Annotated in this window: 60 protein-coding genes; 14 read left to right on the top strand and 46 right to left on the bottom strand. The window is 59.3% G+C overall.

What is annotated here, in order from left to right; all coding sequences use genetic code 11:
* Window positions 1–279 precede the first annotated feature (279 nt).
* The 5 genes from ACQZ5K_RS09440 (at window position 280) to ACQZ5K_RS09420 (ending at window position 5,421) form a co-directional block, all read left to right on the top strand.
* Window positions 280–1,089 (top strand): transketolase, encoded by an 810-nt coding sequence (locus ACQZ5K_RS09440; protein WP_052817934.1) that lies wholly within the window; start codon window positions 280–282, stop codon window positions 1,087–1,089.
* A complete protein-coding gene (locus ACQZ5K_RS09435; protein ID WP_448740206.1) occupies window positions 1,089–2,045 on the top strand; it encodes a transketolase family protein in 957 nt (318 codons plus the stop codon). The genes ACQZ5K_RS09440 and ACQZ5K_RS09435 overlap by 1 nt, the downstream gene beginning before the upstream one ends.
* A 116-nt stretch (window positions 2,046–2,161) precedes the next feature.
* A complete protein-coding gene (locus ACQZ5K_RS09430; RefSeq protein WP_448740274.1) occupies window positions 2,162–3,631 on the top strand; it encodes an FGGY family carbohydrate kinase in 1,470 nt (489 codons plus the stop codon).
* Window positions 3,632–3,651: 20 nt separating this feature from the next.
* Window positions 3,652–4,611 (top strand): sugar-binding transcriptional regulator, encoded by a 960-nt coding sequence (locus ACQZ5K_RS09425; RefSeq protein WP_174057004.1) that lies wholly within the window; start codon window positions 3,652–3,654, stop codon window positions 4,609–4,611.
* 24 nt (window positions 4,612–4,635) lie between these two features.
* A complete protein-coding gene (locus ACQZ5K_RS09420) occupies window positions 4,636–5,421 on the top strand; it encodes an SDR family oxidoreductase (RefSeq protein ID WP_448740205.1) in 786 nt (261 codons plus the stop codon).
* Window positions 5,422–5,577: 156 nt separating this feature from the next.
* Here ACQZ5K_RS09420 and ACQZ5K_RS09415 read toward each other — a convergent pair whose 3' ends face one another.
* From ACQZ5K_RS09415 to ACQZ5K_RS09395, 5 genes are all read right to left on the bottom strand, one after another.
* On the bottom strand, window positions 5,578–6,339 hold the full coding sequence (locus tag ACQZ5K_RS09415; RefSeq protein WP_080816666.1) for an ABC transporter permease: 762 nt from the start codon (window positions 6,337–6,339) through the stop codon (window positions 5,578–5,580).
* Window positions 6,336–7,262: an ABC transporter ATP-binding protein gene (locus ACQZ5K_RS09410; protein ID WP_003520395.1), complete on the bottom strand. Its 927-nt coding sequence runs from the start codon at window positions 7,260–7,262 to the stop codon at window positions 6,336–6,338. Before ACQZ5K_RS09410 ends, ACQZ5K_RS09415 begins: the two co-directional genes overlap by 4 nt.
* 104 nt (window positions 7,263–7,366) lie before the next feature.
* Complete coding sequence (locus ACQZ5K_RS09405; protein WP_065655906.1) at window positions 7,367–8,188, bottom strand: sulfite exporter TauE/SafE family protein; 822 nt, start codon at window positions 8,186–8,188, stop codon at window positions 7,367–7,369.
* A 486-nt stretch (window positions 8,189–8,674) separates the two neighbouring features.
* Window positions 8,675–9,973 (bottom strand): extensin family protein, encoded by a 1,299-nt coding sequence (locus ACQZ5K_RS09400; RefSeq protein WP_448740204.1) that lies wholly within the window; start codon window positions 9,971–9,973, stop codon window positions 8,675–8,677.
* A gap of 238 nt (window positions 9,974–10,211) precedes the next feature.
* Entirely contained in the window at window positions 10,212–12,026 is a 1,815-nt protein-coding gene (locus ACQZ5K_RS09395; protein WP_059760437.1) for a methyl-accepting chemotaxis protein, read from the bottom strand.
* Window positions 12,027–12,267: 241 nt separating this feature from the next.
* Here ACQZ5K_RS09395 and ACQZ5K_RS09390 point away from each other — a divergent pair, with 241 nt between their 5' ends.
* Complete coding sequence (locus ACQZ5K_RS09390; RefSeq protein ID WP_448740203.1) at window positions 12,268–12,582, top strand: DUF1883 domain-containing protein; 315 nt, start codon at window positions 12,268–12,270, stop codon at window positions 12,580–12,582.
* 113 nt (window positions 12,583–12,695) lie between these two features.
* On the opposite strand, the gene ACQZ5K_RS09385 is transcribed toward ACQZ5K_RS09390, so the two are convergent.
* Together ACQZ5K_RS09385 and ACQZ5K_RS09380 are read right to left on the bottom strand one after the other, a co-directional pair.
* Window positions 12,696–14,012: a replication-associated recombination protein A gene (locus tag ACQZ5K_RS09385; protein ID WP_448740202.1), complete on the bottom strand. Its 1,317-nt coding sequence runs from the start codon at window positions 14,010–14,012 to the stop codon at window positions 12,696–12,698.
* Complete coding sequence (locus ACQZ5K_RS09380) at window positions 14,009–15,415, bottom strand: DegQ family serine endoprotease (RefSeq protein ID WP_448740201.1); 1,407 nt, start codon at window positions 15,413–15,415, stop codon at window positions 14,009–14,011. The genes ACQZ5K_RS09385 and ACQZ5K_RS09380 overlap by 4 nt, the downstream gene beginning before the upstream one ends.
* Window positions 15,416–15,589: 174 nt before the next feature.
* Here ACQZ5K_RS09380 and ACQZ5K_RS09375 point away from each other — a divergent pair, with 174 nt between their 5' ends.
* The gene (locus ACQZ5K_RS09375) at window positions 15,590–15,940 is read left to right on the top strand and encodes a lysozyme inhibitor LprI family protein (RefSeq protein ID WP_448740200.1); all 351 of its coding nucleotides are present in this window, start codon (window positions 15,590–15,592) and stop codon (window positions 15,938–15,940) included.
* Between the two features lie 5 nt (window positions 15,941–15,945).
* Here ACQZ5K_RS09375 and ACQZ5K_RS09370 read toward each other — a convergent pair whose 3' ends face one another.
* Entirely contained in the window at window positions 15,946–16,947 is a 1,002-nt protein-coding gene (locus ACQZ5K_RS09370; protein WP_448740199.1) for a serine hydrolase domain-containing protein, read from the bottom strand.
* Between the two features lie 230 nt (window positions 16,948–17,177).
* On the opposite strand from ACQZ5K_RS09370, the gene ACQZ5K_RS09365 reads away from it, so the two are divergent.
* Window positions 17,178–17,648, top strand: coding sequence for a GNAT family N-acetyltransferase (locus tag ACQZ5K_RS09365; RefSeq protein WP_448740198.1), 471 nt, complete (start codon window positions 17,178–17,180; stop codon window positions 17,646–17,648).
* 68 nt (window positions 17,649–17,716) lie between these two features.
* On the opposite strand, the gene ilvD is transcribed toward ACQZ5K_RS09365, so the two are convergent.
* Window positions 17,717–19,552, bottom strand: a complete 1,836-nt coding sequence (ilvD, locus tag ACQZ5K_RS09360; RefSeq protein ID WP_003521018.1) for a dihydroxy-acid dehydratase — start codon at window positions 19,550–19,552, stop codon at window positions 17,717–17,719.
* Window positions 19,553–19,864: 312 nt separating this feature from the next.
* Here ilvD and msrP point away from each other — a divergent pair, with 312 nt between their 5' ends.
* From msrP to ACQZ5K_RS09345, 3 genes are read left to right on the top strand one after another with little or no spacing between them, the layout of a single operon-like run.
* On the top strand, window positions 19,865–20,806 hold the full coding sequence (gene msrP / locus ACQZ5K_RS09355; RefSeq protein ID WP_196378719.1) for a protein-methionine-sulfoxide reductase catalytic subunit MsrP: 942 nt from the start codon (window positions 19,865–19,867) through the stop codon (window positions 20,804–20,806).
* Between the two features lie 2 nt (window positions 20,807–20,808).
* Window positions 20,809–21,474 (top strand): protein-methionine-sulfoxide reductase heme-binding subunit MsrQ, encoded by a 666-nt coding sequence (msrQ, locus tag ACQZ5K_RS09350; protein ID WP_448740197.1) that lies wholly within the window; start codon window positions 20,809–20,811, stop codon window positions 21,472–21,474.
* Window positions 21,471–21,791, top strand: a complete 321-nt coding sequence (locus tag ACQZ5K_RS09345; protein WP_448740196.1) for a hypothetical protein — start codon at window positions 21,471–21,473, stop codon at window positions 21,789–21,791. The genes msrQ and ACQZ5K_RS09345 overlap by 4 nt, the downstream gene beginning before the upstream one ends.
* 83 nt (window positions 21,792–21,874) lie before the next feature.
* Here ACQZ5K_RS09345 and rplQ read toward each other — a convergent pair whose 3' ends face one another.
* The 31 genes from rplQ to rpsL form a co-directional block, all read right to left on the bottom strand.
* Window positions 21,875–22,300, bottom strand: coding sequence for a 50S ribosomal protein L17 (gene rplQ, locus ACQZ5K_RS09340; RefSeq protein WP_003521014.1), 426 nt, complete (start codon window positions 22,298–22,300; stop codon window positions 21,875–21,877).
* 118 nt (window positions 22,301–22,418) lie between these two features.
* Window positions 22,419–23,429, bottom strand: a complete 1,011-nt coding sequence (locus tag ACQZ5K_RS09335; protein ID WP_003495228.1) for a DNA-directed RNA polymerase subunit alpha — start codon at window positions 23,427–23,429, stop codon at window positions 22,419–22,421.
* Window positions 23,430–23,624: 195 nt separating this feature from the next.
* Entirely contained in the window at window positions 23,625–24,014 is a 390-nt protein-coding gene (rpsK, locus tag ACQZ5K_RS09330; protein WP_003495225.1) for a 30S ribosomal protein S11, read from the bottom strand.
* 137 nt (window positions 24,015–24,151) lie between these two features.
* Window positions 24,152–24,520: a 30S ribosomal protein S13 gene (rpsM, locus tag ACQZ5K_RS09325; RefSeq protein ID WP_003516122.1), complete on the bottom strand. Its 369-nt coding sequence runs from the start codon at window positions 24,518–24,520 to the stop codon at window positions 24,152–24,154.
* Window positions 24,521–24,822: 302 nt separating this feature from the next.
* Window positions 24,823–25,413, bottom strand: coding sequence for an adenylate kinase (locus ACQZ5K_RS09320; RefSeq protein WP_003521011.1), 591 nt, complete (start codon window positions 25,411–25,413; stop codon window positions 24,823–24,825).
* On the bottom strand, window positions 25,410–26,750 hold the full coding sequence (gene secY, locus ACQZ5K_RS09315) for a preprotein translocase subunit SecY (protein WP_003521010.1): 1,341 nt from the start codon (window positions 26,748–26,750) through the stop codon (window positions 25,410–25,412). Before secY ends, ACQZ5K_RS09320 begins: the two co-directional genes overlap by 4 nt.
* Before the next feature lie 328 nt (window positions 26,751–27,078).
* Window positions 27,079–27,558, bottom strand: a complete 480-nt coding sequence (gene rplO / locus ACQZ5K_RS09310) for a 50S ribosomal protein L15 (protein ID WP_448740195.1) — start codon at window positions 27,556–27,558, stop codon at window positions 27,079–27,081.
* A gap of 16 nt (window positions 27,559–27,574) precedes the next feature.
* Window positions 27,575–27,781: a 50S ribosomal protein L30 gene (gene rpmD, locus ACQZ5K_RS09305; protein WP_020812287.1), complete on the bottom strand. Its 207-nt coding sequence runs from the start codon at window positions 27,779–27,781 to the stop codon at window positions 27,575–27,577.
* 11 nt (window positions 27,782–27,792) lie between these two features.
* The gene (gene rpsE / locus ACQZ5K_RS09300) at window positions 27,793–28,362 is read right to left on the bottom strand and encodes a 30S ribosomal protein S5 (protein WP_004442585.1); all 570 of its coding nucleotides are present in this window, start codon (window positions 28,360–28,362) and stop codon (window positions 27,793–27,795) included.
* A 119-nt stretch (window positions 28,363–28,481) separates the two neighbouring features.
* Window positions 28,482–28,844 carry a 50S ribosomal protein L18 gene (gene rplR / locus ACQZ5K_RS09295; RefSeq protein WP_003521008.1) on the bottom strand — a complete coding sequence of 121 codons (363 nt, stop codon included), beginning with the start codon at window positions 28,842–28,844 and terminating at the stop codon, window positions 28,482–28,484.
* A 12-nt stretch (window positions 28,845–28,856) separates the two neighbouring features.
* Complete coding sequence (gene rplF, locus ACQZ5K_RS09290; RefSeq protein WP_003495204.1) at window positions 28,857–29,390, bottom strand: 50S ribosomal protein L6; 534 nt, start codon at window positions 29,388–29,390, stop codon at window positions 28,857–28,859.
* Window positions 29,391–29,433: 43 nt separating this feature from the next.
* Window positions 29,434–29,832: a 30S ribosomal protein S8 gene (gene rpsH, locus ACQZ5K_RS09285; protein ID WP_003521007.1), complete on the bottom strand. Its 399-nt coding sequence runs from the start codon at window positions 29,830–29,832 to the stop codon at window positions 29,434–29,436.
* A 12-nt stretch (window positions 29,833–29,844) separates the two neighbouring features.
* Complete coding sequence (gene rpsN, locus ACQZ5K_RS09280) at window positions 29,845–30,150, bottom strand: 30S ribosomal protein S14 (RefSeq protein WP_003507785.1); 306 nt, start codon at window positions 30,148–30,150, stop codon at window positions 29,845–29,847.
* Between the two features lie 33 nt (window positions 30,151–30,183).
* Window positions 30,184–30,738, bottom strand: coding sequence for a 50S ribosomal protein L5 (rplE, locus tag ACQZ5K_RS09275; RefSeq protein WP_003495201.1), 555 nt, complete (start codon window positions 30,736–30,738; stop codon window positions 30,184–30,186).
* The gene (gene rplX, locus ACQZ5K_RS09270; protein WP_003521006.1) at window positions 30,731–31,039 is read right to left on the bottom strand and encodes a 50S ribosomal protein L24; all 309 of its coding nucleotides are present in this window, start codon (window positions 31,037–31,039) and stop codon (window positions 30,731–30,733) included. The genes rplE and rplX overlap by 8 nt, the downstream gene beginning before the upstream one ends.
* A gap of 12 nt (window positions 31,040–31,051) precedes the next feature.
* Window positions 31,052–31,420 (bottom strand): 50S ribosomal protein L14, encoded by a 369-nt coding sequence (gene rplN / locus ACQZ5K_RS09265; RefSeq protein ID WP_003495199.1) that lies wholly within the window; start codon window positions 31,418–31,420, stop codon window positions 31,052–31,054.
* A 234-nt stretch (window positions 31,421–31,654) separates the two neighbouring features.
* Window positions 31,655–31,891, bottom strand: a complete 237-nt coding sequence (gene rpsQ / locus ACQZ5K_RS09260; protein WP_003495195.1) for a 30S ribosomal protein S17 — start codon at window positions 31,889–31,891, stop codon at window positions 31,655–31,657.
* Between the two features lie 11 nt (window positions 31,892–31,902).
* Entirely contained in the window at window positions 31,903–32,103 is a 201-nt protein-coding gene (gene rpmC, locus ACQZ5K_RS09255; protein ID WP_003495193.1) for a 50S ribosomal protein L29, read from the bottom strand.
* Window positions 32,104–32,115: 12 nt separating this feature from the next.
* On the bottom strand, window positions 32,116–32,529 hold the full coding sequence (gene rplP, locus ACQZ5K_RS09250; RefSeq protein ID WP_003495190.1) for a 50S ribosomal protein L16: 414 nt from the start codon (window positions 32,527–32,529) through the stop codon (window positions 32,116–32,118).
* 38 nt (window positions 32,530–32,567) lie between these two features.
* Entirely contained in the window at window positions 32,568–33,299 is a 732-nt protein-coding gene (rpsC, locus tag ACQZ5K_RS09245; RefSeq protein ID WP_003495188.1) for a 30S ribosomal protein S3, read from the bottom strand.
* The gene (rplV, locus tag ACQZ5K_RS09240) at window positions 33,299–33,688 is read right to left on the bottom strand and encodes a 50S ribosomal protein L22 (RefSeq protein WP_003521005.1); all 390 of its coding nucleotides are present in this window, start codon (window positions 33,686–33,688) and stop codon (window positions 33,299–33,301) included. The genes rpsC and rplV overlap by 1 nt, the downstream gene beginning before the upstream one ends.
* Window positions 33,689–33,690: 2 nt before the next feature.
* Complete coding sequence (gene rpsS, locus ACQZ5K_RS09235) at window positions 33,691–33,969, bottom strand: 30S ribosomal protein S19 (RefSeq protein WP_003507772.1); 279 nt, start codon at window positions 33,967–33,969, stop codon at window positions 33,691–33,693.
* Between the two features lie 15 nt (window positions 33,970–33,984).
* Window positions 33,985–34,821, bottom strand: coding sequence for a 50S ribosomal protein L2 (gene rplB, locus ACQZ5K_RS09230; protein ID WP_003521004.1), 837 nt, complete (start codon window positions 34,819–34,821; stop codon window positions 33,985–33,987).
* A 43-nt stretch (window positions 34,822–34,864) separates the two neighbouring features.
* Complete coding sequence (locus tag ACQZ5K_RS09225; RefSeq protein WP_003521003.1) at window positions 34,865–35,158, bottom strand: 50S ribosomal protein L23; 294 nt, start codon at window positions 35,156–35,158, stop codon at window positions 34,865–34,867.
* Entirely contained in the window at window positions 35,155–35,775 is a 621-nt protein-coding gene (rplD, locus tag ACQZ5K_RS09220; RefSeq protein ID WP_003495173.1) for a 50S ribosomal protein L4, read from the bottom strand. The genes ACQZ5K_RS09225 and rplD overlap by 4 nt, the downstream gene beginning before the upstream one ends.
* Window positions 35,776–35,787: 12 nt before the next feature.
* On the bottom strand, window positions 35,788–36,429 hold the full coding sequence (gene rplC, locus ACQZ5K_RS09215) for a 50S ribosomal protein L3 (RefSeq protein ID WP_003507769.1): 642 nt from the start codon (window positions 36,427–36,429) through the stop codon (window positions 35,788–35,790).
* A gap of 168 nt (window positions 36,430–36,597) precedes the next feature.
* Window positions 36,598–36,906 carry a 30S ribosomal protein S10 gene (gene rpsJ, locus ACQZ5K_RS09210; RefSeq protein ID WP_003507767.1) on the bottom strand — a complete coding sequence of 103 codons (309 nt, stop codon included), beginning with the start codon at window positions 36,904–36,906 and terminating at the stop codon, window positions 36,598–36,600.
* A 311-nt stretch (window positions 36,907–37,217) separates the two neighbouring features.
* The gene (tuf, locus tag ACQZ5K_RS09205) at window positions 37,218–38,393 is read right to left on the bottom strand and encodes an elongation factor Tu (protein WP_003525183.1); all 1,176 of its coding nucleotides are present in this window, start codon (window positions 38,391–38,393) and stop codon (window positions 37,218–37,220) included.
* Between the two features lie 65 nt (window positions 38,394–38,458).
* Window positions 38,459–40,558, bottom strand: coding sequence for an elongation factor G (gene fusA / locus ACQZ5K_RS09200; protein WP_003523732.1), 2,100 nt, complete (start codon window positions 40,556–40,558; stop codon window positions 38,459–38,461).
* 34 nt (window positions 40,559–40,592) lie between these two features.
* Complete coding sequence (gene rpsG, locus ACQZ5K_RS09195) at window positions 40,593–41,063, bottom strand: 30S ribosomal protein S7 (protein ID WP_003507761.1); 471 nt, start codon at window positions 41,061–41,063, stop codon at window positions 40,593–40,595.
* 78 nt (window positions 41,064–41,141) lie between these two features.
* Window positions 41,142–41,513, bottom strand: coding sequence for a 30S ribosomal protein S12 (rpsL, locus tag ACQZ5K_RS09190; protein ID WP_003507760.1), 372 nt, complete (start codon window positions 41,511–41,513; stop codon window positions 41,142–41,144).
* Window positions 41,514–42,039: 526 nt separating this feature from the next.
* Here rpsL and ACQZ5K_RS09185 point away from each other — a divergent pair.
* From ACQZ5K_RS09185 to ACQZ5K_RS09175, 3 genes are all read left to right on the top strand, one after another.
* Window positions 42,040–42,333 carry a transcriptional regulator gene (locus ACQZ5K_RS09185; protein WP_448740194.1) on the top strand — a complete coding sequence of 98 codons (294 nt, stop codon included), beginning with the start codon at window positions 42,040–42,042 and terminating at the stop codon, window positions 42,331–42,333.
* Window positions 42,334–42,344: 11 nt separating this feature from the next.
* Window positions 42,345–42,695, top strand: coding sequence for a VOC family protein (locus tag ACQZ5K_RS09180; RefSeq protein ID WP_448740193.1), 351 nt, complete (start codon window positions 42,345–42,347; stop codon window positions 42,693–42,695).
* Window positions 42,696–42,793: 98 nt separating this feature from the next.
* Entirely contained in the window at window positions 42,794–43,879 is a 1,086-nt protein-coding gene (locus ACQZ5K_RS09175; protein WP_448740192.1) for a helix-turn-helix transcriptional regulator, read from the top strand.
* A 139-nt stretch (window positions 43,880–44,018) separates the two neighbouring features.
* Here ACQZ5K_RS09175 and rpoC read toward each other — a convergent pair whose 3' ends face one another.
* The 6 genes from rpoC to rplK form a co-directional block, all read right to left on the bottom strand.
* Window positions 44,019–48,227: a DNA-directed RNA polymerase subunit beta' gene (gene rpoC / locus ACQZ5K_RS09170; protein WP_080816633.1), complete on the bottom strand. Its 4,209-nt coding sequence runs from the start codon at window positions 48,225–48,227 to the stop codon at window positions 44,019–44,021.
* Window positions 48,228–48,411: 184 nt separating this feature from the next.
* Window positions 48,412–52,548: a DNA-directed RNA polymerase subunit beta gene (gene rpoB, locus ACQZ5K_RS09165; protein ID WP_448740191.1), complete on the bottom strand. Its 4,137-nt coding sequence runs from the start codon at window positions 52,546–52,548 to the stop codon at window positions 48,412–48,414.
* Window positions 52,549–52,811: 263 nt separating this feature from the next.
* Window positions 52,812–53,192, bottom strand: coding sequence for a 50S ribosomal protein L7/L12 (gene rplL, locus ACQZ5K_RS09160; protein ID WP_003523726.1), 381 nt, complete (start codon window positions 53,190–53,192; stop codon window positions 52,812–52,814).
* 59 nt (window positions 53,193–53,251) lie between these two features.
* A complete protein-coding gene (gene rplJ / locus ACQZ5K_RS09155) occupies window positions 53,252–53,770 on the bottom strand; it encodes a 50S ribosomal protein L10 (protein ID WP_003523725.1) in 519 nt (172 codons plus the stop codon).
* Window positions 53,771–54,124: 354 nt separating this feature from the next.
* Window positions 54,125–54,820 (bottom strand): 50S ribosomal protein L1, encoded by a 696-nt coding sequence (rplA, locus tag ACQZ5K_RS09150; protein WP_003523724.1) that lies wholly within the window; start codon window positions 54,818–54,820, stop codon window positions 54,125–54,127.
* Window positions 54,821–54,822: 2 nt separating this feature from the next.
* On the bottom strand, window positions 54,823–55,254 hold the full coding sequence (gene rplK, locus ACQZ5K_RS09145; protein WP_003523723.1) for a 50S ribosomal protein L11: 432 nt from the start codon (window positions 55,252–55,254) through the stop codon (window positions 54,823–54,825).
* Window positions 55,255–55,367: the final 113 nt, after the last annotated feature.

Raw genomic sequence — 55,367 nt, 5'->3', positions numbered from 1 at the left:
CCTCATTCCTGTGCTTGTCACAGGAATCCAGCCGACGCGCGTCTGCACGGCGGGAAGAGCCCTTTCAGCCCAAGGACTTGGGCTGGCTGGATTCCTGTGACAAGCACAGGAATGAGGGCGGTGGAGACGCTCTTCACCATGAATGCGAATGTAGCGGCAGAAATAATCAGCACGGATTGAAACAAGAGAATCCGCAATTCCATCTTGACAGAAACGCCATCTCTGCAATTATATAAATAGCTGTATAAATATTCACACGCATGTTTTGAAGAGGATTCCATGCAGTCCCAGGAGCTAGAGCGCATTGCGCGCCAGATTCGCCTTCGCGACGTACAGGCTGTTTTTGAAGCGGGTGCGGGCCATGTCGGCGGCGAAATGTCGGCTATCGACATCATGACAGCCCTTTACTTTCGCGTCCTGCGCATCTGGCCGGATGATCCGAAGAACCCTGCCCGCGACCGCTTCGTGCTTTCCAAGGGCCATACGGCCTGCGCGCTTTATGTGACGCTCGCCAAGCGCGGCTTCATCCCGGAAGAGGAAATCTCGACCTTCCTGCAGCCGAATTCGCGCCTTAACGGCCACCCGAACTGTAACAAGGTGCCGGGCGTGGAAACCAATACCGGCCCGCTCGGCCATGGGTTGCCGGTTGCCGTCGGCATGGCCAAGGCGGCCAAGCTTTCCGGGGCGGATTACCACACCTATGTCATGACCGGCGACGGCGAGATGCAGGAAGGCTCCAACTGGGAAGCCATCATGTCCGCCGCGCAATTCGGCCTGAACAACCTGACGCTGATCGTCGATCACAACCGCTTCCAGCAGGGTGCGGCGCTTTCGGAAACCAATGATGTCGCGCCGCTTCGCCCCAAGCTCGAGGCTTTCGGCTGGGAAGTCAGCGAAATCAACGGCAACGCCATGGCGGAAGTCGTGCCGGCGCTGGAGCATCGCGGCAACCGCCCGCATTGCATCGTCGCCCACACCAACAAGGGTCACGGCATTTCCTTCATGCAGGACCGCGTTGACTGGCACCATAAGGTTCCGAGCAGGGAACAATATGAAATCGCCGTCAAAGAACTTTCGGAGACATTGTAATGAACGCGCCCGTAACCGCCGCCAAACTGTATGACTGCCGCGACGCCTTCGCCGAAACGCTGGAAGCGCTGGCCGCCGGCAATGACAGGGTCGTCGCCGTCTGCAACGATTCGGTCGGCTCCTCAAAGCTCGGTGGCTTCAAGTCAAAATTCCCCGAGCGCCTCGTCAATGTCGGGATCGCCGAACAGAACATGGTCGGCGTTGGCGCCGGTCTCGCCAATGGCGGCCAGTTGCCCTTCGTCTGCGGCGCATCCTGCTTCCTCACCGGCCGCGCGCTGGAGCAGATCAAGGCTGACCTTGCCTATTCCAACGCCAATGTGAAGCTGATCGGCATATCCTCGGGCATGGCCTATGGCGAACTCGGCCCGACGCATCACTCCATCGAGGATTTCGCCTGGACCCGCGTTCTGCCAAACCTGCCGGTCATCGCCCCCTGCGACCGCATCGAAACGGCCGCCGCCGTCAAATGGGCGGCGGACTACGCCGGCCCCTGCTTCCTGCGCCTGTCACGCGTCGGCGTGCCGGATCTGCTGCCCGAAGGCCATGTCTTCGAACTCGGCCGCGCCAACCTGCTGCGCGAAGGTTCCGACCTGACTTTGATCGCCAATGGCACGCTGACCCACCGCATCGTCAAGGCTGCCGATATTCTGGCCAGCCGTGGCGTCAAGGCGCGTGTGCTGAACATGGCGACCGTACGTCCCATCGATGAGGCGGCGATCGTCGCCGCAGCGAAGGAAACCGGCGCGATCCTGACGGCTGAAGAACATTCGATCTTCGGCGGCCTTGGTTCGGCCATTGCCGAAGTCGTGGTCGAGCAGGCCCCCGTACCGATGAAACGTCTCGGCGTTCCCGGCGTCTTCGCCCACACCGGTTCGGCCGAATGGCTGCTGAATGAATTCGGCATGGCGCCGGCCGCCATTGCGGATGCGGCTGAAGCGCTGATCAAGAGAAAATAAAGTCTCCTCCCAGAGTCGTCGCGCGTCTTCGGATGCGCGGCGACACCCTTTCTGCAATATCGTCGTTTAATCGCCGCAAGGCGGAAACGAAAAACTGCCGACGAAAGACTCCCATGATGCGCGCCATTCTGTCCATCGATCAGGGCACCACCAATTCCAAGGCCATACTCGTCTCGGAAAGCGGAGAGTTGCTGGCGCGCGGCTCATCACCAGTCGGCATCGCCTATCCACAGCCCGGCTGGGTGGAACAGGAGCCGCAGCGCATCTGGGCTTCGGTTTGCGAAGCGATCTCCGCCTGCCTCGCCGCCGCACCCTCTGACATCGATGTCGCAGCCATCGCCATTTCCAACCAGCGCGAATCCGTGACCATCTGGGACGGCGAAACCGGCGAGCCCCTCGGCCCGGTGCTCAGCTGGCAATGCCGCCGCACGGCGCAGGATTGCTCCGAACTGATCGAGAAGGGCCATTCCGAGCGCGTCATGGCGCTGACCGGCCTGCCGATCGACCCGATGTTTCCGGGCGCAAAAATGCGCTGGCTGCTGGAGCGCGCGCCGAAGGGCCGCAAGCTCCGCCTCGGCACCATCGATAGCTGGCTCATCCATCGCTTCACCGGCGGCAAGGTCCATGCCTGCGACGCCTCAAATGCCGCCCGCAGCCAGGTGCTCGATCTCAACCGGCAGGTCTGGAGCGATGAGCTTTGCGAGCTCTTCGGCATCGACATCAACACCCTGCCCGATCTGCGCGACAGCAGCGGCGATTTTGGTGTCACATCGGGCGTTCCCGGTATCAAGGACGGCACGCCGATCCTCGCCGCCATCGGCGACAGCCACGCCGCCCTCTTCGGCCATGGCGCCTTCAATTCGGGTGATGGAAAGGTAACCTTCGGCACCGGCTCTTCGGTCATGACAACCCTGTCGCATTTCATCGCGCCCGAACGCGGCATCACCACCACGGTCGCATGGCGGCTCGGCGGCAAACCGACCTTCGCCTTCGAGGGCAATATTCTCGTTTCGGCAGCCTCCCTGCCCTGGATGACGGAGATTCTCGGCCTGCCGGATGTCGCCGCGCTGGTGGAGCTCGCCTCCGCCGCCGAGCCTGATGGCCCCGGTTTCGTGCCGGCCTTCGTTGGCCTTGGAGCACCCTATTGGGATACCAATGCGCGCGCCCTGTTCTCGCAGATCAATTTCAGCACCACGCGTGCCCAGATGGCCCGCGCCGTCACCGATTCCATCGCCTTTCAGGTCCATGACGTCTTCGCCGCCATGCGCGCGCAGTCGCCTTCGGGCTTCGGGCGGCTGTTCGTGGATGGCCGCCCGAGCCAGAACCGTTTCCTCATGCAATGCGTCGCCGATATGCTGGAACACCCCGTCACCCAGCGCGATGCGCCGGAAGCCTCGGCATTGGGTGCCGCCTATCTCGCCGGCCTCGCCCTCGGTGTCTGGAGCGATCTCGATGCCATCGCGGCGTTGAACAGCAACGGCAACACCATCGCGCCGTCCGCCAGCGAAAACAGCCAGCGGCTCAGCGTCTGGCGCGACGCGATTGCCCGCTCGACCTTGCCTGTAACCTCGGGTAATGGTGAATAAAAATTCACCCTGGAGGGCTTATGGGCAGGCTAAACGAACTTCGAATGATTTCCCGCGTGGCGCAGATGTATTTCAGCGAGCACAAGCGTCAGGCGGAAATCGCCCAGCATCTCAATCTTTCGCAAGCCACCGTCTCACGCATGTTGAAGCGCGCGGAGGCGGAAGGCATCGTCCGCACCAGCATCATTCCACCACCCGGCACCTATAGCGATCTGGAAGCGCAGCTGCGCGAACGTTTCGACCTGCCGGAAGCCATCGTTGTCGATTGCAGCGAGGATCGCGATGGCGCGATCATGGCCCGCATTGGCGAAGCGGCGGCGCATTTTCTGGAAGTGACACTGTCGCAGAACGAGATCATCGGCGTTTCCAGCTGGAGCCAGACGATCTTCAAGATGGTGGAAAACATCCACCCGCTTAAAGGTGCCAAGGCGCGTTACATCGTCCAGACGCTGGGCGGCATGGGCGATCCTTCCGTTCAAACGCATGCGACCCAGATCACCACCCGGCTGGCGCGGCTGACGGAAGCCGAACCGAAACTGCTGCCGGTGCCGGGCGTCGCCACCTCGCGCGAAGCCAAGCTCTTGATGCTGGCCGATCCCTTCGTGCGCGAAACCATCGATCTCTTCGGGTCGATCACGCTCGCCGTCGTCGGCATCGGTGCGGTCGAGCCGTCGGAGCTTCTCGCCCGCTCCGGCAACATCTTCTCCGCCAAGGAACTCGCCGATCTCGCGCAGGCGGGTGCGGTGGGCGACATATCGCTCCGGTTCTTCGACAGGCAAGGCAAGCCGGTCAAAACGCCGCTCGATGACCGGGTCATCGGCCTGCCGCTGGAAAACCTCTCCAATGTCGACCGCGTCATTGCGCTGGCCGGCGGCTCGAAAAAGACCGAGGCGATTGCCGGGGCACTCAGGACCGGTGTGATCGACGTGCTCGTCACCGATAAATTCACCGCCGAACGACTGGTCGGCAAGGAACCATAGCCAAAATCCCATAAAGGAGGAGACATGAGGCGCTTTGAAGGTCAATCCGTATTCGTGACCGGAGGCAACAAGGGCATCGGTTACGGCATCGCCCGCCGTTTTGCCGAGGAAGGCGCGAAAGTCGCCATCGCCTCTGTCGACAAAGACACGCAGGATGCCGCCAAAAAACTGGCGGACGAAACCGGCGCAGTTACCCATGGCGTGATCCTCGACGTGCGGGATGCGGCAGCGGTGCGCGAGGCCTATGGCGCCGCCGAAGAGGCGATCGGCCCGCTTTCCATCTCCGTCCAGAATGCCGGCGTCATCACCATTTCGAAGATCGAGGAACTGACGCAGGAGCAGTGGGATTTCAACCTCGACGTCAATACCAAGGGCGCGTTCCTCTGCTGCCAGGAAGCGATCCGCCGCTTCCGCGAAAGCGGCACCAAAGGTCGCCTCGTCAATACTGCCTCCGGTCAGGCGCGGCAGGGCTTCATCTATACCCCGCATTACGCCGCCTCGAAGTTCGGCGTTATCGGCCTGACGCAAAGCCTTGCCAAGGAACTCGCGCCGGAAGGCATTACCGTCAACGCCATTTGCCCCGGCATCATCCACACCGAAATGTGGGACTATAACGACCGCGTCTGGGGCCAGATGCTGGGTGAGTACAAGCCCGGCGAACTGATGGCCGAATGGGTGCGCAACATCCCCATGCGCCGCGCCGGAACCCCCGCCGAAGTGGCCGCACTGGTGGCGTTTCTGGCTTCCGACGACGCGGCCTATATCACCGGTCAGACGATCAATGTCGATGGTGGGTTGATTATGTCGTAAAGGGGCTTGCTAAAGCCTCTCCTCCGTCATCCTCGGGCTTGTCCCGAGGATCTAATCACGTCCAATAAAATCAATCGGTTGCAGATCCTCGGGACAAGCCCGAGGATGACGTCGCGTGTGAGGGGAAGCTTTCCGCTATCTCTAACGATTGAGCCGTCAGTTGCGCAGCCTATATCCCGTCTTGAACATCCAGCCGACAACACCGAGGCAGAGCGCCAGAAACAGCGTGATCATCGCCAGACTGATCACCGGATTGACGTCGGCGATCTCATAGAAACTCCAGCGGAAACCGCTGATGAGATAAAGCACCGGGTTGAAGTGGCTGACCGTCTGCCAGAAGGGCGGCAGCATGTCGATGGAATAGAAGCTGCCGCCAAGGAAGGTCAAAGGCGGCACCACCAGCATGGGAATGAGGTTCAGCTGCTCGAAATTCGTCGCCCAGATGCCGATGATGAAGCCGAACAGGCTGAAGCTCACCGCCGTCAGCACGAAGAACAGGATCATCATGAACGGATGGGCGATGGTGATATCCACGAAGAAGGAAGCCGTTATCAGGATGATCGTGCCGATCATCAGCCCCTTGGTCGCCGCCGCCCCGACATAACCGGCCAGAATTTCCGTCATCGCCACCGGAGCGGAGAGGATTTCATAGACCGTACCGGTGAATTTCGGGAAATAGATGCCGAAGGAGCCGTTGCCGATACATTGCGTCAGAAGCGTCAGCATGATGAGGCCGGGCGTTATGAACGCGCCGTAGGAAACACCACCAACCTCCTGAATCCGCGAACCGATCGCGGTTCCGAACACGATGAAATAGAGCGAAGTGGAAATGACCGGGGAGACCACGCTCTGCAGCAGGGTGCGACGCGTGCGCGCCATTTCGAACAGATAGATGGCCTTGATGGCTTCGAAATTCATTTCTGGCCTCCCACCAGCGAAACGAAGATATCCTCAAGCGAACTCTGCCGCGTTGAAATATCCTTGAAATGGATGTTGGCGGCGAAAAGAGCGCTCAGAACATCGGCAATGCGACCCTGCTCGCCGTTATCCTCGATTTCATAGGTGACGGTGCAGCGGTCATCGGAAAGCGTCAAACCGAAGGGCGCAAGACTGTCGGGCAATTGCTCCACCGGCTGGGCAAGCTCCAGGAAAAGCTGCTTGCGGCCGAGTTTCTTCATCAACGCCGTTTTTTCCTCCACCAGCAGCAATTCGCCGCCATTGATGACACCCACCCGGTCGGCGATTTCTTCCGCCTCTTCGATGTAGTGCGTGGTGAGGATGATGGTGACGCCCTTGGCGCGCAGCTCGGAAACCACGTTCCACATGTCGCGGCGCAGCGCCACATCCACGCCGGCTGTCGGCTCGTCAAGGAACAGAACCTTCGGCTCATGCGCCAGCGCCTTGGCGATCAGCACACGCCGTTTCATGCCGCCGGAAAGCTCCCGCAACATATTGTCCTTCTTGTTCCAGAGCGACAGGGATTTCAGGATGCGCTCGATCAGTTCCGGGTTCTTCTTTTGCCCGTGCAGGCCGCGCGAGAAGCTGACGGTGTTCCACACCGTCTCGAACTGGTCGGTGGTCAGTTCCTGCGGCACGAGGCCGATCAGGGCGCGGGTCTGGCGAAAATCCTTCACCACATCGTGCCCGCCGACAAGCACCGAGCCTTCACCCGGATTGACGAGGCCGCAGACGATGGAGATCAATGTCGTCTTGCCAGCACCGTTCGGACCGAGAAGAGCGAGGATTTCCCCCTCTTTGATATCGAGGCTGACACCTTTGAGCGCCTGAAAGCCGTTTGCGTAGGATTTTGTCAGATTCCGTATCGAAACAATGGCATTCATGGCGAATCTTTCGAAAAACCGAGTAAGATGCACGCCATATAGGCCGGGAAAGGCGCAAATGCCAGTCCGACGGGCTGAACACTGCGTTCGGCGGAGAGGGAAAATCAGCCGTAAACGCTATAGAAAAACTGCGCCGCAACGAAGACCAGAAACAGTCCGAAGGCGCGCTCCAGCTGCTTCTTGCTGAGCGCATGCGCCAGCCGCGCGCCATAGGGCGCCACGACAAGCGTGATGGGGATCAACAGCACCACGGCGATCCAGTTGATGAAGCCGGTGGAAAATGGCGGCAGGCCCGCATCGCCCCAGCCGGCCCAGATATAACCCAATAGACCCGGCAGCGAAATCAGCACGCCGACGCCGGAAGAGGTGGCGACCGCCTGATGAATGGTGCGTCCGTAAAGCGTCATGAAGGTGTTGTTCATCACCCCGCCGCCCACGCCCATCAGGCCGGAAAAGAGCCCGATGCCGGTGCCCACCAGAAAACGGCCCGGGTTTTGCGGCAGGTCGGAACCGAGATGCCAGCTTGCCCGGTTGAAGATCATCCGAAAGGCAAGCGCCAGCGCGATGAAGGCAAAGATCAGCCGCAGCGCGACGCTCGAGGCATAAGCGGCAACCACGGATGCGAGGATGGTGCCGAGCGGCACGGCGACGATCCAGCCCTTCAGCAGATCGATATCGACCGCGCCTTTCTGACGATGCGTCAGGAACGAACGGATGGAGGTGGGCACGATAATGGCGAGCGATGTGCCGAGCGAGAGATGCATGCGCACCGCCTCCGGCACATCCAGCAGCCCGAAGACCTGGTAGAAGACGGGCACCAGCACCGCACCGCCACCGATGCCGAACAACCCCGCCAGAAGACCGGCGACCACACCCGCTGCCGCAAGCGCCGCAGCAAAGACCATCAGCTCTGAAACAGGAGGCATAAAGGCAGGCTCCCGAGGGCCGTTGTCACAAACATGTGACCCTCATAGCGTATCAGAAGAGCGCGGCAAGCCATGTTGGCCGCAGGTCAGTACGGCGCGATGTCTTTTGCCGCACATCCGCGCCGGATGGACCACTCCATGGGATCGTTTCCCATTGCATGCCCTTGCAAAGACGCCGATATCCCCCCGATAAGGCTGTCTTCTTCAACCGGCCTTCGGGCCGGTCTTTTTTTGTGGGAATGTGACAGAGGAGTTGGAATTCCGACAAGTGAATCCACACTTCCGTCATTCCGGCCTTGAGCCGGAATCCAGCCAGCTCAAGTCCTTGAGCTGAAAGGAGTCTTCCCGTCGCGCTGACGCGCGTCGGCTAGATTCCGGCTCAAGGCCGGAATGACGGAAGTTGCAAACATCACGCATTACAGCGAGCGTCTAAAACGCCGCCCGACTATCGCCCTGCCCAATCACGCCGTTCGCGTCCCAATCCCCCTAATCGCAATGCCTGTAACCTGACTTGCGGGTACGCAGGTCGAAGTGGAAATGGTTCCAGTGATTGGGATCGCTGCCCGGTCCGAGAACGGTGGAGAAATATTTGCAGCTGTCGGACCTCACCGCCTTCAGCAGCGCTTTTTCGCGGAAGGCGAAGAAGCTCTTGCTGCGCACGTCGATTTCCTTGCCGTTCTTCAGCGTGATGGTGCCGATATCGATGGCGTTGCCGCGCGCATGTTCGGACCACGGATTGCTGGAGCGCGAGTTCATCTTGCGGCAGGAATAACCGCCCATCGGCGTGATACGCCCGACGCCGGAAAGATAACGGAAGCGCGAGGATGGCACGAGTTCGAACTTCACCCATTTGGCGAAGGCAAGCGTGACCTGGCAATTGAGCTTCACCGCCGGCCGGATGGCGACGCCGCTCGCGAGACCGCTGAGTTCGATCGGATAATCGATACCGCAGGTCGGACCGTCGGCAATGCGCGCAACATCCCGGAAAGCGACGCCGAGACGGCGAAGTTCGGAGCGGCAGGCAACTTCGGAGGATGGCATGACGCCAGGCGGCATCGAGCGGTTGCTTTGCAGCCCGCCGCCCGCCATCGGATCGTTCGGCATCACCATGGCCACCTCTTCCACCGGCTGACGACGGGAAGAAGAGCCTACCGGCGGCGGCGGGATGAGCCGCGATTGGCTGGCCCGTTGCGGCTGGCGGGCCGGAGGAACGGCTACGGGATTATCGGTGCCGATACCATCCACCACCGGCTGCTCCGACGCGCCTTCGGCAATATCCGCATCCTGTTCTTCGGCAAGTCCGCGGACCGGCTCCACGCCCAGCATGGAATCCATGTTCACGCCGCCTTCGCCTTCGGCGATCTGGTTGCTGGTCATCTGCTGCGCGGGCATGGTCTGCCCCTGCATCGTCTGGCCCTGCATTGTCTGCGCCGGCATATTGCCATGGCCGCTGGCCGCCATGCGCGCCTGATGCTGGGAATCGAGTGTCGAATAACCCTGTCCGCCCTGCGGCGATTGCAGCAGGGGATCCTGCGAGGCGTAAGGCTCCGGCATCGGCTGTGAAACGGCTGCCGGATAATCGGCGCCCTGCCCGGCCTGCTCGGCCTGATACACCGCACCCGCCGGCGCGCTGTAACCCTGCTGCCGCGAGGAGCGGATGGCGCTGACGCGTGTGGTGCCGTCCACCTCCGCCGGTGGCACGAGGCCTTCCGCCGAACACGACACCATGACCGTGGAAATCATCAGCAACGTCACAAGACGACGCGGAAGGGAAACATACGCCATACGAGAACCTGTACCTTCAGCGGCCGCTATTCGCGGCAATACAGGATAAATTTTAAAGAAATGAGGTAAACGAAACCTTATTGGTTGCGGGAAATAACGAATGATGTGTTTGGCGCAGTCCCATCCACACAAGACCGCGACAATCGCGTCCGATGACGACGCCGGCGGATAAAGTCCTGCCTATAACAAAAGGGCGCGGCCAAAGCCGCGCCCTTTAACTTTCCTGAAACACCTGAAATCAAGCAGCCCGCGAAACCTCGCGCCCGGCGCCATGTCCAAGCTCGAAACGCGACAGCAGCGAGCGCAGCTGGCGGCTTTCCTCGGCGAGCGTCTGGCTTGCCGCCGTGGTTTCTTCCACCATGGCGGCGTTTTGCTGTGTCATCTGATCCATGTGGTTGACGGAGGTGTTGATCTCCTGCAGGCCGGTCGCCTGCTCGCGCGCCGCCGTGGCGATGGAGTTGACATGGCCATCGACACGATTGACCAGCGCCACGATCTCCTCCAGCGCATCGCCCGTCGAGCGTACGAGTGCGACACCGCCGCCGACTTCTTCGGCCGAACGGTTGATGAGGGTCTTGATTTCCTTGGCCGCATTGGCGGAGCGTTGGGCCAGTTCGCGAACCTCCTGCGCCACCACGGCAAAACCACGCCCGGCCTCGCCCGCACGCGCCGCTTCCACACCGGCATTCAGCGCCAGAAGATTGGTCTGGAAGGCGATTTCATCGATGACCGAGATGATCTGGCCGATGCGCTTCGAAGACTCCTCGATACGGCCCATGGCGTCGACGGCATTGCGTACGATCTCGCCCGAGCGGCCGGCGCTGGTTTTCGTGTCCTGCACCATCTGCCGGGCCTCGTTGGCACGCTCGGAAGCGGTGCGCACCGTGGCGGTGATCTCGTCCAGAGCAGCCGCCGTCTCCTCCAGCGCCGCTGCCTGCTGTTCGGTCCGGCGGGAAAGATTGCCGGTCGCACCGCTGATGTCGGAGGCGCTGTCATTGACCACATGGCCGGTTCTGGCAATCGCCTCGATCGCGCCGTGCAATGCGCCGACGGCACGGTTGAAGTCCATGCGCAGCTTTTCATAATCCGCGCCGATATCCGCAAGCGAAACGGTAAGGTCGCCATTGGCAAGCGCCTCAAGCGCATTGCCCAGTCGCTCCATGGCATGGGCCTGCCGCTCGGATGCGGAACGCAGAACCATCTCGTTACCGTGCCGCTCCTGCTCCAGTGCCCGCTGCTGGTCGGCCTCGCGGGCCTGCAGCGCGCTGCGCTCATTGACGCTGTCGCGCAGTACCAGCAGCGTCTTGGCAATCGCACCGATTTCATTGCGACGGTCGGCGAACTGTATATCCGCCGCGCCGTCACCATCGGCAATACGCCGCATGCTCTGGCGGATAAGATCGATCGGCCGCGTCACGCTGCGCACGACGGCTGCGGCCACGCCGACAACCAGAAGACCGGCGGCGATGCAGAGACCGCCATTAAAATAAACGTCGCGCCAGAATACCGCTTCAAGATCGTCAACATAAACACCGGTGCCGACAATCCAGCCCCAGGGGGCGAAGCCGGCGACATGGGAAAATTTCTCGACCGGCTCCGGCGCACCGGGCTTCGGCCAGTAATAATCGACAAAGCCCTTGCCGCCTGCCTTGACCGTATTCACGAACTCGACGAACAGCGCCTTGCCGTTCGGGTCCTTGTTGGCGGTAAGGTCCGTGCCGTTCATTTCGGGTTTGATCGGATGCATCACCATTTTGGGATGCATGTCGTTGATCCAGAAATAGCCGCTGCCATTGCCGTAGCGCATTGCCGCAATGGTCGTCTTGGCCTGCTGTTGCGCCGCCTCCCGCGTCAGGCTTCCGCCCTGCTCCAGCCGGTAATATTGATCGAGAATGGCAACAGCGGTTTCGTTCATTGCCGCAAGCCCGGCTTTCCGTTCGCGCTCCATTTCGTGGTAGCTTTCAAACAGGCTGAATGTCAGGGCCGCGGCCAGTATTGCCAGAAACAATGCGACGAGCGCATAAAGGCGCGTAGATATTGTTACGTTTTTCATGTTCCCCCTCAACGTCGCTGATGCACTTCGACCAGCCGATGTTAAAGGCAAAAAATTTATTATTATTAAATACACATATTATACGTTGGTATTATTCTTATATGCTCATACTCATTGGCGCCACCATGCCAGACAGGCACAGCAAGCGTGAATTTTCAAACCGGCCGGCGGCATTTAAAGACACCGTTAACCGTGCGGCCCCTATCCTCTTTGACCGAAATTACTTTACAGGGAGGGCGCGATGGCCCGGCCGAATTTTCGCTATACGCATTATGACCTGAAGGAATTGCGGGCAGGTACTACCCTTGAAATATCCCTGTCAGCCGTCAACAATGTCCGGCTGATGACGGGCGCGAATTTCCAGCGTTTCACCGAGCTGCTGGATTTCAAATATCTCGGCGGCGTCGCGAAAAAATCGCCGATCCGCATTGCCATTCCCGAGACATTGCACTGGCATCTGGTGATCGATGCCGAAGGCCATAGCGGCCTGGCGGAATCCTCGGTCAAGATGCTGCCGGCGCAGCCGCAGGCGGCACTGCATCGCAAGGCATCCTGATCTTCCTTAAAAAACAGCGAGTTGTCGCGGTTTCGCGACTCTTTTTGCCAGCGACCTGAATCTCTTTCTTAAGATCGGCCGCGATACGGTTTTCGGCGCAACCGCGTAAAATCCTAGCGCGATCCACGCTCGCGACGCAGCTTCGCCCACCAGTCCAGACGCTTGCGGATTTCCCTTTCGAACCCTCGATCAGGCGGATCGTAAAAGGTCGTGCGCCCCATTTTCTCCGGGAAATAATCCTGCCCGGAAAAGGCATCCGGCTCGTCATGGTCGTAACGGTAACCGTCGCCATAACCCTCGCCCTTCATGAGCTTGGTCGGCGCGTTCAGAATATGTTTCGGCGGCACCAGCGAGCCGTTTTCCTTGGCCGCCCGCATCGCCGACTTGAAGGCCGTATAGACGGCGTTCGATTTCGGCGCGGTCGCGAGATAGACGCAAGCCTGCGCCAGAGCCAGCTCCCCCTCCGGTGAGCCGAGATAATCATAGGCATCCTTGGCGGCATTGCAGACGGCGAGCGCCTGCGGATCGGCAAGGCCGATATCCTCCACCGCCATGCGCACCAGCCGCCGGCCGATGTAGAGCGGGTCTTCACCGGCATCGAACATGCGGGCAAGATAATAAAGCGCGGCATCCGGGTCCGAACCGCGCACCGACTTATGCAACGCGGAAATGAGATTGTAATGGCCGTCCTGGCTCTTGTCGTAGACGGGCGCACGGCGCTGCACGATGCGCGTCAGCCCCTCGGTATCGAAGGTCTCATCCTTCCTCGCCGCACGCCAGACTTCCTCGGCAAGCGTCAGCACGGCGCGGCCATCGCCATCGGCCATGCGGATCAGGCTGGCCCGCGCCTCTTCCGTCAGCGGCAGGGGCTTGCCCTCCGCCTCCTCGGCGCGCTTCAGAAGCTCGCTCAGGCTCTCCTCGTCATGCGAGCCGAACGTCAGGACACGCGCGCGCGACAACAGAGCGGCATTGAGTTCGAAAGACGGATTTTCGGTGGTGGCGCCCACCAGAATAATGGTGCCGTCTTCCATCACCGGCAGGAAGCTGTCCTGCTGGGCGCGGTTGAAGCGATGAATCTCGTCTACGAAAAGCAGCGTCTGCCGGCCATTCATCCGCCGTGCGCGCGCCGCCTCGAAAACCTTCTTGAGATCGGCGACACCGGAAAAGATCGCCGATATCTGCTCGAAAGCCAGCCCCGCTTCGCCGGAAAGCAGGCGGGCAACCGTGGTCTTGCCGGTGCCGGGCGGCCCCCAGAAGATCATCGATCCCAGTGAGCCGCTATCGATCATGCGGCGCAGCACGCCCTCCTCGCCCGTCAGATGCGGCTGCCCGCTCACCTCCGCCAGCGTCTTCGGACGCAGGCGATCGGCAAGAGGCCGCCGGTTGGCGACCTCCACGGGCACTTGCGGGGCGAAGAGATCGTCGCTCATCGCAGGAACTGCCGGATGCGCTGCCCGTCACGCAGGATTTCCACCCGCCAGAAGCCGGGATTGTCGTCCAGCGCCTTCTCGACAGCGGCGGTGGTGCCGATATCCGCGCCGTTCAGCGACAGGATCACGTCTTTCGGCTGGAAACCGACACGATAGGCCGGCGAACCGCGCTTCACATCGGTAATGACAACGCCGGTCACCTGCGAGGGCATGCGCAGTTCATCGGCAAGCTTCGGCGAAAGATTGGCGACAGTCGCGCCGGCGAAGGGATTGCGGCCCTCGATCAGCCGTTCATCGCGCGGTGCGGTTTCCGGCGCGGTATCGAGCGCGATGGTCACTTTTTTCTCTTTCCCTTTGTCCATGACGGTCAGTTCGGCGGATTTGCCGATGCCGGCGGTCGTCAGGCGATAACCCAGCGCATCCGGATGCTCCACCTCGAAGCCATTGACGGCGGTAACCACCTGTCCGGGTTCGATGCCCGCCTTTTCGGCCGGCCCCCCCTTGACGACGCTGACGACCAGCGCGCCGCGGGCGCGATGCAGACCAAGCGCCTCGGCGACATCCGATGTCACCGGATCGAAGGTCGCACCGATATAGGGCCGCTCGAAGCTTGCATCGCCGCGCTCGGCGGCAGCGACGAAAACCCGGACCAGATTGGCGGGAATGGCGAAACCGATACCGTTCGAGCCGCCGCCCTTGGAGAAGATGGCCGTATTGATGCCGATCAGCTCACCCGCCATGTTCATCAATGCCCCGCCGGAATTGCCGGGATTGATGGAAGCGTCGGTCTGGATGAAGAAGCCGAAATCGCCCTGCGTCACCTGGTTGCGCGCCAGACCCGAGACAATGCCGCTCGTCACCGTCTGGCCGACACCGAAGGGATTGCCGATGGCCAGCACCAGATCACCCACTTCAATCGCATCGGAATTGCCGAGCGACAGCACGGGAAACTGCTCCTTCGCATCGATCTGCAGAATGGCGAGGTCGACGCGGTCATCCTTCAGCAGCACCTTGGAGGAAAATTCACGCCCATCCGCCAGCGCCACCTTGATGTCATCGGCACCGTCGATGACGTGATTGTTGGTCACCACGAGGCCGCCGGCGGTCACGATCACGCCGGAACCGAGCGACGACTGCTTTTCCGTGCGGTTCGGCATCTGCTGGCCGAAGAACTGTTCGAAGAAAGGATCACCGGCAAAGGGCGACAGACGCCGCTGCACGACGCGTTCGGCATAGACATTCACCACCGCGCCCGCGGTGCGCTTGACCAGCGGCGCGAAGGAAAGCTGCATTTCCGTGTGGCTCGACGGCACGGTCCTGTTATCCTGCGCCGCAGCATCCACAGGCAGGAGAATGAGTGCGGCGAGAAAGCCGGTGGACAGATACTTCAACACGCTTCGCATGTGATTCCTCATCGTCATCAGTATGATGGAGTTATAACGCCAAAGCCTGTAAAGCAAAGAGCGGCAAGATGATGGCCGTCCTTTTCCAGGCATGGATCGGTGGGCGACATTGGAACCAACAGCGCCCCTTTTCGGTTTCACCGGCACCTGACTGTCCTTAAAAAGAGACGACCCATGCATCTGAAACCGATCCTCCTTGCCTGCGGCATCCTGCTTGCCCCCTCCTTCATTTCTCTGGCCAACGCGGCGAGCTTCGATTGCGCAAAGACCGATCTGGCCGCGGATGAAAAGGCGATCTGCGACAACCGCATGCTGAACGATCAGGATGTGAAGATGGCCACCACCTTCGACATCCTCACCCAGCTTATGGCCATGGGCGCACGCGACACGCTGCGCGACGAGCAGAGCCAGTGGCTGAAGAAACGCCAGGAATGCGCAGCGGACGTTGCCTGCCTTACCGGCGCTTACGAGGAACGCATGAAACGTCTCGGAGAGGCGTTCCAGAGCATCAACCGGCCGCTCTGACCTCCTCACACCGCCCGGATGATGTTTTCCATAAGGCCATGTAACTGGTCACGATAACCGGTTCGGGCGGAAGGTGCGTCCTCGCGAGAGGTCATCACGACCGATAGCCGTCTGGCGGGTACGATATAGAGCATCTGGCCGCCATAACCCCAGGCATAATAGACCGTCTCGCCTGCCATCTCCTTGATGAACCAGCAATAGCCATAGCCGTCGCCGTTGAAGACGGAATTGGTACGTTGCCGCCACGATTGCTCGATCCAGCCCTGAGAAATCAACCGCTCACCGCCGGGTGTCACACCGCCCAGGCGGTAAAGCTCACCGAAGGCCAGCAAAGACCGCGCCGTCATCGCCATCTGGTTGCCGCCGAGATAGATGCCCTGCGGATCGCGCTCCCAGCCGCCGATGGAAAATCCTTCGAGCGGTCGGAACCAGTCGCGCGCAAGCGACAGCGTCGAACGGCCGGACGCTTTTGTCAGGATCGCCGAGAGCAGATGGGTGGAGCCGGTGGAATAAAGCATGCCGCCGCCCGGTTCTCCGGCAAAACCGGAACCCAGCGCCATCCGCACCCAGTTGCGGCTGGCGACCCAGCGGCCGTAATTCGGCCCCGACATGCGCTCCAGCCCGGATTGCATCGACAGCAGGTTGCCGATGGTGATCCGTTCCAGCCGGGGATCGGGATTTTGCGGAAAATCGCCGCGCAGAACGGTCGCGATCGGCTGGTCGGCGCCTTCGAGAATCTTGCGATCAATGGCCATGCCCACCAGCGCCGAGATGATCGATTTCGAGGCCGACTTGATATTGGTGGAGCCGTTCAAACCGGCGCCGTGATAGGCGCGGCTCGCGACCTCTTCGCCATCGATGCTGACAATGACCGCCTTGAGGCTGGAAAGCGCATCCGCCTCCCGCAGCAACGGATCGAAACGGATGCCACTGCCGGTGCTTTGCGCGCGGGCAAGCGGGGCGAAAGGCAGGGAAGCGATAAGGGCGAGTGCGGTTCGTCTTTTCATGTCACTGAGCTAGGAAGCCATACGGCGATGAAAAGAGGAAACGCCGCCAATCACTCCAATGTGACCTTATTTCAAGCACCGTATTTCCACACCCCAAATTCAATGGTCTCGCGAAATCTCTATGAAAACAGGGCGTTGGCCTGCATTCCGGAATCGAGATGCAAAGCGCTTGAATCAGTTTCTGATCTTGAGGACTATTGCCCTGCCGCAAATGCAAAAGACGGGAAACGATGCCGCAACTGAAATCATCACGCCTTGACCTGCGGCCTTTTAAAATAACGGACTCGTCGCCACTCGCCCGGTTGACGAACGATCCGCTCATTTTGCGCAATCTGCTGCGCACGGCCTATCCTTTCGAACCCGATGATGCACGGCATCTGATCAGGCGCATTGCTGAGCGTCGGCTGCCGGTATGGGCGGTGGATGATGGCAGGCTGGTCGGTCTCATCGGCCTTTCAGGCGAATTCGGCCTTTGGCTTGATCGCCGTGTCTGGGGAAAGGGCTATGGAGAAGAAGCCGGACGCCTCGTCATCGATTATGCCTTTCAGCACATGGGCATCAGAACCCTGCATGCCAATCCGCTGTTCGACAACAGGGCGTCGCACCGTCTACAAGCTGGGCTTTGTTGCGACCGGCCGTGCGAATGCCTTTTGCCGGCAACGGGGAAAAATCGTGCCGCTTCGCCCTTATCGGCTCGATAAAGAATAAACGGCACAAAAAAGCCGCCGCTTATCAACGGCGGCTTTTTATCATCCCGCAAATCCGGAAATTACTCCGGCAGAATGCGCACCGCGCCCTTGTCAGCGCTCGAGGCAAAGGCCGCATAGGCCTTCAGCGCCGTGGTGACATTGCGCTTGCGTGGCGCTTCCGGCTTCCAGCCCAGTTCTTCCTGCTCGGCACGGCGCGAAGCCAACTCCGCATCGGTGACCTTCAGGTTGATGGTGCGGTTCGGAATGTCGATCTCGATCAGGTCGCCCTGGCGCACGAGGCCGATGGCGCCGCCCTGCGCCGCTTCCGGCGAGGCGTGACCGATGGAAAGGCCGGAGGTGCCGCCCGAAAAACGACCGTCGGTAATCAGCGCGCAGGCTTTGCCGAGGCCCTTGGATTTCAGATAGCTGGTCGGATAGAGCATTTCCTGCATGCCCGGCCCGCCCTTCGGCCCTTCGTAACGGATGACGACGACGTCGCCCGCCTTGACCTCGTTGCCGAGAATGCCCTTCACGGCCGCATCCTGACTTTCGTAAACCACTGCCGGGCCGGTGAATTTCAGGATGGATTCATCGACGCCCGCCGTCTTCACGATGCAGCCGTCGAGCGCGATGTTGCCGTAAAGCACGGCCAGACCGCCATCCTTGGAGAAAGGCTTCTCGACCGAGCGGATGACGCCGTTTTCGCCGTCCGTATCCAGATCGTCCCAGCGCGAGGACTGGCTGAAGGCCACCTGCGTCGGCACGCCGCCGGGGGCGGCCTTGAAGAACTGGCGCACCGTCTCGCTGTTGGTGCGGGTGATGTCCCAGCGGTCGATGGCGTCGCCCAGCGTCGCCTCATGAACGGTATAGGTATCGCGATTGATGAGCCCACCGCGTTCCAGCTCGCCGAGAATACGCATGATGCCGCCGGCGCGGTGAACGTCTTCCATATGCACGTCCTGCTTGGCGGGCGCGACCTTGGAAAGGCAGGGAACCTTGCGGGAAAGACGGTCGATGTCTTCCATGCCGAAATCGACGCCGCCCTCATGCGCCGCCGCCAGAATATGCAGCACCGTGTTGGTGGAACCGCCCATGGCGATATCCAGCGACATGGCGTTTTCGAACGCCGCCTTGTTGGCGATGGTGCGCGGCAGGACGGTTTCGTCCTCCTGCTCATAATAACGGCGCGCCAGATCGACGATAAGGTGACCGGCTTCGACGAACAGCCGCTTGCGATCGGAATGGGTGGCAAGCGTCGAACCGTTGCCGGGCAGCGACAGACCCAGCGCCTCGGTCAGACAGTTCATGGAATTGGCCGTGAACATGCCGGAACAGGAACCGCAGGTCGGGCAGGCCGAACGCTCGATGACCTTCACATCCTCGTCGGAAATCTTGTCGTCTGCAGCTGCAACCATGGCGTCGACCAGATCGAGCGCCACCGTCTTACCGTGCAGGACGACCTTGCCGGCCTCCATCGGACCGCCGGAAACGAAGACTGCGGGGATGTTGAGGCGCATCGCCGCATTCAGCATGCCGGGGGTGATCTTGTCGCAGTTGGAAATGCACACCATTGCATCGGCGCAATGGGCATTGACCATATATTCCACCGAATCCGCGATGATCTCGCGCGACGGCAGCGAATAGAGCATGCCGTCATGGCCCATGGCGATACCGTCATCGACCGCGATGGTGTTGAATTCCTTGGCCACACCGCCGGCCGCCTCGATTTCGCGGGCAACGAGCTGGCCGAGATCCTTCAGATGCACATGGCCCGGCACGAACTGCGTGAAGGAATTGACCACCGCGATGATCGGCTTGCCGAAATCGCTGTCCTTCATACCGGTGGCGCGCCAAAGGCCGCGCGCGCCCGCCATGTTGCGGCCGTGGGTTGTCGTTCTGGAGCGATAGGCTGGCATGGTGTTTTCCTCAATCTCTTGGGCGAAGACGCGTCTTCCGCTGCATGGTCAAAACGGCCTCTGCCCTATTTTGCGGTTTTTCTAGCGCAAACCGCAAGCCCTGTCACTGTCACCTTGGGGCAAAACAGTACGGTTCGGTACGGTACGCTTTCTCTTCATCGTGCTATCGGGCCGCGCCTTCATCACAAATGCGCGATTTCCGCCGCCCCACCGTTGTTTTTCCGCAGAGCGCTGAAACATATCTGTGCAGCGGCCGTATTGGCTATCATAATCGATTTATCGCCGATGCACCCGGCTTTTGTGGAGGTTCCAATGCCCGCCTATCGCCCGCCCCTCATCTCGGCAAATGAAATCACGCCGAAGAATATCTACCTGTCCAGACGTGGCTTCCTCGGCACGGCGGCGGGGCTGGCGGCAATCGGGCTGGCTGGGCGCGAGGCTGTTGCCGCGCCGCTTTCCGCAAAGCCCGGCGCCTACAAGCTGGACGAGAAGCTCACCCCGCTCGATGCTGTCACCAGCTATAATAATTTCTACGAATTCGGTGTCGGAAAATCCGACCCGAAGGAAAATTCCGGCAAGTTCAAGCCTACCCCCTGGACGGTGAAGGTGGATGGCCTCGTCTCCAAACCGCAGGAATTCGGCATCGAAGACCTGATGAAATATCCTCTCGAAGAGCGCACTTACCGCATGCGCTGTGTCGAGGGCTGGTCGATGGTTATTCCGTGGATCGGCTTCCCACTCGCCACTCTTCTCGACAAGGTGGAACCGCTTGGCAGCGCGAAATATGTCGCTTTCGAAACCGTGGTGCGGCCAGATGAAATGCCAGGGCAAAGCGGCCTCTTCCAGCCTCTCTCCTGGCCCTATGTCGAGGGGCTTCGCCTCGATGAAGCGCGCCATCCGCTCACCATTCTCGCCGTCGGCCTTTATGGAGAGACCCTGCCCAACCAGAACGGTGCACCGATCCGTCTCGTCGTGCCATGGAAATACGGTTTCAAGGGCATCAAATCCATCGTCCGCATTTCGCTGGTCGAGAAACAACCGGAAACGACGTGGAAAAACTCCAACGCCCGCGAATATGGCTTCTATTCCAACGTCAACCCGAATGTCGACCATCCGCGCTGGAGCCAGGCGACGGAACAGCGCATCGGCGAAGGCGGCTTCTTTGGCACCCAGAACCGCCCTACCCTGATGTTCAACGGTTATGACGAGGTGGCAAGCCTCTATGCCGGCATGGATCTGAAAGCGAATTATTGACCATGGCCTTCGCCCTGCCTCTTCCCTCACTGCCGAAGCGTTACCAGCCGGCGGCCATCTGGTCGCTTTATGTAATCGGTCTCTGTCCGGGTGTCTGGTATTTTTATCTCGCCGCAACCGGCGGCCTCGGCTTCAATCCGGTCAAGGATTTCGAGCACCTGCTCGGCATCTGGGCGCTGCGCTTTCTGTGCCTCGGGCTTCTGGTGACGCCGCTGCGCGATCTCTTCAACATCAACCTCATCGCCTATCGCCGCGCGCTGGGGCTGACCGCCTTCTATTACGTATTAGCCCATTTCACCGTCTATCTGGTGCTGGATCGCGGCCTGATCCTCGGTTCCATCGCCGGCGATATTCTGAAGCGCCCCTATATCATGCTCGGCATGGCCGGGCTTCTCATGCTCATACCGCTGGCGCTCACCTCCAACCGCTGGTCGATCCGCAAACTCGGCAGCCGCTGGAACACGCTGCATAAGCTCGTCTATCTCGTGCTCATCGTCGGCGTGCTGCATTTCGTGCTGGCGCGAAAGTCGATCACGCTGGAGCCGGTGTTTTATATCAGCACGATGGTGGTATTGCTGGGGTATCGGCTGGTACGGCCATCGATCATGGCAGGGAAGCGGGGGAGACGCGCTGACAGGAACTCTCTGCAACGCCCATCACGATCATGAAGCCGACCGATCAAAACCTCCGAACTGCCCACCGCCCTGAAATCTCCATTTCCGGTCAAGCGGCTCTCTCCGAAATATTCAACACAATGGCAACTGGCGCAGCTTTCGACCCTGCTCGAATTGCCCGCGCCTTGAACAGTGCTCATCGGCAGGCGTTATCAGGGCTTGTTGAGCGCATTGAGAACAATGACGTTAAAGAAGAAGACCTGCAAAGGCTCTGGCTCGCGCATCATGTTTCGGACCGCATTGTTCTGATGGCCACACTTGTTGACCTTATTTGTCAAATCAGTCGCTACTTGCCGGGTCGACAGCCTTAAATCCGGAAAGTGAAGCAACAAAAAAAGCCGGGCAATCTCTCGCCCGGCTTTTTTAACTCATGACGCCTGAACGGCGTCAAACCTTATGCAGCTTCGGCAGCAGCAGCTTCAGCGGCAACGCGAGCCTTGTCGGCTGCGCCCTTGGCGTCAACGTCGCGCTCGACGAATTCGATGACGGCGAGAGCGGCATTGTCGCCCTGGCGGAAGCCGGCCTTCATGATACGCAGGTAGCCGCCGTTGCGGTTTGCGTAGCGGGCTGCGATCGCGTCGAACAGCTTGCGAACGGCGTCCTGATCCTTGATCTGCGAGATCGCCTGACGACGAGCGTGCAGGTCGCCGCGCTTGCCGAGGGTGACGAGCTTCTCAACGATCGGGCGAATTTCCTTCGCCTTCGGAAGCGTGGTTACGATCTGCTCATGGGTGATGAGCGAAGCAGCCATGTTGGCAAACATTGCCTTGCGGTGGCTGGCGGTTCTATTGAGCTTGCGGCCTGAATTACCGTGGCGCATTGCTATTCTCCTTCTACGCAGGTTCCTTCTCTAAGGCCTGCCGTTTCCTGGCACATGCAGATGACTTATCTGCTGTTTGACGGGGAAAGGCAGTCTTTGAGGTCTGCCTTCTTGTTTGTTAGTACTGGTCTTCGTAACGCTTTGCGAGATCTTCGATGTTCTCAGGCGGCCATGCAGGCACTTCCATGCCGAGGTGCAGACCCATGGAAGCGAGAACTTCCTTGATTTCGTTCAGCGACTTGCGACCGAAGTTCGGCGTGCGAAGCATTTCGGCTTCGGTCTTCTGGATCAGGTCGCCGATGTAAACGATGTTGTCGTTCTTCAGGCAGTTTGCCGAACGAACGGACAGTTCGAGCTCGTCGACCTTCTTGAGAAGCGCCGGGTTGAACGCAAGTTCGGTAACCGATTCTTCTTCTGCTTCCTTCTGCGGCTCGTCGAAGTTGACGAAGACGCCGAGCTGATCCTGAAGAATGCGAGCGGCGAAGGCAACGGCGTCTTCGCCGGAAACCGAACCGTTGGTCTCGATCGTCATGATCAGCTTGTCATAGTCGAGAACCTGACCTTCACGGGTGTTTTCCACCTTGTAGGACACTTTCTTGACCGGAGAATAGAGGCTGTCCACCGGAATGAGGCCAATCGGGGCATCTTCCGCGCGGTTGCGCTCAGCCGGTACGTAACCCTTGCCGTTGTTGACGGTGAATTCCATGCGGATTTCAGCGCCATCGTCCAGCGTGCAGATCACGTGGTCGGGGTTCAGGATCTCGATATCGCCAACCGTCTGGATGTCACCAGCGGTCACGGCGCCCGGACCCTGCTTGCGCACGACCATGCGCTTGGAATCATCGCCGTCCATCTTGATGGCGATTTCCTTGATGTTGAGCACGATATCCGTCACATCTTCCCGAACGCCGGGGATGGAGGAGAATTCGTGCAGGACACCGTCGATCTGCACGGCCGTAACAGCGGCGCCACGCAGAGAAGACAACAGAACGCGACGCAGCGCGTTGCCGAGGGTAAGACCGAAACCACGCTCCAGCGGCTCGGCAACCAGCGTTGCCTTGGTGCGGCTGGACGAGGTGAACTCGACCTTGTTCGGCTTGATAAGTTCCTGCCAGTTCTTCTGAATCATCTTTAAACCTTCCGTTCGCCGCCACCATCCAATCGTGACGGACCGAGCATGAAAACACCGAGAGGAACCTAATTCAGTGGTTCATCAGTGGGTTCTTGAGCGCAAGTCCGTCGATCGAAATCGACGCGCACACGCCAGATACACGAAAATTCCGCCAGACCTGAGGTAAGGCGGAATTTCCGAACTACGGTCGCGTCAGACGCGGCGCTTCTTGCGCGGACGGCAACCGTTGTGCGGGATCGGCGTCACGTCGCGAATGGAGGTGATCATGAAACCGGCAGCCTGCAGGGCGCGAAGTGCCGATTCACGGCCGGAACCCGGACCGCAAACTTCAACTTCAAGCGACTTCATGCCGTGTTCCTGAGCCTTCTTCGCGCAATCTTCAGCAGCGATCTGGGCAGCAAACGGGGTCGACTTACGCGAACCCTTGAAGCCCTTGGCACCGGCAGACGACCAGGCAATGGCATTGCCCTGTGCGTCGGTGATGGTGATCATCGTGTTGTTGAAGGTCGAGTTGACATGCGCGACGCCCGACGTGATATTTTTACGTTCGCGACGGCGAACGCGTGCGGCTTCCTTGGCCATTTTATACCTTTCATTGATCTCTTCACCGCCGTAACACCAGCGGCTACACCGGCGATCAACCCCATCGGAGCTTCACGCCAAACTCAGAAAGGCTGGCGCGGACTGCACCAGCCTCCCCTTTCCGGAGAACCGGAAAATTACTTCTTCTTACCAGCGATAGCCTTCGCCGGACCCTTGCGGGTGCGGGCGTTGGTGTGCGTGCGCTGACCGCGGACCGGAAGGCCACGACGGTGACGCAGGCCGCGGTAGCAACCGAGGTCCATCAGACGCTTGATGTTCATCGAGGTCTCACGACGCAGGTCGCCTTCGACCTGATAGTCGCGGTCGATGGCTTCGCGGATCTGAAGAACTTCAGCATCCGTCAGCTGATGAACGCGCTTGTCAGCCGGAAGACCGACCTTGTCCATGATTTCCTGCGCGAATTTCGGACCAATCCCGTGAATGTAGGTCAGCGCAATAACAACGCGCTTCGCGGTCGGGATGTTGACGCCAGCGATACGTGCCACGTCTTTTCTCCTTGGTTCCAGTTGCCATCCGGCAAGTGGTGATTCCATTCGAGCGGCCGACAAGACCGCCAGTTCAAATTGGTGTCCGTGACAAGTCAAAACGACCGAACCCGGATCTCCCTTCCCTTAGGGAAATCCGCGCCAGTCGCTTGGGATGTCGCGAGTTGGCGCGGTGTTTAACGGAATCAGCGCAAAAAAGCAACCGGCTCCGCCAAGATTCTTTTACGATCCAAAGGATCAGCCGCCATGCGGAGGTGAGATATGGGCAAGAGCGCAACAGCCTCGCCCATCCGCTCCGTCGATCAGGCGGAGGCTTTCTCGAGAACGCGCTCGATAGCCTCGGTGACAGCATCGACGTCAGCCATGCCATCCAGCGTCACGAGCTCACCCTGTTCGCTGTAATAGGCAGACAGCGGCGCGGTCTTCTCGCGATATTCCGTCAGGCGCTTGCGGAACGCTTCCGGATTGTCATCCGAGCGAACCGTACCGCCGGCGGCAATGGTTTCAGCCACGCGGTTTTCGATTCGGCGAATCAACGCCTCTTCGTCCACCTTGAGTTCGATGACGGCATCAAGGACCAAATTCTTCTTGCGCATGTTCTCGGCAAGCGCCTTGGCCTGCGGAACGGTGCGCGGATAGCCGTCGAGAATAAAGCCCTTGGCACAGTCCGGTGCTTCGATGCGCTCGGAAACGATCTGATTGACGATATCATCGGAAACAAGCCCGCCGGCGTCCATGACGGCCTTGGCGCGTTTGCCGATTTCGGTGCCCGCGCTGACCGCAGCGCGAAGCATGTCACCGGTGGAAAGCTGCGGGATCCCGTACTTGTCCGTCAGCCGCTTGGCCTGGGTTCCCTTGCCCGCACCCGGCGGACCCAAAAATATCAGTCTCATCGTCCCCTCTTTCCTCCACGCAACTTCGACTTCTTGATCAGCCCTTCATACTGCTGCGCGATCAGGTGGCCCTGAATTTGCGCAACCGTATCCAGAGTTACACTGACAACGATCAAAAGCGAAGTACCACCAAGGGCTAATGGAATGCCCGTGCGTGCGATAAGTGTCTCAGGAAGGATACAGACGAAGACAAGATAAATCGCGCCGACCACGGTGATACGGGTCAGGACGTAATCGATGTACTCCGCGGTGCGCTCGCCCGGACGGATGCCCGGAATGAAGCCACCATGCTTCTTGAGGTTATCTGCGGTGTCCTTCGGATTGAAGACGATCGCCGTATAGAAAAATGCGAAGAACGCGATCAGCAGGCCGTAGAGCGCCATGAACAGCGGCTGTCCGTGCTGCAGCGACGCGATGATCGAGGTTGCCCAGCCCGGCAGGTTGGTGTTTCCGGCAAAACCCGCAGCCGTTGCCGGCAGGAGCAGCAGCGACGATGCGAAGATCGCGGGAATGACGCCGGCCGTATTGAGCTTCAGCGGCAGATGCGAGGTATCGCCCTGGAACATGCGATTGCCGACCTGTCGCTTCGGATATTGGATCAACAGGCGGCGCTGCGCGCGCTCCACGAAGACGATGAGCGCGATGACGCCGATGGCGACCACAACGACCGTCAGGATGAGCGGGGTGGAAAGCGCACCGGTACGGCCGAGTTCCAGTGTGCCGGCCAGCGCTTTGGGCAGGCCTGCGGCGATGCCCGCGAAGATGATCAGCGAAATACCGTTGCCGATACCGCGCGAGGTGATCTGCTCACCCAGCCACATCAGGAACATCGTGCCGCCGAGCAGCGTGATGACGGTGGAAATGCGGAAAAACCAGCCTGGATCGACCACGAGGCCGTTGCCGCTTTCGAGGCCGACCGCAATGCCATAAGCCTGCAGCGTGCCGAGCAGCACCGTGCCGTAGCGCGTATACTGGTTGATGATCTTGCGGCCGGCTTCGCCTTCCTTCTTCAACGCTTCGAGCGAGGGCACGACCGAGGTCATGAGCTGCACGATGATCGAAGCGGAGATGTAAGGCATGATGCCGAGCGCGAAAATCGCCATGCGCTCGACGGCGCCACCCGCAAACATGTTGAAAAGACCGAGAATACCGTTGGCCTGGCCACGGAAGGCCTGCGCATAGGCTTCGGGGTTCAGGCCCGGAAGCGGAATGTGGGTGCCGAGACGGTAGACGAGAAGTGCGGCAAGAGTAAACCAGAGACGCTTTTTCAGATCCTCCGCCTTAGCGAAGGTCGAAAAATTCAGGTTCGAAGCCAGTTGTTCCGCTGCTGAAGCCATAAATTTCTCCGAATGACCCTTGCCAGCCAGCGCAACCGGCCGATGCGGAAAGGTCTAAAAGATACTGGTCAAAACCGGGCTTCGGACAAATGCGGCTCTCAGCCGCCATCATGCCTCACCCTGTTTTTTATGTCCTATCCCCTCCCCTACGGAAGTTCAAGAACTGTGAGGCTCTCCCTGCAGCACTTTCTGCCGCAAGCGGGGCCGTGGAAGCACACCGCGAAGAGATTGCCCTGATGCTCTATAAATCGATTTAGATCGAAAGCACCATAGGCCAGGGAGCGCAAACGCCCGGAGCGACGAGCCCCGGGCGTCTGAAGTCTATATATTACTCGGCGGCTTCTGCTGCAACTGCGAGAAGCTTGATCGAACCGCCAGCCTTTTCGATCTTTTCGATTGCGGGCTTGGAAGCGCCGGCAACTTCGAAAGCGACCTTGGCCTTCAGCTCGCCGTCGGCGAGAATGCGTACGCCGTCCTTGGCGCGGCGGACAACGCCGGCAGCCTTGAGGGCAGCGGCATCGATCGTTGCGGAAGCGTCAAGCTTCTTGGCGTCGATGGCGGTCTGAATGCGGCCGAGCGATACGACAACATATTCGGAAGCGAAGATGTTGTTGAAACCGCGCTTCGGCAGACGACGGTAGATGGGCATCTGACCGCCTTCGAAACCGTTGATGGCGACGCCCGAACGAGCCTTCTGGCCCTTCACACCGCGACCGCCGGTCTTGCCCTTGCCGGAACCGATACCGCGACCTACGCGGATACGGTCCTTGGAGGCGCCTTCGTTGTCTCTGATTTCATTGAGTTTCATGATAGGTTACTCCGTCTCACTTCTCGTCAACGACGCGAACGAGATGCTGGACCGCACGGATCATGCCGCGAACCGCCGGAGTGTCTTCCAGGGTGCGCTGACGATGCATCTTGTTGAGACCCAGGCCGATCAGCGTCTGGCGCTGGATTGCCGGGCGGCGAATGGGGCTGCCGATCTGTTCGACCGTAACAGTCTTCTTGGCTTCAGTAGTCTTCTTGGCCATGATCCAGCTCCTTATTCTTCAGAAGCGTTGCCGGAAGCGGCACGACGAGCCTGAAGGGTCGCATACTTCAGACCGCGCTGTGCAGCGATGTCCTTCGGATGAACCTGATGCTTCAGAGCGTCGAACGTAGCGCGAACCATGTTGTACGGGTTCGAAGAACCGGTCGACTTGGCAACAACGTCATGAACGCCGAGCGTTTCGAAAACGGCGCGCATCGGACCACCGGCGATGATACCGGTACCGGCCTTGGCCGAACGCAACAGAACCTTGCCTGCGCCGTGACGGCCATTGACGTCGTGGTGCAGCGTGCGGCCATCGCGCAGCGGAACGAAGATCAGATCGCGCTTTGCGCTTTCGGTTGCCTTGCGGATCGCTTCCGGAACTTCACGAGCCTTGCCGTGACCGAAGCCAACGCGGCCCTTCTGGTCGCCAACGACGACGAGAGCGGCGAAGCCGAAGCGACGGCCACCCTTAACAACCTTTGCAACGCGATTGATCGCGACCAGCTTGTCGACGAATTCGCTATCGCGCTCTTCGCGGTTCTGACGCTCTTCGCGGGAACCTCTTTTATCCTGTGCCATTGTCCTTGTCCTTTTTCTTTTGCGGGTGGAACGGCAAACGAAAAGACCAGCGGCCCCAATGAAGAGATCCGCATGGTCCGGTGAAATTCCGCCCGGATCGTTGTCCGGGCGGAAAAAAATCAGAAGTTCAGGCCGCCTTCGCGGGCAGCGTCTGCCAGGGCCTTGATGCGGCCGTGGTAGATGAACGCGCCACGGTCGAATACGACATCCTTGACGCCAGCCTTGACGCCACGCTCGGCAACCAGCTTGCCTACGACAGTTGCTGCTGCAACGTCGGCGCCGGTCTTGAGCGAGCCGCGCAGATCGGCTTCGAGCGTGGAGGCAGACGCAAGCGTCTTGCCAGCAACGTCATCGATGATCTGGGCGTAGATGTTCTTCGACGAGCGATGAACCGACAGGCGCGGGCGGCCGTTGGCAACCGCCTTGATCTGGCGGCGCACACGGCTCGCGCGACGTGCAAGTGCTTCTTTCCTGCTAGCCATTTCGCGTGATCCTTACTTCTTCTTGCCTTCTTTGCGGACAATACGCTCTTCAGCGTACTTCACGCCCTTGCCCTTGTAGGGCTCGGGACCGCGGTATTCGCGGATTTCCGCGGCTACCTGGCCAACCTGCTGCTTGTTGATGCCGGAAACGATGATTTCCGTGGGCTTCGGAACGGCAATGGTGATGCCGACCGGCGGCTCGTAAACAACGTCGTGGGAGAAGCCGAGAGCCAGCTGCAGGTTCTTGCCCTGCATGGCGGCACGGTAACCGACGCCGTTGATTTCGAGCTTGCGCTCATAGCCGTCCTTAACACCCTTGAAGATGTTCTCGATCATCGTGCGGGACATGCCCCACTTCGAACGAGCTTCCTTGGTGCCGTTAGCCGGCGTTACGGAAACGCCGTTATCTTCGAGCTTCAGCTGAATGTCGTCGTTAGCGACGAAAAACAGTTCACCCTTCGGGCCCTTAGCAGTAACCTTCTGGCCGTCGACATTGGCCGTCACACCTGCTGGAACCGGAACGGGCTTTTTACCGATACGAGACATTATTCAATCCTGTCTGTTCGTTATGGAGATCCTTGCTCGGGTCTTAGAAGACCGAGCAAAGAACCTCGCCACCAACGTTCTGTTCGCGAGCCTGGTGATCGGCCATCACGCCCTTCGGGGTCGAAAGGATGGTGATGCCGAGGCCGTTCGCGACCTGCGGAATGGACTTTACCGAGACATAAACCCGGCGGCCCGGCTTGGAAACGCGGCCGATCTCACGGATCACGGACGCGCCTTCGTAGTACTTCAGCTCGATCGTGAATTCGGACTTGCCGTTTTCGAAATCGACCTTGGAATAACCGCGAATGTAGCCTTCAGCCTGCAGCACGTCGAGAACGCGTGCGCGGAGGCTGGAAGCCGGCGTGCTTACCGAAGACTTGCGGCGAGCAGCACCATTGCGGATGCGGGTGAGCATATCACCCAAAGGATCAGTCATGGTCATGTGCCCGTCTCCTTACCAGCTCGACTTGACAATGCCCGGCACCTTGCCGGAATTGCCCAGCTCACGAAGCGCGATACGCGACATCTTGAGCTTGCGATAGAACGCGCGCGGACGGCCCGTTACTTCGCAGCGGTTGCGGATACGCGTCTTCGAGCCGTCACGCGGCAGCGAAGCGAGCTTCAGAGTGGCCTTGAACCGGTCTTCGATCGGAAGGGACTGGTTCATCACGATCGCCTTCAGTGCGGCGCGCTTGGCGGCCTGCTGGGCGACCGACTTGCGGCGGCGCTTGTTCTTTTCAACTGCGCTTGTTTTCGCCATATCGGAGTTCCTTTTCTACGCTCGTCGTTACGGTTAGTGACGGAACGGGAAGTTGAACTCTGTCAGCAGAGCCCGAGCTTCGTCGTCCGACGTCGCCGTCGTGCAAACGATGATGTCCATGCCCCACATCTGATCAACCTTATCGTAGTTGATCTCAGGGAACACAATGTGTTCCTTGATGCCCATGGCGAAGTTGCCACGGCCGTCAAAGCTCTTCGGGTTCAGGCCCCGGAAGTCGCGAACGCGCGGAAGCGCGATGTTGACCAGACGATCAAGGAATTCGTACATGCGGGCGCCACGAAGGGTAACCTTCGCACCGATCGGCATGCCTTCGCGAACCTTGAAACCTGCGATCGAGTTGCGAGCGCGGGTAACCACCGGCTTCTGGCCGGCAATCGCAGCCAGGTCACCGGCAGCGATGGTGGGCTTCTTGGAGTCGGCAGTCGCCTCGCCAACACCCATGTTGATCACGATCTTTTCAAGCTTCGGGATCATCATCACGTTGGCGTAGGAGAACTTCTCCTGCATGGCGCCACGGATACGGGAAACGTATTCCGTCTTGAGACGCGGCTCGTACTTATCAGCCATCGATCACTTCTCCCGAACGCTTGGCCACGCGGACCTTCTTGCCATCCACAACCGAGAAGCCAACGCGGGTCGGCTTGCCATCCTTGTCGACGATGGCGATGTTGGAGATGTGCAAGGATGCTTCCTTGTTGATGATGCCGGCTTCCTGGGCCTGGGTCTGGCGCTGGTGACGCTTCACCATGTTAACGCCACGCACAACGGCCCGATCTTCCTTCGGCAAAACCTGGATTACTTCGCCGGTACGGCCCTTGTCCTTACCGGTCAATACGACAACCTTGTCGCCTTTACGAATCTTCTGCATCGCATTCGCTCCTTACAGTACTTCCGGAGCCAGCGAGATGATCTTCATGTGGTTCTTGGCGCGAAGTTCGCGCGGAACCGGTCCGAAGATACGGGTGCCGATGGGCTCTTTCTTGTTGTCGATAAGAACGGCTGCGTTGTTATCGAAACGGATGACGCTGCCGTCAGCGCGGCGGATGTCCTTGGCGGTGCGCACGACAACCGCCTTCATCACGTCGCCCTTCTTGACGCGGCCGCGCGGAATAGCTTCCTTGATGGAAACGACAATAATGTCGCCAACAGAAGCATATTTGCGCTTCGAGCCGCCCAGCACCTTGATGCACATGACACGACGTGCGCCGGAATTATCCGCCACGTCGAGGTTTGTTTGCATCTGAATCATGTCAGGTCGCCTTCTTGTTGTTACCGGAACGGTTGGGCAAACTCTCCCGAGCAAGCCCCCTGCCCCAGCTTATGAATATCTCTTTTTTTGCGCGGAAATGTCGTGACAGGGTGGTTTCCCGAAGGACCTTCCGTGCGCATCAAAGCAAAAGACGCTCGATTCACGAGCGTCCTTGCGGTGCTTCATACAGGAATTCGCGCCAAGTGCAAGACACCTGGCGCGATTCTGATGAAATTAAGCCTGGGCGGAAACGACCGTCCAGCGCTTGTCCTTGGAGATCGGTGCGCATTCCTCGATGGAAACGACATCGCCGACCTTATACTGATTGTTTTCGTCGTGTGCCTTGTACTTCTTCGAACGACGAACGGTCTTCTGAAGCAGCGGGTGAGCGAATCGGCGCTCAACCCGGACTACGACAGTCTTCTCGTTCTTATCGGACACTACGACGCCCTGCAGAATGCGTTTCGGCATATTATTCTTCCTTAGGCCTTGGCTTCTGCCGCCTTCTGGCGGGCAATGGTTTTAACGCGGGCGATATCCTTGCGGACTTCGTTGATGCGCGAGGACTTCTCCAGCTGACCAGTTGCCTTCTGGAAGCGCAGGTTGAACTGCTCCTTCTTCAGATCGGCGAGCTTGTCCTTGAGCTGGTCGGCGCTGAGGCCGCGAACTTCATCGGCTTTCATGTGCCTTGCTCCTTACTCTGCGATGCGCTGTACGAAGCGCGTCTTGACCGAGAGCTTGGCAGCGCCGAGACGAAGCGCCTCACGGGCGATCTCCTCGGACACACCGTCGATCTCGAACATCATACGACCGGGCTTGACCTTGCATGCCCAGTAATCGACCGAACCCTTGCCCTTACCCATACGAACTTCGGTCGGCTTTGCCGTAACCGGAACGTCGGGGAATACGCGGATCCACACGCGACCTGCGCGCTTCATGTAACGCGTGATCGCGCGGCGGGCCGCTTCGATCTCGCGTGCATTCACGCGGTTCGGTTCCTGCGACTTCAAGCCGAATTCACCGAATGCCAGGTCAAAGCCGCCCTTGGCGACGCCCTTGATGCGTCCCTTGAACTGCTTACGGTACTTAGTACGCTTTGGCTGCAACATTTTCTTACTTCTCCGAGCTTATCTTTCGCCAGCGTCAATCAAGCGTTTTCGCGACGACGATCGGGACGATCGCCACGCTCACGGCTTGCAGGGCCCTGTGCGTCGCCTTCGAGACCGCGACGCTCAGAAGCCATCGGATCATGCTCAAGGATTTCGCCCTTGAAGATCCAGACCTTGATGCCGCAGATGCCGAATGCGGTTTCAGCTTCAGCCGTGCCGTAGTCGATGTCCGCACGCAGCGTGTGCAGCGGAACGCGACCTTCGCGGTACCATTCGGTACGAGCGATTTCTGCACCGCCGAGACGGCCGCCGCAGGTGATCTTGATGCCTTCGGCGCCAAGACGCATTGCGGACTGAACAGCACGCTTCATCGCACGGCGGAAAGCCACGCGGCGCTCGAGCTGCTGAGCGATCGACTGGGCAACCAGCGTCGCGTCGATTTCCGGCTTGCGCACTTCAACGATGTTGAGGTGCGTTTCGGAGTTGGTCATCTCGGAAAGCTTCTTGCGAAGCTTCTCGATGTCCGCACCCTTCTTGCCGATGATCAGACCCGGACGAGCCGAGTGGATCGTGACGCGGCACTTCTTGTGCGGACGCTCGATGACGACCTTGGCGATACCGGCCTGCTTGAGTTCCTTGATCAGGTAAGCCCGGATCTTGAGGTCTTCATGCAGCAGCTTGCCGTATTCTGCGGTGTCAGCGTACCAGCGGCTATCCCAGGTACGGTTGATGCCGAGGCGGAAGCCGATCGGATTGATTTTCTGACCCATTATGCGGCCTCCCCTTTTTCCTCAACTTCACGAACAACGATCGTGAGGTGAGCGAACGGCTTTTCGATGCGGGAAGCACGACCACGGCCACGAGCGTGGAAACGCTTCATGGTGATGGACTTGCCAACATAGGCCTCGGCGACGACGAGAGCGTCGACGTCGAGGTCGTGGTTGTTTTCCGCATTGGCAATTGCAGATTCCAGCGTCTTCTTGACGGTGCCTGCAATGCGCTTGCGGGAGAATTCGAGCTCGGCGAGAGCGCGATCAACCTTCTTGCCACGGATAAGAGCGGCAACCAGGTTCAGTTTCTGGGGGCTGACGCGGAGCGTACGGGCAACGGCCTGAGCCTCGTTGTCCTTCAGCCGGCGTTCGGTCTTAGCCTTCGCCATGATTACTTCCTCTTTGCCTTCTTGTCCGCGCCGTGACCGTAGTAGGTACGGGTCGGAGAGAATTCACCGAACTTGTGTCCGACCATGTCTTCGTTGACGGAGACGGGCACATGCTTGCTGCCGTTGTAGACGCCGAAGGTCAGACCAACGAACTGCGGCAGGATCGTGGAGCGACGGCTCCAGATCTTGATTACTTCGTTACGTCCGCTCTCGCGCACCTTCTCAGCCTTAGTGAGAAGATAGCCGTCAACAAACGGACCTTTCCATACTGAACGAGCCATTAGTGACTACCTCTCTTACTTCTTACGCTGATGGCGCGAGCGCATGATGAACTTGTCGGTCGACTTGTTCGAACGGGTGCGCTTGCCCTTCGTGGGCTTGCCCCACGGAGTAACCGGGTGGCGACCACCCGACGTGCGACCTTCACCACCACCGTGCGGGTGGTCGACCGGGTTCATGACGACGCCGCGAACGTGCGGACGCTTGCCGCGCCAACGGGAACGACCGGCCTTGCCGTCGTTGATGTTGGCGTGGTCCGAGTTCGAAACAGCACCGATCGATGCGAGGCAGGAGCCGTGCACCAGACGCTGTTCGCCCGAGTTGAGACGCAGGATGGCCATGCCGGCATCGCGGCCGACGAGCTGGACATACGTACCGGCGGAGCGAGCGATCTGACCGCCCTTGCCCGGCTTCATCTCGACGTTGTGGATGATCGAACCGACCGGAATGTACTGAAGCGGCATGGTGTTGCCGGGCTTCACGTCCACTGCCTTGTCGGAGGCGATCACCTTGTCACCGGCAGCGAGACGCTGTGGCGCGAGAATGTAAGCCTGTTCGCCGTCGGTATACGTCACCAGCGCGATGAACGCGGTGCGGTTGGGGTCGTATTCCAGACGTTCAACGGTGCCTTCAACGTCAAACTTGCGACGCTTGAAGTCAACCAGACGGTAGGTCCGCTTGTGACCGCCACCCTGGAAACGGACGGTGATCCGGCCCTGGTTGTTACGGCCACCCTTGGAGCTGAGGCCCTGGGTGAGAGCCTTTACCGGCTTGCCCTTGTAGAGCGAAGCGCGGTCCACGATAACCAGCTGGCGCTGGCTCGGCGTGGTCGGATTGAAACTTTTCAATGCCATTTTCTTGTTCCCTTTTGGGTCTTTGCCCGCTTGGGCCTAACCTTTAGAGTCCGGTGGACACGTCGATGGATTGACCTTCGGCGAGCGTGACGACGGCTTTCTTGACGTCCTTCAGCTTACCGGCGAATCCACGGAAACGACGGGTCTTACCCTTGCGGATAAGCGTGTTCACAGCCGTGACTTTGACGCCGAAGAGAGCTTCCACGGCAGCCTTGATTTCAGGCTTGGAAGCGTTCTTGGCGACGTTGAATACGACCTGGTTCTGTTCGGATACCAGCGTCGACTTTTCCGTGATCGAAGGAGATACGATCACATCGTAGTGGCGAAGATCCGTCATTTGAACCGCTCCTCCAGAGCCTCTACAGCAGCCTTGGAAAGCACCAGCTTGCCACGGCGCAGGATGTCGTAAACATTGATGCCCTGAACCGGCAGAACGTCCACGTTCGGGATGTTCTGAGCAGCGAGCTTGAAGTTGCCATCAAGTTCGGCGCCGCCGATAACGAGAGCGTTGGTCAGGCCAAGCGAAGCGAAGCTGCCCAGCAGAGCCTTGGTCTTTGCTTCGGACGCGACGAGCTGATCGACGATGATCAGTTCTTCAGCCTTCAGCTTTGCAGACAGGGCGTGACGCAGAGCGAGCGCGCGAACCTTCTTGGGAAGATCGTGTGCATGGCTGCGAACGACCGGGCCGTGGGCCTTGCCGCCGCCGCGGAACTGCGGTGCGCGAGCCGAATGGTGACGAGCGCGGCCCGTACCCTTCTGCTTGTACATCTTCGCGCCGGTGCGGGAAACTTCCGACCGGTTCTTGGACTTGTGGGTTCCCTGCTGCTTCTTTGCAAGCTGCCAGCGAACCATGCGGGCCAGGATGTCCTGGCGGGGGTCGAGGCCGAAGATCTCATCCGACAGAGAAACCTTGCCGGCGTCTTTTCCCTCGAGGGTCTTGACGTTCAATTCCATGATAAGGCTCCCTTACTTCGCAGCCGACTTGACGGCGTCGCGGACGATGATCCAGGAACCCTTCGAGCCGGGAACTGCACCCTTCACGAGGATGAGGCCACGGTCTTCATCGGTCGAAACGACTTCGAGGTTCTGGGTCGTAACGCGCGTCTGGCCCATATGACCAGCCATGCGCTTGCCCTTCCAGACGCGGCCCGGATCCTGGTTGTTACCGGTCGAACCGTGTGCACGGTGCGATACGGAGTTACCGTGCGAAGCGCGGCCACCACCGAAGTTGTGACGCTTCATAGCACCGGCAAAACCTTTACCGATCGTGGTTCCAGTGACGTCGACCAGCTGGCCGGACTGAAAATGATTTGCGGTCAGTGTTGCACCGATGTCGATCAGGTTCTCGGGGGAAACCCGGAACTCGACGAGCTTGGCTTTCGGTTCGACATTGGCAGCGGCAAAGTGACCGCGAAGCGCCTTCGTCGTGTTCTTGACCTTGGACTGGCCGGCACCGAGCTGAACTGCGGTATAGCCATTCTTGTCTTCCGTGCGCTGGGCAACGACTTGTACGTTATCCAGTCGCAATACTGTTACGGGGATATGTTCACCTGCGTCGTTATAGACGCGTGTCATACCCACTTTCTGTGCAATCACACCTGAACGCATTGGTTCATCCTCTTGCGAGCCTTGAAGGGAAAACCCTCTCTGGCCTTTGTTAAGGAGTGCCCTTCGACATCTCACGATGTTTCCGGTCTCCGGTTTGGAAGTCGTTGGATTGCTCCACGTACCTTCCTTGTTATTTCAGCCCTCACCTTGGATGGATCGGGCCGGGTCTTAGAGCTTGATTTCCACGTCAACGCCAGCAGCGAGGTCGAGCTTCATCAGAGCATCGACAGTCTGCGGGGTGGGGTCAACGATATCGAGAAGACGCTTGTGCGTCCGCATTTCGAACTGTTCACGGCTCTTCTTATCAACGTGGGGAGAGCGGTTGACGGTAAACTTTTCGATGCGGGTGGGGAGCGGAACCGGGCCGCGAACGCTGGCGCCGGTGCGCTTTGCGGTCGACACGATTTCACGGGTAGAGGCATCGAGGATCCGGTGATCGAACGCCTTGAGGCGGATACGGATATTCTGGCCGTTCATTCGTCTTGTCCTTGTTCTTTGTTATTCGTTTCCGCACGCGGAAACACATGAACTTCTATTGATCGTGGCGCCGCAGATTTTCAAAAATCGAGAGAAATGCGCTGTCGCATCCCAATCATTTCAGTTGTCTGTATTGCTAAAACACCGCGTTTCGCAATCGCTTGCGAATCCAGCGGTGAGTGTGAGTGCGCGTTTACGCGCTTTCACCGAATTTTTCAAGCACTAAAAATGCAACGCCGCCAGGCTTTTTACCAAAAGTCCGGCGGCGGTGTTGTTCACACCGCCGCCAGTCTGAATTTCAAAGGTCGAAATTACTCGACGATCGAGGCCACGATGCCGGCGCCGACGGTACGGCCGCCTTCGCGGATAGCGAAGCGCAGCTTTTCTTCCATCGCGATCGGAACGATCAGCTCGACGTCAACGGTCACGTTGTCGCCAGGCATAACCATTTCCGTGCCTTCCGGAAGCGTAACGATGCCCGTTACGTCCGTCGTGCGGAAGTAGAACTGCGGACGGTAGTTCGTGAAGAACGGCGTATGACGGCCGCCTTCTTCCTTCGTCAGGATGTAGGCTTCAGCCTTGAACTTCTTGTGCGGCTTCACAGAACCCGGCTTGCACAGGATCTGACCACGCTCGACGCCGTCACGGTTAACACCGCGAACCAGTGCGCCGATGTTGTCGCCGGCCTGGCCCTGGTCGAGCAGCTTGCGGAACATTTCAACGCCGGTAACAGTCGTCTTCGAGGTCGGACGAATGCCGACGATTTCGACTTCTTCACCAACCTTGACGATACCGCGCTCAACGCGACCCGTCACAACCGTACCACGGCCGGAGATCGAGAACACGTCTTCGATCGGCATCAGGAACGGCTGGTCGATCGGACGCTCAGGCGTCGGGATGTAGGCGTCAACCGCAGCCATCAGCTCGCGGATCGCGTCTTCACCGATCTTCTTGTCGGAATCTTCAAGAGCAGCAAGTGCCGAACCCTTGATGATCGGGATATCGTCGCCCGGGAAGTCGTAGGACGACAGAAGTTCGCGAACTTCAAGCTCGACGAGCTCGAGAAGCTCGGCGTCGTCAACCTGGTCGACCTTGTTGAGGAACACGACGATCGCCGGAACGCCAACCTGACGGGCAAGCAGGATGTGCTCGCGGGTCTGCGGCATCGGGCCGTCGGCGGCCGAGCAAACCAGGATCGCGCCGTCCATCTGGGCAGCACCGGTGATCATGTTCTTCACGTAGTCGGCGTGGCCGGGGCAGTCGACGTGCGCGTAGTGACGGGCAGGCGTTTCGTATTCAACGTGCGCCGTCGAAATCGTGATACCACGGGCCTTTTCTTCAGGCGCGGCGTCGATCTGGTCATACGCCTTGAATTCGCCGAAGAACTTCGTGATCGCTGCCGTCAGCGACGTCTTGCCATGGTCAACGTGACCGATCGTGCCAATGTTGACGTGCGGCTTATTGCGCTCAAACTTGCTCTTTGCCATTAGTGGCTCTCCATTCTTGTCCCTTGACGGGAATAATCTTCAAAATTCGGTGGGGCGTACCCCGATCACTTCTGACCGGAGTACTTAGCCTGGATTTCCTGCGCCACGTTCGACGGAACCGGCGAATAGTGGTCGAACGTCATCGAGTACTGTGCACGGCCCTGCGACATGGAGCGCAGGTTGTCGACGTACTTGAACATGTTCGCGAGCGGAACATGCGCGTTGATGACGACGGCGATACCACGGCTTTCCTGGCCCTGGATCTGACCACGACGGGAGTTCAGGTCGCCGATAACGTCACCGACATAGTCTTCCGGCGTTACGACTTCGACCTTCATCATCGGCTCGAGAAGCTGTGCGCCAGCCTTCTTCGCTGCTTCACGGAAGCAGGCACGCGATGCGATTTCGAAGGCGAGAACCGACGAGTCAACATCGTGGAATGCACCGTCGACCAGCGTCGCCTTGACGCCGAGCATCGGGAAGCCAGCCAGCGGACCGGAAGACAGAACGCTTTCGATACCCTTCTGAACGCCCGGGATGTATTCCTTCGGAACAGCACCGCCGACGATCTTCGACTCGAACTTGAAGTCTTCGCCTTCGGGGTTCGGTTCGAAGATGATCTTCACGCGAGCGAACTGGCCGGTACCACCGGACTGCTTCTTGTGCGTGTAGTCTTCTTCGTGCTGACGTGTGATCGTTTCGCGGTAGGCAACCTGCGGAGCGCCGACGGTTGCTTCAACCTTGAACTCGCGACGCATACGGTCAACGAGAATGTCGAGGTGAAGTTCGCCCATGCCCGCGATGATCGTCTGACCGGACTCTTCGTCGGTCTTGACGCGGAACGACGGATCTTCAGCAGCCAGACGGTTGAGCGCGAGGCCCATCTTTTCCTGGTCGCCCTTGGTCTTCGGCTCGATCGCGATCTGGATGACCGGCTCGGGGAATTCCATGCGCTCGAGGATAACCGGCTTCAGCGGATCGCAGAGCGTATCGCCAGTGGTGGTTTCCTTGAGGCCAGCCAAAGCAACGATGTCGCCGGCAAAGGCTTCTTCGATGTCTTCACGGCTGTTGGAGTGCATCTGCAGCATACGGCCGACGCGCTCGCGCTTGTCCTTGACCGTGTTGATGACAGACGTACCCTTTTCGAGCTTGCCCGAGTAGATACGTGCGAAGGTCAGCGAACCGACGAAGGGGTCGTTCATGATCTTGAACGCGAGCATGGAAAGCGGCTCGCTGTCGTCGGCATGACGCTCGATTTCGGCTTCGGTCTTGAAGTCAATACCCTTGATCGCCGGAATGTCCAGCGGAGAAGGCAGGTAGTCGACAACAGCGTCGAGAAGCGGCTGAACGCCCTTGTTCTTGAACGCGGTACCGCAGAACATCGGGTGGAACTTCACGTCGATGGTGCCGCGGCGAACGAGCGCACGGATCTTGTCGTTGTCGGGCATGATGCCGTTCAGGTAGTCTTCCATCGCCTCTTCGTCGATCTCGACAACGGTCTCGATCAGCTTTTCGCGATATTCGTCAGCCTTGGCCTTCATGTCTTCCGGGATTTCGACGACGTCCCACTGAGCGCCGAGCGATTCGTCGCGCCAGATGAGTGCGTTCATCTCGATCAGGTCGATAACGCCCTTGAACTCGGTCTCAGCGCCGATCGGCAGCTGCATGACAACGGCGATGGCGCCGAGACGGGTCTTGATCATTTCTACCGAGCGGTAGAAGTCAGCACCGGTCTTGTCCATCTTGTTGCAGAAGATCATACGCGGAACATGATACTTCTCGGCCTGGCGCCAGACGGTTTCCGTCTGCGGCTCAACACCGGCGTTGGCGTCGAGCAGCGCGATGGCGCCGTCGAGAACGCGCAGCGAACGCTCGACTTCAATGGTGAAGTCGACGTGGCCGGGGGTGTCGATGATGTTGAAGCGGCGCATCTTGCCGTCGCGACCCTTCCAGAAGGTCGTGGTGGCAGCGGAGGTGATGGTGATACCACGCTCCTGCTCCTGTTCCATCCAGTCCATCGTGGCAGCGCCATCGTGAACTTCGCCGATCTTGTGCGACTTACCGGTGTAATAAAGGATACGCTCGGTGGTCGTCGTCTTGCCGGCGTCGATATGCGCCATGATACCGAAATTGCGGTAGTCTTCGATTTTATATTCGCGAGCCATAATGGACTGCCTTTCGATATGCGACCGGTTAAGATTACCAGCGGTAATGCGAGAATGCGCGGTTGGCGTCGGCCATCTTGTGCGTGTCTTCGCGCTTCTTGACAGCGGAACCGCGGTTGTTCGCAGCGTCCATGAGTTCGCCGGAAAGGCGATCGACCATGGTCGTTTCGTTGCGCTTGCGGGCAGCCGTGATCAGCCAGCGGATAGCAAGGGCCTGACGGCGCTCGGGGCGAACGTCGACGGGAACCTGATACGTGGCACCACCAACGCGGCGCGAACGCACTTCAACGTGCGGAGCAACGTTGTCGAGGGCGGAGTGGAACACGCCGAGCGGCTCCTGCTTCGTCTTGCCCTGAACGACGTCGAACGCGCCGTAAACGATGCTTTCTGCGACCGACTTCTTGCCGTGAAGCATGATGGCGTTCATGAACTTGGTGACGACCAGATCGCCGAACTTCGGGTCCGGGTTGATCTCACGCTTTTCTGCACTATGGCGACGGGACATATTCTTTGTCTCTCAATGTTATTGACGCTAAACCACGCGGAGAACCTCGCGCAGCGCCGGAATTTGTTTAAACCCGAATTACTTCGGACGCTTCGCACCGTACTTGGAGCGGCGCTGCTTGCGGTTCTTGACGCCCTGGGTATCGAGAACACCGCGGATGATGTGGTAACGCACGCCCGGCAAGTCCTTTACGCGGCCGCCGCGGATCATGACCACGGAGTGTTCCTGAAGGTTGTGACCTTCGCCCGGAATGTAGCCGATGACTTCGAAGCCGTTGGTGAGGCGGATCTTGGCAACCTTACGCAGAGCCGAGTTCGGCTTCTTCGGGGTCGTCGTGTAAACGCGGGTGCAAACACCACGCTTCTGCGGGTTTTCCTGAAGAGCAGGAACCTTGTTGCGCTTTACCTGTGCCTGGCGAGGCTTGCGGATCAGCTGGTTTACGGTAGGCATATAACCATCCCTTGCAAAAACTACTTTAGCCACCCTCACGGGTGGCGGCTATGCCGTTGCCGGCGACGATGCACGCATATATCCTCATGCGCAAAACGTGGCCCGATCCGTTTTCACGGATGGACCACCAAGAGCAGAGGACACCGGATGAGGCGTCTTGCGTGCAACATTCGTGTCTTCTACGTGCAATGGAGACCCGTTTGAGATGATGTTCGGGAAAAAGGTTACCGAACGGCCAGCACCCACAGAGGCTCCGATGGCGGGCGTACTACTGTTTTAGCCAGCTTTCGTCAAGGGTGAATCCACATTTTGCGCCGCCACCCATGGCCGCAAAGCCCACGTCCGGGCCATTTCCAACCCGCTTTAACATAAGTCGGCGCAGAAGGCAGCGATTTTGACCTCCACGCTTTGGCTTTTCATAAAATCCGTCTATTGATTCCCCATGGCGGGCCAGAGCGGCTCCGCCATGGGCGGGACCGATTCCCTCGGCCCGCATCACAGCAACGACAGATCAAGGAACCGCGTCATGAGCACCCTCCCCGACAACGACAACGGACGCGACGAGCCGATGGTCTTCATTGTCATCGGCAAGGCTTACGAAACCGACAATTCCGACGGTATCGACATTCACGTCATCCTGCGGGCGCCGGACGACGATACCGCCGTGCGCGAAGCGCTGAACGCGCTTTCCGAGGAAGGTTTCATCGAAGCCGATCTCGACCAGATCGGCATGCTGACCGAAGTGCCGGATGAAGAGCCGCACGCCTCCGCCTATCAGGGCGCGCTTGAAGGCGAAGTCGCCATCATCCGCTTCGCCTGAGGCGCAGGTCCGTGGCGGTAAGACGCGTCGTCGCCAACATCGCAACGCCGGAACCCGCGCGGGCTCAGGCGTTCTATGGCGATATTCTCGGCATGACCGTCGCCATGGACCACGGCTGGATCCTGACCTATGCCAGTCCGCTCGAAGCCGGGGCGCAGGTCAGCTTCGCAAGCGAAGGCGGCTCCGGCGCGGCAGTGCCGGACCTTTCCATCGAGGTCGATAATTTCGAAGAGATTCACGAAAGAATCCTGAAAGCGGGCTTGCCGATCGACTATGGCCCGGTTACCGAGGCCTGGGGCGTGCGCCGGCTGTTTCTGCGCGATCCCTTTGGCAAATTAGTCAATATATTAAGTCACTCATAGATTATATACTTTGAATACAATAGTATTATTAGATTATACGTTGAACAACGCCGAAATATGAGGTTTAAATAGCCCCGACACAGGATTCCGGTGGCGGGTTGAATACTATATTGTCGGCAGACATTATCGATGACATTTATGAGGCAGCGCTTTTCCCCGATCGTTGGGCACAGGTCATTGCCGCCATCGGCCACCGGCTGGATTTCTGGGGTGGCGCCCTTACCTGGGGCAAGGGTGAAGAAGAAGCCTGGCTCTACACGCCCAATTTCCAGGAACTGATGCAGGCCTTCATGGATGGCGGCTGGAACCGCCGAAACGACCGCCTCACCCGCGCGATCCGTGAGGGACAATTTTCCTTCGTGCAGGATTTCGATGTTTTCACCCATGATGAATGGGCCGGCCTGCCGATCGTGCGCGATTTCCTGATACCGCGTGGACTGGGATATGGCGCGGCCACCCAGGTTGCGCCGCCCGACCATCCGGCAATGACGGTGCTTTTCGAACGCAAGCTCGATAGCGGCGTCATAGGGCCGGAAACCATGGCGGCGCTGGACCGGCTGAGACCGCATATTGCCCGCAGCCTCACGCTGGCAACCCGGCTGCAACGGCAGAAAGCCGATGCCATGACGCTTGGACTGAACGCCATCGGGGCGCCGGCGGCGGTGCTTCAAGCGAGCGGACGTGTGCTTTCCGCAAACGACATGTTTCTCTCCCTCAGGAAATGTATTTCCACCCGCGCCCACGACAGGATCGTGATTGCCGACGAAAGAGTGAACCGGCTGCTCTATAAGGCGCTTGCCGGGCATAATATCAGCTCGTTCCCGCTGCCGACCGGCGAAGACCGGTCCTGCATCCTCCACGTCATACCGTTGCGCAGGAACGCACTGGATCTGTCCCCGAAAGGCTGCGCCATCGTGCTGATATCGCAACCCATGGGTACCGTCGCCGACGCGACCTCACTGCTAAAGGGGCTTTACGACCTCACCAGGGGCGAGGCCCGTGTGGCGCTGGAAATCATGAAGGGGCTTTCGCTTCCCGCCGTGGCGAAACAATTGCAGATTTCCCACGAAACGGTGCGCAGCAACGCCAAGTCGATCTATGCGAAGACCGGCAGCACCGGCCAGACCGATCTCGTTCGCCGGCTTTCCGTCCTCACCCGTTATAACATCCGCGAACAGGGCTGAGCCCGCCGCACGTGGCTGGAGACGTCGCCCGACCGCAAAAGCGACAGACCCCTATCCGCACAAACAAAAACGCCCGGATTGCTCCGGGCGTTTTGTTCTGAACTTTGGCGGGCTTCGCAAAGCCCCTGCCCTTCCCGCCTTATTCGGCGGCCGGAGCCTGGTCCGTCATGTCCTGCAGCATCTGGTTCGCAGAACCTGCACCGGTGCCCTTGCGGCGTTCCTCGAGAATGAGGTCGTCGCGCGAGGTGGCGATGCGGCGGATCTGCGTCATGGTGCCGCCGGTGCCGGCCGGGATGAGACGGCCGACGATGACGTTTTCCTTGAGGCCCTGCAGCGTGTCCGTCTTGCCGGCGATCGCAGCTTCCGTGAGAACCTTGGTGGTTTCCTGGAAGGATGCGGCCGAGATGAAGGACGGCGTCTGCAGCGAAGCCTTGGTGATGCCGAGCAGAACAGGATCGCCGTAAGCCGGCTTCTTGCCCTCTTCGATCAGACGGTCATTCATGTCGTCCAGCTCGATACGGTCGACATTGTCGCCGACGATATACTGGCTGTCACCAGCATCGGTGATCTCGACCTTCTGCAGCATCTGGCGAACGATCACCTCGATGTGCTTGTCGTTGATCACAACGCCCTGCAGTCGGTAGACTTCCTGGATTTCGTTCACGAGGTAGGAAGCCAGAGCCTCCACGCCCTTGATCGCCAGAATGTCGTGCGGCGCCGGGTTACCGTCGAGGATGTATTCACCCTTTTCGATATAGTCGCCTTCCTGAAGGTGGAAGGGCTTGCCCTTCGGGATCAGGTATTCGACCGGCTCGACGCCGTCTTCCGCAGGCTCGATCATCACGCGACGCTTGTTCTTGTAGTCGCGGCCGAGGCGGATCGTACCATCGATCTCAGCGATGATGGCGTGGTCCTTCGGACGACGGGCTTCGAACAGTTCGGCAACGCGCGGCAGACCGCCGGTGATGTCCTTCGTCTTGGCGCTTTCCAGCGGCGAACGTGCAAGCACGTCACCCTGGGAGACCTTCGCACCCGGCTCGACCGACAGGATGGCGTCGACCGACAGCTGGAAGCGGGCTTCGCCACCACGGGCAAGCTTCGCAACCGCACCGGAAGCGTCCTTGATGACGATAGCAGGCTTGAGGTCAGAACCGCGCGGCGTCGAACGCCAGTCAATGACCTGACGCTTGGTGATGCCGGTGGATTCGTCGGTCGCTTCCAGAACGGAGAGACCATCGACGAGGTCTTCGAAGTGAACGGTACCTTCCACTTCCGTCATCATCGGACGGGTGTAGGGGTCCCACTCTGCAAGACGCTGACCGCGCTTAACCTTGTCGCCATCGTCCACGAAGATCTTCGAACCGTAGGCCACACGCTGCGTGGAACGTTCCGCGCCGCGCTCATCGAGGATCGTAACGGACATGTTACGGCCCATGGCGATGAGAACGCCTTCGGAGTTCCGCAGGATGTTGCGGTTCTTGATCTGGATCGTGCCTTCATACGAGGCTTCGAGGAACGACTGGTCGACCACGTTTGCCGTACCGCCAAGGTGGAACGTACGCATGGTGAGCTGCGTGCCCGGTTCACCGATAGACTGTGCGGCGATGACGCCGACGGCTTCGCCCATGTTGACAGGCGTACCGCGTGCAAGGTCGCGACCGTAGCAGACGCCGCAGACGCCGATCTGCACTTCGCAGGTAAGCGCCGAGCGGATGCGGACGGACTGGATGCCGGCCTTTTCGATGGTCGCAACGTCGGCTTCGTCGATCAGCGTTCCAGCCTTGACGATGTTCTCGCCGGTGACCGGATTGTCGATGTCATCCAGAGCCGTACGGCCGAGGATACGCGCGCCGAGCGAGGCAACGACCTGACCGGCATCGACGATGGCGGTCATGGTGAGGCCCTTGTCGGTGCCGCAATCCCTGGAGTTGACGATGCAATCCTGCGCGACGTCGACGAGACGACGGGTCAGGTAACCCGAGTTCGCGGTCTTCAGGGCGGTGTCTGCAAGACCCTTACGGGCACCGTGGGTCGAGTTGAAGTACTCGTTAACGGTCAGGCCTTCCTTGAAGTTCGAGATGATCGGCGTCTCGATGATTTCACCCGACGGCTTCGCCATCAGGCCGCGCATGCCGCCCAGCTGACGCATCTGGTTCGGAGAACCACGAGCACCCGAGTGGGACATCATGTAGATGGAGTTCATCGGCTTCTGGCGGCCCGTTTCCGGATCGAACTCGACAGCCTTGATGCGTGCCATCATTTCTTCGGCGACCTTTTCGGTTGCCTTGCCCCAGGCGTCGACAACCTTGTTGTACTTTTCGCCCTGGGTGATGAGACCATCATTATACTGCTGTTCGTATTCCTTCACGAGAGCTTCGGTGTCGCCGACGATCTTCACCTTGCTGTCCGGAATGACCATGTCGTCCTTGCCGAACGAAATGCCGGCGCGGCAGGCATGGGCAAAGCCGAGCTGCATGATGCGGTCACAGAAGATGACCGTGTCTTTCTGGCCGCAATGACGGTAGACCGTGTCGATCATCTTGGAGATGTTCTTCTTGGTCATTTCCTGGTTGCAGACGTCGAAAGGCACGTTGACGTTCTTCGGCAGAAGTTCGCCAATCAGCATACGGCCAGGGGTCGTTTCATGGATCTTCGAAACCGGCTTGCCATCGGCATCCACGGTCTTGAAGCGGCCGCGGATCTTGGCATGCAGCGTCACGACCTTGTTTTCAAGCGCGTGATGCAGCTCACCGATGTCGGAGAAGGCCATGCCTTCGCCCGGCTCGTTCTGGTTCATGATCGACAGGTAATACAGACCGAGAACCATGTCCTGCGAAGGAACGATGATCGGGTGGCCGTTTGCCGGATGCAGGATGTTGTTGGTCGACATCATCAACACGCGCGCTTCCAGCTGGGCTTCCAGCGAAAGCGGAACGTGAACAGCCATCTGGTCACCGTCGAAGTCGGCGTTGAAGGCCGTGCAGACGAGCGGGTGCAGCTGGATGGCCTTGCCTTCGACCAGCATGGGTTCGAAAGCCTGGATACCCAGACGGTGCAGCGTCGGTGCGCGGTTCAGGAGAACCGGATGCTCGCGGATGACCTCGTCGAGGATATCCCAGACCTCAGGCTTTTCCTTTTCAACCAGCTTCTTGGCCTGCTTGACGGTTGAGGAGTAACCCTTGGCGTCGAGGCGGGCGTAGATGAACGGCTTGAACAGTTCGAGCGCCATCTTCTTCGGCAGGCCGCACTGGTGCAGCTTCAGTTCCGGACCGGTCACGATGACCGAACGACCGGAATAGTCGACGCGCTTGCCGAGAAGGTTCTGACGGAAGCGGCCCTGCTTGCCCTTGAGCATGTCGGAGAGCGACTTCAGCGGGCGCTTGTTGGCACCCGTGATGACGCGACCGCGACGGCCGTTATCGAACAGCGCATCGACGGATTCCTGCAACATACGCTTTTCATTGCGGATGATGATGCCAGGTGCGCGAAGCTCGATCAGGCGCTTCAGACGGTTGTTACGGTTGATGACGCGGCGATAGAGGTCGTTAAGGTCGGACGTCGCAAAACGACCGCCATCCAGCGGAACCAGCGGACGCAGGTCCGGCGGAATCACGGGAACGACCTTCATGATCATCCATTCCGGGCGGTTGCCGGATTCCATGAAGTTCTCAACGATCTTCAGGCGCTTCATCAGCTTCTTCTGCTTGAGATCAGACGTGGTCTCAGCAAGTTCGGCACGCAGGTCGCCAGCGATCTTTTCGAGGTTCATCGAAGCCAGCATCTCATAGATGGCTTCAGCGCCGATCATGGCGGTGAACTGGTCTTCGCCGAACTCGTCAACGGCGATCATGTACTCTTCTTCAGACAGAAGCTGGTTCTGCTTGAGCGACGTGAGGCCAGGCTCGGTGACGATGTAGTTCTCGAAATAGAGAACGCGCTCGACATCCTTCAGCGTCATGTCGAGCAGGGTCGAGATACGCGAAGGAAGCGACTTCAGGAACCAGATGTGGGCAACCGGCGCTGCGAGCTCGATATGGCCCATGCGCTCACGGCGAACGCGCGACAGCGTGACTTCGACGCCGCACTTTTCGCAGATGATGCCCTTGTACTTCATGCGCTTGTACTTACCGCACAGGCACTCATAGTCCTTGATCGGTCCGAAGATACGCGCGCAGAAAAGACCGTCACGCTCAGGCTTGAACGTACGGTAGTTGATGGTTTCCGGCTTCTTGATCTCGCCGTAGGACCACGACAGGATTTTTTCCGGCGAAGCGATCGAAATCCGGATGGAATCGAAATGCTGCGCAGGCACCTGAGGATTGAAAAGATTCATGACCTCTTGGTTCATGCCTTGTCTCCTTGAGAGGCTAGCTGCTGCCCCTGTTTGCATCTGGACCGGCTTCTTCCCGGGTCACCGTCCAGAGCTTTAAATACGGATTTAACCGCACAATGCGGCGAAAGTGTCCCGAGCCGGCCAATACCCGCCCCGGGAAACCGGCAGGCGCCCTTGCAGGCGCCCGCCTCTCTCAATTTTATTCCGCCGCGTCAGGCAGCTGGTCTTCCGGCTGGTTCTCGATCTTCGAGTTTTCCAGCTCGACGGACAGGCCGAGCGACCGCATTTCCTTGACGAGAACGTTGAAGCTCTCGGGAATACCGGCTTCGAAGGTGTCGTCGCCACGGACGATCGCTTCGTAAACCTTGGTGCGGCCAGCCACGTCGTCCGACTTGACGGTGAGCATTTCCTGCAGCGTGTAAGCTGCGCCGTATGCTTCCAGAGCCCAGACTTCCATTTCCCCGAAGCGCTGTCCGCCGAACTGCGCCTTGCCGCCCAGCGGCTGCTGGGTAACGAGCGAGTAAGGACCGATCGAGCGAGCGTGGATCTTGTCGTCGACAAGGTGGTTCAGCTTAATCATGTACATGTAGCCGACGGTGACCTTGCGGTCGAACGGCTCACCGGTACGACCGTCGTAAAGGACGGACTGACCGGATTCATGCAGACCTGCCTTCTTCAGCATCGCGGCAACGTCAGGCTCATGCGCCCCGTCGAAAACCGGCGTCGCGATGGAAACACCGCGCTTGGCTTCCTCGGCAAGCTTGACGAGCGAGTCGTCGTCAAAACGCTGAACCTCGTCATTGGCTTCAGACGCGTAGATTTCCGTCAGCTCGCTGCGAAGCTCGCTGATGTCCATCGTCTTGCGATACTCTTCGAGCATCTCGCCGATCTTCTTGCCCATGCCTGCGCATGCCCATGCGAGGTGGGTTTCGAGGATCTGGCCGACGTTCATGCGCGAAGGCACGCCGAGCGGGTTCAAGCAGATGTCGACATGCGTGCCGTCTTCGAGGAACGGCATGTCCTCGACAGGAACGATACGCGAGACGACGCCCTTGTTACCGTGACGGCCGGCCATCTTGTCGCCCGGCTGGATCTTGCGCTTAACAGCAACGAAGACCTTGACCATCTTCATGACGCCCGGAGGCATTTCGTCGCCGCGCTGGACCTTTTCGACCTTGTCCATGAAGCGCTGTTCAAGGCGCGACTTGGATTCATCGTACTGGCCACGAAGCGCTTCGAGTTCGGACTGAGCCTTCTCGTCTTCGACCGCGAACATCCACCACTGCGAGCGGGGATATTCGGAAACGACGGCGTTGGAAAGCTCGACGCCCTTCTTGAAGCCCTTCGGACCGGCGATGGAAACGTGGCCACGCAGCATGTCGATCAGACGGCCGTAGACGTTACGGTCGAGGATCGCCTGCTCGTCGTCGCGGTCCTTCGCCAGACGCTCGATCTCTTCGCGCTCGATAGCCATCGCGCGCTCGTCCTTCTCCACACCGTGACGGTTGAAGACGCGGACTTCCACGACCGTACCGAACGTGCCCGGAGGCATGCGCATGGAAGTGTCGCGAACGTCGGACGCCTTTTCACCGAAGATGGCGCGCAGAAGCTTTTCTTCCGGCGTCATCGGGCTTTCGCCCTTCGGCGTGATCTTGCCGACGAGGATGTCGCCCGGCTGAACTTCGGCACCGATGTAAACGATACCGGCTTCGTCGAGGTTCTTCAGCGCTTCTTCCGAAACGTTCGGAATGTCGCGCGTGATTTCTTCCGGACCAAGCTTCGTGTCGCGCGCCATCACTTCGAATTCTTCGATGTGGATGGAGGTGAACACGTCGTCGGAAACGATACGCTCCGACATCAGGATCGAGTCTTCGTAGTTGTAGCCGTTCCAGGGCATGAACGCGACGAGCGCGTTGCGGCCGAGAGCCAGATCGCCGAGGTCGGTCGACGGACCGTCCGCAATGATATCGCCCTTGGAGATGTTGTCGCCGACGGAAACCAGCGGACGCTGGTTGACGCAGGTGTTCTGGTTCGAACGCTGGAACTTCTGCAGACGGTAGATATCAACACCGGACTTGCCGGCATCGAGGTCTTCCGTGGCGCGGATAACGATACGGGTCGCATCCACCTGATCGACCACACCGCCACGACGGGCTGCGATGGCAGCGCCGGAGTCACGGGCGACGATCGGCTCCATGCCGGTACCGACGAACGGTGCCTCGGCGCGCAGAAGCGGAACGGCCTGACGCTGCATGTTCGAGCCCATGAGAGCGCGGTTGGCGTCGTCGTTTTCCAGGAACGGAATGAGAGCCGCTGCGACCGAAACGAGCTGCTTCGGCGAAACGTCCATCAGGTTGATGTTGTCACGCGGTGCGAGCATAACTTCGCCCGAGTGACGGCAGACGACGAACTCTTCCGAGAACGAACCGTCTTCATTGAGCGGCGCGTTGGCCTGCGCGACGTAATACTTGGCCTCTTCCATGGCGGAGAGGTAGATCACGTCGTTGGTCACCTTGCCGTCGACGATCTTGCGGTACGGGCTTTCGATGAAGCCGTACTTGTTGACGCGGGCGAAGGTTGCAAGCGAGTTGATCAGACCGATGTTCGGGCCTTCGGGCGTTTCGATCGGGCAAATACGGCCGTAATGGGTCGGGTGAACGTCGCGGACTTCGAAGCCGGCGCGCTCGCGGGTCAGACCACCCGGTCCAAGAGCCGAAAGACGGCGCTTGTGGGTGATTTCCGAAAGCGGGTTCACCTGGTCCATGAACTGCGACAGCTGCGAGGAACCGAAGAATTCGCGAACGGCGGCGGCTGCCGGCTTGGCGTTGATCAGGTCCTGCGGCATCACGGTGTCGATTTCGATCGAGGACATACGTTCCTTGATCGCACGTTCCATGCGCAGAAGGCCCAGACGATACTGGTTTTCCATCAGTTCGCCGACAGAACGGACACGGCGGTTGCCGAGGTTGTCGATGTCGTCGATTTCGCCCTTGCCGTCGCGCAGTTCGACCAGCATCTTGACGACGGCGAGGATGTCTTCCTTGCGCAGCGTGCGCACGGTGTCTTCCGCATCGAGGTCGAGGCGCATGTTCATCTTGACGCGGCCGACGGCCGACAGGTCGTAACGCTCTGCATCGAAGAACAGCGAGTTGAACATCGCTTCCGCCGATTCCATGGTCGGCGGCTCACCCGGACGCATGACGCGGTAGATGTCGAACAGGGCTTCCTGACGGTTCTCGTTCTTGTCGGCAGACAGCGTGTTGCGGATATAGGCGCCAACATTGACGTGGTCGATGTTGAGGACCGGAATCTCGTCGAAGCCGGACTGCAGGATGAGACCGAGGGTCTTCTCGTCGATTTCGTCGCCGGCTTCGAGATAGATTTCACCCGTCTCGTAGTTGACGATGTCTTCGGCCAGATAGTTGCCGTAGAGGTCCTCGTCGGTCGCCTTCAGTGCCTTCAGGCCCTTCTCCGTCAGCTGACGGATCAGGCGCGGGGTCAGCTTCTTGCCACCTTCGACCACGACTTCGCCGGTATCGGCGTCGATCATGTCGGTGATGACCTTGGCGTTCTTCAGCGTCTCGGGCTGGAACGGAATGCGCCAGCCGTCACTGTCGCGCTCATAGGAAGCCTTGGTGTAGAAGGTCGACAGAATGTCTTCGCCATCCATGCCAAGCGCCATCAGCAGCGAGGTCACGGGGATCTTGCGGCGACGGTCGATACGCGCATAGACGATGTCCTTGGCGTCGAACTCGATGTCGAGCCAGGAACCGCGATAGGGGATGACGCGGGCAGCGAAGAGCAGCTTGCCGGAAGAATGGCTCTTGCCCTTGTCGTGATCGAAGAACACGCCCGGCGAACGGTGCATCTGCGAAACGATGACGCGCTCGGTGCCGTTGACGATGAACGTGCCGTTATTGGTCATGAGCGGCATGTCGCCCATGTAGACGGACTGTTCCTTGATGTCCTTGATGGACTTCGCGCCCGTATCTTCATCGATATCGAACACGATGAGGCGCAGCGTCACTTTCAGCGGCGCAGCATAGGTCAGATCGCGCTGACGGCATTCCTCGACGTCGAACTTCGGCGCTTCGAATTCGTAGGACACGAATTCAAGCATGGAGGCGCCGGAAAAATCGGTGATCGGGAATACGGATTTGAATACGGCATTCAATCCCTCGTCGGGACGGCCACCCTTGGGCTCGTCAACCATGAGAAACTGGTCGTACGAAGCCTTCTGAACCTCGATGAGGTTCGGCATTTCCGCTACTTCTGGAATTTTGCCGAAAAACTTGCGTACGCGCCTGCGACCGTTAAACGAAAGGGTCTGAGCCATCGTCGCTCCTTTAAAAATTGCATCCGGGCCTGCAACGGACGGGAACCGATGGCCAGTCGATCCCGTCAAGCAATGGGTGTCATCAATCTCGTTCCACATCCCGGATCGATCAGGCCGGATTGCCTAGATGAGCCGGTTCGGAACCATTCTCTTGAAGAACCCATTACCCAAAAGCCATTTTCACGCGGCTTTTGGGTAATGAGTTTTAAAAACGATGACGACGGAAAGGGGCATGAAGCCCCTTCCCGCCAGTAATCGCAAGATTACTTAACGTCGACCTTAGCGCCGGCTTCTTCAAGCTTCTTCTTGAGATCAGCAGCTTCAGCCTTGGAAACAGCTTCCTTGACAGCCTTCGGAGCGCCTTCAACGAGGTCCTTGGCTTCCTTCAGGCCGAGGCCCGTGATAGCGCGGACTTCCTTGATGACGTTGATCTTGTTGGCGCCAGCGTCAACCAGGATCACGTCGAATTCGGTCTTTTCTTCTTCAGCAGCAGCAGCAGCGCCTGCACCGCCAGCAACAGCAGCAACAGCTACCGGAGCAGCAGCGGAAACGCCCCACTTTTCTTCGAGAAGCTTGGACAGTTCTGCAGCTTCCAGAACGGTCAGCGAGGAGAGGTCGTCTACGATCTTTGCGAGATCAGCCATTTTGATAGTTCCTTTTGTTCAGTTCGAACCAGTTTGAATATTTACAGCGAAAAACCGCCTTAAGCGGCTTCGTCCTTCTTGGCGTAAGCCGAGAACACCCGTGCCAGCTGGCTTGCAGGTGCGGCGACAACCGTAGCGACGCGGGTTGCCGGGGCATTGAGAAGGCCCAGCAGCTTTGCGCGCAGCTCGTCCAGCGAAGGCAGGGTCGCAAGCGACTTGACTGCTTCGGCGTTGAGCGTGGTTGCACCCATGGCGCCACCGAGAACAACGACCTTGTCGTTGGTCTTGGCGAAATCCATGACGACTTTCGGAGCGATCATCGGGTCGACGCTGTATGCAATCAGCGTCTGGCCCTTGAAGAGATCTGTCATCCCTTCCGACTCCGTGCCCTGAAGAGCGATCTTGGCCAGGCGGTTCTTCGCGACCTTGACGGTGCCTCCGGCAGCGCGCATCTTCGAACGGAAGTCGTTCATCTGCGCAACGGTGACACCAGCATAGTGGGCCACGACAACCGAACCGGAAGCCTTGAAGACTTCGTTCAGCTCCGTGACGAATTCGCGTTTTTCCGCTCTTTCCACTGTCTGTCTCCAGTAGACGGGACCACATGATTGTGAACCCGTCGGGTTTGCCTTTGCCCCAAGGGACCTTTTTACAAAGATCCCGAGCGACGCTCGAGGATCCTGTCCCCCGCTCTGTCGCCGCAAACGGCTTCAGGCACAGGCACACCAGGTTCGAACCGGACAGTCAGGCATCCAGGATGCCTCAAATCCAGCCTCACCCGTCTCATGCAGGTTGAATGATTAAGGCCAGGTCCCGAAAGACATGGCCACCCGCAATCTCGGACAGGAGTTCCGGGTTTCCCCGGAAATCTCCGGCTCCTGGGAGCCGGAAATTCTTTTATTCACACTTCCCCTGGGAAGCGCGAGAATTGATTAAGCCGTAACCGACGAAGGGTCGATCTTGACGCCCGGACCCATGGTCGAGGAAATCGCGACGCGCTTGACGTAGTTGCCCTTGGCACCGGTCGGCTTTGCCTTGATGACGGCATCGGCGAAAGCCTTGATGTTTTCTTCAAGAGCCTTGGCGTCGAACGAAGCCTTGCCAACGCCAGCGTGTACGATACCGGCCTTTTCGACGCGGAACTCGACAGCGCCGCCCTTGGACGCCTTGACGGCGCCGGCAACATCCATCGTCACCGTACCGACCTTCGGGTTCGGCATCATGCCACGCGGGCCGAGTACCTTGCCGAGACGGCCGACGAGCGGCATCATGTCCGGGGTCGCGATGCAACGATCGAAGTCGATCTTGCCGCCCTGGACGATTTCAACCAGTTCTTCCGCACCGACAACGTCAGCGCCGGCAGCCGTGGCTTCATCAGCCTTGGCGCCACGGGCGAAGACGGCGACGCGAACGTCACGACCGGTGCCGTTCGGCAGGTTGACGACGCCACGAACCATCTGGTCCGCATGGCGCGGGTCAACGCCGAGGTTCATCGAAACTTCAACGGTTTCGTCGAACTTGGCGACAGCACGTTCCTTGACCATCGAAATGGCGTCGGTGAGAACGTAGAGCTTGTTCGGATCCACGCCTTCGCGGATCTTCTGAATGCGCTTTGCTACCTTGGCCATGATCAACCTACCACTTCCAGGCCCATGGCGCGGGCAGAGCCCTCAACCATTGCCATTGCGCCTTCGATATCGGCTGCGTTCAGATCCTTCATCTTGGCTTCAGCGATCGTCTTGACCTGAGCCTTGGTGATGGAGCCGACCTTGGCGCCCTTGCCAGGCGTCTTGGAACCGGAGGTGATCTTCGCTTCCTTCTTCAGCCAGTAGGTCATCGGCGGCTGCTTCATGACGAAGGTGAAGGACTTGTCCTGGTAATAGGTGATGACGACCGGGATCGGCATACCCTTTTCCATTTCCTGCGTGGCGGCATTGAACGCCTTGCAGAATTCCATGATGTTAATGCCACGCTGACCAAGTGCCGGACCGATCGGCGGGGACGGATTGGCCGCCCCGGCCTTTACCTGCAACTTGAGCTGGCCTGCAACTTTCTTAGCCATATCTCTCTGCCTTTCAATTCAAACCGGTTACCCGGCTTCTCTTAAGCCGGATTGCTCCGGCGGCTGCGGTTGCGTGGTGCGGCGCCCTGCCCCGGCTTAAAGAGCCAGTTAGC

The organism is Agrobacterium sp. 22-226-1, from assembly GCF_053522345.1.
Note: the sequence above shows the minus strand (reverse complement) of the source record. Positions and strands in the feature narration are given on the sequence as shown.

Bases quoted from the DNA above. Each gene is read 5' to 3' on its own strand.
- ACQZ5K_RS09370 (WP_448740199.1), bottom strand. From the start codon at position 16,947: ATGAAAAGACGAACCGCACTCGCCCTTATCGCTTCCCTGCCTTTCGCC.
- rpsQ (WP_003495195.1), bottom strand. From the start codon at position 31,891: ATGCCGAAACGCATTCTGCAGGGCGTCGTAGTGTCCGATAAGAACGAG.
- ACQZ5K_RS09405 (WP_065655906.1), bottom strand. From the start codon at position 8,188: ATGCCTCCTGTTTCAGAGCTGATGGTCTTTGCTGCGGCGCTTGCGGCA.
- ACQZ5K_RS09390 (WP_448740203.1), top strand. From the start codon at position 12,268: ATGGCCCGGCCGAATTTTCGCTATACGCATTATGACCTGAAGGAATTG.
- ACQZ5K_RS09225 (WP_003521003.1), bottom strand. From the start codon at position 35,158: ATGACGGATCTTCGCCACTACGATGTGATCGTATCTCCTTCGATCACG.
- ACQZ5K_RS09395 (WP_059760437.1), bottom strand. From the start codon at position 12,026: ATGAAAAACGTAACAATATCTACGCGCCTTTATGCGCTCGTCGCATTG.
- ilvD (WP_003521018.1), bottom strand. From the start codon at position 19,552: ATGCCAGCCTATCGCTCCAGAACGACAACCCACGGCCGCAACATGGCG.
- rpsL (WP_003507760.1), bottom strand. From the start codon at position 41,513: ATGCCTACCGTAAACCAGCTGATCCGCAAGCCTCGCCAGGCACAGGTA.
- rpsG (WP_003507761.1), bottom strand. From the start codon at position 41,063: ATGTCCCGTCGCCATAGTGCAGAAAAGCGTGAGATCAACCCGGACCCG.
- tuf (WP_003525183.1), bottom strand. From the start codon at position 38,393: ATGGCAAAGAGCAAGTTTGAGCGCAATAAGCCGCACGTCAACATTGGC.
- rpsJ (WP_003507767.1), bottom strand. From the start codon at position 36,906: ATGAACGGCCAGAATATCCGTATCCGCCTCAAGGCGTTCGATCACCGG.
- ACQZ5K_RS09375 (WP_448740200.1), top strand. From the start codon at position 15,590: ATGCATCTGAAACCGATCCTCCTTGCCTGCGGCATCCTGCTTGCCCCC.
- rpsS (WP_003507772.1), bottom strand. From the start codon at position 33,969: ATGGCTCGTTCAGTATGGAAAGGTCCGTTTGTTGACGGCTATCTTCTC.
- ACQZ5K_RS09415 (WP_080816666.1), bottom strand. From the start codon at position 6,339: ATGAATTTCGAAGCCATCAAGGCCATCTATCTGTTCGAAATGGCGCGC.
- secY (WP_003521010.1), bottom strand. From the start codon at position 26,750: ATGGCTTCAGCAGCGGAACAACTGGCTTCGAACCTGAATTTTTCGACC.
- msrQ (WP_448740197.1), top strand. From the start codon at position 20,809: ATGGCCTTCGCCCTGCCTCTTCCCTCACTGCCGAAGCGTTACCAGCCG.
- ACQZ5K_RS09345 (WP_448740196.1), top strand. From the start codon at position 21,471: ATGAAGCCGACCGATCAAAACCTCCGAACTGCCCACCGCCCTGAAATC.
- rplF (WP_003495204.1), bottom strand. From the start codon at position 29,390: ATGTCTCGTATCGGTAAAAAGCCCGTTCCGGTTCCAGCAGGTGTGACG.
- ACQZ5K_RS09440 (WP_052817934.1), top strand. From the start codon at position 280: ATGCAGTCCCAGGAGCTAGAGCGCATTGCGCGCCAGATTCGCCTTCGC.
- fusA (WP_003523732.1), bottom strand. From the start codon at position 40,558: ATGGCTCGCGAATATAAAATCGAAGACTACCGCAATTTCGGTATCATG.
- rpmD (WP_020812287.1), bottom strand. From the start codon at position 27,781: ATGGCCAAGAAGACTACTGAAGCCAAGAAGACTGTTACGGTCGAACAG.
- rplC (WP_003507769.1), bottom strand. From the start codon at position 36,429: ATGCGTTCAGGTGTGATTGCACAGAAAGTGGGTATGACACGCGTCTAT.
- ACQZ5K_RS09435 (WP_448740206.1), top strand. From the start codon at position 1,089: ATGAACGCGCCCGTAACCGCCGCCAAACTGTATGACTGCCGCGACGCC.
- rplN (WP_003495199.1), bottom strand. From the start codon at position 31,420: ATGATTCAGATGCAAACAAACCTCGACGTGGCGGATAATTCCGGCGCA.
- rplX (WP_003521006.1), bottom strand. From the start codon at position 31,039: ATGCAGAAGATTCGTAAAGGCGACAAGGTTGTCGTATTGACCGGTAAG.
- msrP (WP_196378719.1), top strand. From the start codon at position 19,865: ATGCCCGCCTATCGCCCGCCCCTCATCTCGGCAAATGAAATCACGCCG.
- rplK (WP_003523723.1), bottom strand. From the start codon at position 55,254: ATGGCTAAGAAAGTTGCAGGCCAGCTCAAGTTGCAGGTAAAGGCCGGG.
- ACQZ5K_RS09410 (WP_003520395.1), bottom strand. From the start codon at position 7,262: ATGAATGCCATTGTTTCGATACGGAATCTGACAAAATCCTACGCAAAC.
- ACQZ5K_RS09420 (WP_448740205.1), top strand. From the start codon at position 4,636: ATGAGGCGCTTTGAAGGTCAATCCGTATTCGTGACCGGAGGCAACAAG.
- rplO (WP_448740195.1), bottom strand. From the start codon at position 27,558: ATGAAACTCAATGAAATCAGAGACAACGAAGGCGCCTCCAAGGACCGT.
- ACQZ5K_RS09425 (WP_174057004.1), top strand. From the start codon at position 3,652: ATGGGCAGGCTAAACGAACTTCGAATGATTTCCCGCGTGGCGCAGATG.
- rpsE (WP_004442585.1), bottom strand. From the start codon at position 28,362: ATGGCACAGGATAAAAGAGGTTCCCGCGAAGAGCGTCAGAACCGCGAA.
- ACQZ5K_RS09380 (WP_448740201.1), bottom strand. From the start codon at position 15,415: ATGCGAAGCGTGTTGAAGTATCTGTCCACCGGCTTTCTCGCCGCACTC.
- ACQZ5K_RS09400 (WP_448740204.1), bottom strand. From the start codon at position 9,973: ATGGCGTATGTTTCCCTTCCGCGTCGTCTTGTGACGTTGCTGATGATT.
- rplV (WP_003521005.1), bottom strand. From the start codon at position 33,688: ATGGCGAAGGCTAAGACCGAACGCCGGCTGAAGGACAACGAGGCTCAG.
- rplP (WP_003495190.1), bottom strand. From the start codon at position 32,529: ATGTTGCAGCCAAAGCGTACTAAGTACCGTAAGCAGTTCAAGGGACGC.
- rplA (WP_003523724.1), bottom strand. From the start codon at position 54,820: ATGGCCAAGGTAGCAAAGCGCATTCAGAAGATCCGCGAAGGCGTGGAT.
- ACQZ5K_RS09185 (WP_448740194.1), top strand. From the start codon at position 42,040: ATGAGCACCCTCCCCGACAACGACAACGGACGCGACGAGCCGATGGTC.
- rpsC (WP_003495188.1), bottom strand. From the start codon at position 33,299: ATGGGTCAGAAAATCAATCCGATCGGCTTCCGCCTCGGCATCAACCGT.
- rpsH (WP_003521007.1), bottom strand. From the start codon at position 29,832: ATGACCATGACTGATCCTTTGGGTGATATGCTCACCCGCATCCGCAAT.
- rplB (WP_003521004.1), bottom strand. From the start codon at position 34,821: ATGGCATTGAAAAGTTTCAATCCGACCACGCCGAGCCAGCGCCAGCTG.
- rplD (WP_003495173.1), bottom strand. From the start codon at position 35,775: ATGGAATTGAACGTCAAGACCCTCGAGGGAAAAGACGCCGGCAAGGTT.
- rplL (WP_003523726.1), bottom strand. From the start codon at position 53,192: ATGGCTGATCTCGCAAAGATCGTAGACGACCTCTCCTCGCTGACCGTT.
- rpmC (WP_003495193.1), bottom strand. From the start codon at position 32,103: ATGAAAGCCGATGAAGTTCGCGGCCTCAGCGCCGACCAGCTCAAGGAC.
- rpsK (WP_003495225.1), bottom strand. From the start codon at position 24,014: ATGGCCAAGGAAGCCGCACGCGTTCGCCGTCGCGAACGTAAAAATATC.
- rplR (WP_003521008.1), bottom strand. From the start codon at position 28,844: ATGGCTAGCAGGAAAGAAGCACTTGCACGTCGCGCGAGCCGTGTGCGC.
- rpoB (WP_448740191.1), bottom strand. From the start codon at position 52,548: ATGGCTCAGACCCTTTCGTTTAACGGTCGCAGGCGCGTACGCAAGTTT.
- rplQ (WP_003521014.1), bottom strand. From the start codon at position 22,300: ATGCGCCACGGTAATTCAGGCCGCAAGCTCAATAGAACCGCCAGCCAC.
- ACQZ5K_RS09335 (WP_003495228.1), bottom strand. From the start codon at position 23,429: ATGATTCAGAAGAACTGGCAGGAACTTATCAAGCCGAACAAGGTCGAG.
- ACQZ5K_RS09365 (WP_448740198.1), top strand. From the start codon at position 17,178: ATGCCGCAACTGAAATCATCACGCCTTGACCTGCGGCCTTTTAAAATA.
- rpoC (WP_080816633.1), bottom strand. From the start codon at position 48,227: ATGAACCAAGAGGTCATGAATCTTTTCAATCCTCAGGTGCCTGCGCAG.
- rplE (WP_003495201.1), bottom strand. From the start codon at position 30,738: ATGGCTGATAAGTACGAGCCGCGTCTCAAGACGGAATACGTTTCCCGT.
- rpsN (WP_003507785.1), bottom strand. From the start codon at position 30,150: ATGGCGAAAACAAGCGCAGTTGAAAAGAACAAGCGCCGCCGCAAGTCG.
- ACQZ5K_RS09430 (WP_448740274.1), top strand. From the start codon at position 2,162: ATGCGCGCCATTCTGTCCATCGATCAGGGCACCACCAATTCCAAGGCC.
- ACQZ5K_RS09320 (WP_003521011.1), bottom strand. From the start codon at position 25,413: ATGAGACTGATATTTTTGGGTCCGCCGGGTGCGGGCAAGGGAACCCAG.
- ACQZ5K_RS09385 (WP_448740202.1), bottom strand. From the start codon at position 14,012: ATGAGCGACGATCTCTTCGCCCCGCAAGTGCCCGTGGAGGTCGCCAAC.